The sequence below is a fragment of the Streptomyces sp. NPDC033165 genome, from assembly GCF_055577965.1.
In genome coordinates this window covers 206,956-264,626 of sequence record NZ_JBVIPK010000001.1, presented here as the reverse complement: position 1 = coordinate 264,626, position 57,671 = coordinate 206,956, and the positions used below count along the sequence as shown (strand labels likewise).

Here is a 57,671-nt window from a genome sequence, read left to right as displayed (position 1 = left end):
GCCTCGGCCGACGCCGACTCCTCACCGGACCCCGACGCCCCGGCCGCCGGTTCCGCGTCGCCCTCCGAGGCCGTACCCACGACGTCCGCACCCGCGACCGGGCCGGACGCCGCGACCGCCCCCGAGGCGGGGAACAGCCCGCCCCCGACGAGCCCCGGCAGGTGACGCAGTGCCGTCCAAGGAACCGCCGCGCCGCCGTGTGCCCGGCCCGGCCCGTCCCCGCAACGGATCGAGCCGCTCCCCTCGCTCCGGCGCACGCCCCCCGGCGCGCCGCCCACGCCCCGCCCCGGGGCGCACCACCGCACGCGGCCGGGCGCCGCGCTCCCTGCGTCTGGGCAGCCCGCGCCCCCGGCTGCGGCTGGTCAGCCTCGGGCTGACGCTGGTCATGCTGGCCTTCGTGGCCCGGCTGCTCCAGGTCCAGGCCGTCGACGCCAGTGCGTACGCGGCCAAGGCCGAGAAGAACCGGTACTGGGAGTACACGGTCGCCGCCGAGCGCGGGGAGATCACCGACCGCAACGGCATCGCGCTCGCCACCAGCGTCGACGCGCACAACATCACGGCCGACCCCAAGATGTTCACGCCCAAGGACAGCGGGGCCCCCGACGCCCCCCAGCAGGCGGCCGCCCTGCTCGCCCCGATCCTCGACAAGGACGCTGACGAGCTGGCCGAGAAGCTCTCCGCGAAGAAGAGCCGCTACACGGTCCTGGCCCACCGGCAGACGCCCCAGGTCTGGAAGCAGATCAAGGACCTCAAGGCCGCATTCGCCGAGAAGGCCGCCGAGGACAAGGCGGACGGCGGCCCGGGAGCCAATGTCCTGGCCGGGGTCTTCCAGGAGCCGACCACCAAGAGGGTCTACCCCAACGGGGATCTCGCCGCCGGGATACTGGGATTCGTCAGCGCCGACGGCAAGGGCGGCGGGGGCCTGGAATCGCAGCTGAACAAGGAGCTCGCGGGCGAGGACGGCAAGATCCGCTACGCCCAGGCCGGCGGCCGCCACGTCCCCACCGCGGGCACCCGCGAGATCCCGGCCGTGCCCGGCTCCGACATCGAGCTGACCATCGACCGCGACATCCAGTGGGCCGCCCAGAAGGCCATCAGCGACCAGGTCGAGAAGTCCAAGGCCGACCGCGGCTACGTCATCGTGCAGAACACGCGGACCGGCGAGCTGCTGGCCATGGCCAACGCCCCCGGCTACGACCCCAACGACCTCTCCCAGGCCACCTCCGCCTCCCTGGGCAACGCCGCCCTCCAGGACGTGTACGAGCCCGGCTCCACCAGCAAGGTCATGTCCATGGCCGCCGTGCTGGAGGAGAAGGCCGCCACGCCCGGCACCCATGTCACCGTGCCCAACCGGCTGCACCGCGGCGACCGGCTCTTCAAGGACGACGTCGACCACCCCACCTGGTACCTCACGCTCAACGGGGTCCTCGCCAAGTCCAGCAACATCGGGACCATCCTGGCGACCGGTCAGCTCGGCAGGACCCAGGCCGAGTCCAACCAGGTCCTCTACGACTACCTGCGCAAGTTCGGCCTCGGCTCCAAGACGGGCCTCGGCTACCCCGGCGAGTCGCCCGGCCTCCTCGCCCACCCCAAGGACTGGTCGACCTCGCAGCAGTACACGATCCCCTTCGGCCAGGGGCTCTCCATCAACGCCGTCCAGGCCGCCTCGGTCTACTCCACGGTCGCCAACGGCGGAGTCCGGATCGCCCCCACCCTCGTACGCGGAACCAAGGGCTCCGACGGCCGCTTCACCCCCGCCGAGGCCCCCGAGGAGACCCGGGTGGTCAGCGAGAAGACCGCCAGAACCCTGTCGACGATGCTGGAGTCGGTCGTCGAGGACCAGGAGGGCACCGGCACCAAGGCCGCGATCCCCGGCTACCGGGTCGCGGGCAAGACCGGCACCGCCAACCGGGTCGACCCGGTCCTCGGTGTCTACAAGGGCTACACCGCCTCCTTCGCCGGCTTCGCCCCGGCCGACAACCCGCAGGTCACCGTGTACTGCGCGATCCAGAACCCCACCAAGGGCAGCTACTTCGGCGGCCAGATCTGCGGCCCGATCTACAAGCAGGTCATGGAGTTCGCACTCAAGACGCTCCAGACCCCACCGTCCGGCAGCGAGCCGCCCCGGCTGCCGGTGTCCTTCAAGCCCGGCGAGTGAACACGGGGATGCGCGAGCATCTCCTCCAAGGGAACCCTCAGTGACAACCATCACCCCCGATCCCGGGAACCGGAACGAGAACCACCGGAACCAGGGTCCCTCGCTTCGCGAGACGCCGCACCGGCCCGGTACGCTCACCGCCGTGCCCCACGCTGATCAGTCCCAAACCACCCAGAAGGACGCGCCTGTGACCTACCCGGGAGCGCCCCGACCGGACCGGCTCCGGCCCACCCCCCTCGGCGAGCTGGCCGGCCGGCTCGGCATCGAAGCACCGGCCTCCGGTGAGGCCACCGGCATCACGCACGACTCACGGGCCGTGCGCCCCGGTGACGTGTACGCGGCCCTGCCCGGCGCCCGCTTCCACGGCGCCGACTTCGCCGCCCAGGCCGCGGGCCTCGGGGCCGCCGCCGTCCTCACCGACCCCGCGGGCGCCGAACGCGCCGCCGCCACCGGCCTGCCGGTCCTGGTCGCCGAGAGCCCGCGCGCCGTCATGGGTGAGCTGGCCGCCGACATCTACGGGCGGCCCGGCATCGGCCTCCTCCAGATCGGCATCACCGGCACTTCGGGCAAGACCACCACCGCGTACCTGGTCGAGGGCGGACTGCGCGCCGCCGGACGCCCCACCGGGCTGATCGGCACCGTCGAGATGCGCATCGGCGACGAGCGCATCAAGTCCGAGCGCACCACCCCCGAAGCCACCGACCTCCAGGCCCTGTTCGCCGTCATGCGCGAGCGCGGTGTCGAGGCCGTCGCGATGGAGGTCTCCAGCCACGCCCTGGTGCTCGGCCGGGTCGACGGCTGCGTCTTCGACGTCGCCGTCTTCAACAACCTCAGCCCGGAGCACATGGAGTTCCACTCCGGCATGGAGGACTACTTCCAGGCCAAGGCCCAGCTCTTCACCCCCGAGCGCAGCCACCGCGGCGTGGTGAACTTCGACGACGAGTACGGTCGCAGGCTCATCACCGAGTCCGGCGTCCCGGTCACCAGCTTCTCCGCAGAGGGCCACCCCGACGCCGACTGGCACGCCGAGGACGTCGAGGTCGGCCCGCAGGACAGCACCTTCACCGCCGTCGGCCCGAAGGGCGAGCGGATCGCCGCCCGCGCCCCGCTGCCCGGCCCGTTCAACGTCGCCAACACCCTCGCCGCGATCGTCACGCTGGCCGTCGCGGGCGTCGACCCGCAGACCGCCGCCGACGGCGTCGCCGCCGTGCCCGGCGTGCCCGGGCGACTGGAGCGGGTGGACGCCGGGCAGCCCTACCTCGCCGTCGTCGACTACGCGCACAAGACCGACGCCGTCGAGTCCGTCCTGCGCTCCCTGCGCAAGGTCACCGAGGGCAAGGTGCACATCGTCCTCGGCTGCGGAGGCGACCGCGACACCACCAAACGCGGCCCGATGGGCGCCGCCGCGGCCCGGCTCGCCGACACCGCCGTACTGACCTCCGACAACCCCCGCTCCGAGGACCCCCTCGCGATCCTCGCCGCGATGCTCTCCGGCGCCGCCGAGGTCCCCGTCCACGAACGCGGCGACGTGCTCGTCGACGCCGACCGGGCCGCCGCCATCGCCGCCGCCGTCGCCCGCGCCGAACCGGGCGACACCGTCCTGGTGGCGGGCAAGGGCCACGAGCAGGGCCAGGACGTCCACGGAGTGGTCCGCGCCTTCGACGACCGCAAGGTCCTGCACGCAGCCATCGAGCGGTCCCAGGCGCGCACCGGCGCCGCGGGCCGCGCCCCTCACCACGAGAACAACAGTCAGGGATGACCAAGTGATCACCCTTTCCCTCGCCGAGATCGCCGGAATCGTCGGCGGGCAGCCGCACGACATACCGGACCCGGCAGTCACCGTGACCGGACCCGTCGTCATCGACTCCCGCGAGGTCGTGCCCGGCAGCCTGTTCGCCGCGTTCGCCGGCGAACGGGTCGACGGCCACGACTACGCGCAGCGCGCCGTCGAGGCGGGCGCGGCAGCCGTCCTGGCCGCCCGCCCCGTCGGTGTTCCGGCGATCGTCGTGGACGACGTGGTCGCCGCACTCGGCGCGCTCGCCCGAACCGTAGTGGAACGCCTCGGCACCACCGTCGTCGGCCTCACCGGCTCCGCGGGCAAGACGTCCACCAAGGACCTGATCGCCCAGCTCCTTCAGCGCAAGGCCCCCACGGTCTGGACGCCCGGCTCCCTCAACAACGAGATCGGCCTGCCTCTCACGGCCCTGAGCGCCACCGCCGAGACCGAGCACCTGGTCCTTGAGATGGGCGCCCGCGGTATCGGGCACATCCGTTACCTGGCCGAGCTGACCCCGCCCCGCATCGGTCTGGTCCTCAACGTCGGCTCCGCCCACCTCGGCGAGTTCGGCAGCCGCGAGGCCATCGCCCAGGCCAAGGGTGAGCTGGTCGAGGTCCTCCCCGAGGACGGCTGCGCCGTGCTCAACGCCGACGACCCTCTCGTACGCGCGATGGCCTCGCGCACCAAGGCCCGCGTCCTGCTCTTCGGAGAAGCCCCGGAAGCGGACGTACGGGGCGAGAAGGTCCGGATGACCGCCGACGGGCGGCCCGCTTTCCAGCTCCACACACCCACCGGGTGCAGCGACGTGACCTTGCGCCTGTACGGTGAGCACCACGTGTCGAACGCGCTCGCCGCGGCCGCCGTCGCCCATGAGTTGGGCATGTCCGTGACCGAGATCGCCGAGGCGCTCTCGGAGGCGGGCACCCTCTCCCGCTGGCGCATGGAGGTCACCGAGCGCGGGGACGGTGTGACGGTTGTCAACGACGCCTACAACGCGAACCCCGAATCCATGAGAGCCGCACTGCGTGCGCTGGCTGCCATGGGCCAGGCCCGAGCGGCCGACGGGGGGCGCACCTGGGCGGTGCTCGGTCAGATGGCCGAGCTCGGTGACGCGTCGCTCGCCGAGCACGACGCGGTCGGACGGCTCGCCGTCCGGCTCAACGTCAGCAAGCTCGTCGCTGTCGGGGGGAGAGAAGCCTCCTGGCTGCAACTGGGCGCATATAACGAGGGTTCGTGGGGTGAGGAGTCGGTGCACGTGTCCGACGCACAGGCGGCCGTCGACCTGCTGCGCAGTGAACTGCGCCCGGGAGACGTCGTGCTGGTGAAGGCGTCCCGGTCGGTCGGTCTGGAGAAGGTCGCCCTGGCACTGCTGGAGAACTCGACCGAGGGCGAGGTCGCCGGCCGATGAGGCAGATCCTCTTCGCGGGGGCCATCGGGCTCTTCCTGACCCTGGTCGGTACCCCGCTGCTGATCAAACTGCTGGCCCGCAAGGGGTACGGGCAGTTCATCCGGGACGACGGCCCGCGCACGCACGGCAGCAAGAAGGGCACGCCCACGATGGGCGGCATCGCCTTCATCCTGGCGACGATCATCGCGTACATCCTCGCGAAGGTCATCACGGGTGAGTCGATGAGCTTCTCCGGGGCCCTCGTCCTGTTCCTGATGGCCGGGATGGGCCTCGTCGGCTTCCTCGACGACTACATCAAGATCGTCAAGCAGCGGTCGCTCGGTCTGCGGGCCAAGGCGAAGATGGCCGGCCAGCTGATCGTCGGTATCGCCTTCGCGGTGCTCTCGCTCCAGTTCGCGGACTCCCGGGGCAACACCCCCGCCTCCACCCGGCTCTCCTTCGTGGAGGACTTCGGCTGGTCGATCGGCCCGGTGCTGTTCTGCGTCTGGGCGCTGTTCATGATCCTCGCCATGTCCAACGGCGTGAACCTCACGGACGGTCTGGACGGTCTGGCCACCGGTGCCTCGGTGATGGTCTTCGGCGCCTACACCTTCATCGGCCTCTGGCAGTTCCAGGAGTCCTGCGCCAACGCGGCCAACCTGACCAACCCGAGCGCCTGTTTCGAGGTGCGCGACCCACTCGACCTCGCCGTCGTCGCCTCCGCCCTGATGGGCGCCTGCTTCGGCTTCCTGTGGTGGAACACCTCGCCCGCCAAGATCTTCATGGGCGACACCGGTTCGCTCGCCCTCGGCGGAGCCCTCGCGGGCCTCGCGATCCTGTCCCGCACCGAGTTCCTGCTCGCCATCCTCGGCGGCCTCTTCGTGATGATCACCATGTCCGTGGTCATCCAGGTCGGTTCGTTCAAGATGACCGGCAAGCGGGTCTTCCGGATGGCGCCGCTCCAGCACCACTTCGAACTCAAGGGGTGGTCCGAAGTCCTTGTCGTGGTCCGCTTCTGGATCATCCAGGGCATGTGCGTGATCGTCGGCCTCGGCCTCTTCTACGCGGGATGGGCAGCCAAGAAGTGAGCTCCGTGGACTGGCAGGGCAAGCACGTCACCGTCGCCGGGCTCGGCGTCAGCGGTATCCCCGCGGCCCGCGCCCTCAACGAGCGCGGCGCGCGCGTCACCGTCGTCAACGACGGCGACGACGACCGCGCCCGTGCGCAGGCGGCCGAACTGGAGGCGCTCGGCATCACCGTGCGCCTCGGCGACGGCGCCACCCTGCCGCCGTCCACGGACCTCGTCGTCACCGCCCCCGGCTGGCAGCCGGACAAGCCGCTCTTCCTGGCTGCCGCCGAGGCGGGCGTCCCGGTCTGGGGCGACGTCGAACTGGCCTGGCGACTGCGCGGCTCGGGCGGCCGGAAGCCCGCGCCCTGGCTCGCGGTCACCGGCACCAACGGCAAGACCACCACCGTACGGATGCTGGCCTCGATCCTCGAAGCTGCGGGCCTGCGCACCGCGGCCGTCGGCAACATCGGCGTATCGCTGCTGGACGCCGTGCTCGGCGATCAGGAGTACGACGTCCTCGCCGTCGAACTCTCCAGCTACCAGCTGCACTGGGCGCCCTCCCCGCGCGCCCACTCCGCGGCCGTCCTCAACCTGGCCCCCGACCACCTCGACTGGCACGGCTCGATGGCGGCGTACGCCGCCGACAAGGGGCGCGTCTACGAGGGCAACACGGTCGCCTGCGTCTACAACGCGGCCGACCCGGCCACCGAGGACCTGGTCCGCGAGGCCGATGTCGAGGAGGGCTGCCGGGCCATCGGCTTCACCCTCGGCGCCCCCGGTCCCTCGCAGCTCGGCGTGGTCGACGGCATCCTCGTCGACCGGGCGTTCGTCGCCAACCGGCACAAGCAGGCCCAGGAGCTCGCCGAGGTCTCCGACGTCCACCCGCCGGCCCCGCACAACATCGCCAACGCGCTGGCCGCCGCCGCCCTGGCCCGCGCCTTCGGCGTGGAGGCGGCCGCCGTACGCGACGGACTGCGGGCCTTCCGTCCGGACGCCCACCGCATCGAACACATCGCGGACATCGGGGAGGTGGCCTACGTCGACGACTCCAAGGCCACCAACACCCATGCCGCGGAGGCCTCCCTCGCCGCCTACGACTCCGTCGTCTGGATCGCCGGGGGCCTCGCCAAGGGCGCGACCTTCGACGCGCTGGTGACCGGCGCCGCGCAGCGGCTGCGCGGGGCCGTGCTGATGGGCGCCGACCGGGCCCTGATCCGCGAAGCCCTGACGCGACACGCCCCCGAAGTCCCGGTGGTCGACCTCGAACGGACCGACACTGGGGCGATGTCCGAAGCGGTCGCGCAGGCGGCCGCGCTCGCCCGGCCGGGCGATACGGTACTGCTGGCCCCGGCCTGTGCCTCGATGGACATGTTCACCAACTACAACAAGCGGGGCGAGGCGTTCGCGGACGCCGTCCGCGCGCGCGCCGACGAGAGCGCCTGACCGACCGGGCCTCCGCGCCCGGGGCCGCGGCCCCGGGCACGAGCAGTGGAGGGGACAGCGACCATGCCGGCCGATGAGAGATCCGCCGTACGGCGGATGCGCACACGGGCGTCCGTTCCCCGCCCCCTCGCCGTGGCGCCCGCGCCCTCCGGAGTACCGCTGCCCCCCGGGCTCGCCCTGCGCGGACGCCTCGCCACCGGCGCCCGCCGTCCCGAGACGCCTCGCGGCCCCGCACGCGGCGGCTCGGGCCCCCGCACCCCGCGCTCCGGACGCGGTGGCGGACCGCGCCGGGCCTTCGAGCGGGCACGACGCGCCTGGGACCGGCCCCTGACCGCCTACTACGTGATCCTCGGCTCCAGCCTCCTGATCACGGTGCTGGGCCTGGTGATGGTCTACTCCGCCTCGATGATCAAGGCGCTGGACATCAGCAAGCCCTCGACGTACTTCTTCGGGAAGCAGTTCCTCGCCGCCGTCATCGGCGGCGCACTGATGCTGATCGCCGCCCGGATGCCGGTCAAACTCCACCGGGCCCTGGCCTACCCGCTGCTGATGACCACCGCCTTCCTGATGGTCCTGGTCCAGGTCCCCGGGATAGGGATGTCGGTCAACGGCAACCAGAACTGGCTCTCTCTGGGTGGCTCCTTCCAGCTCCAGCCCAGCGAGTTCGGCAAGCTCGCCCTGATCCTGTGGGGCGCGGACCTGCTCGCCCGCAAACAGGACAAGCGGTTGCTGACCCAGTGGAAACACATGCTCGTGCCGCTCGTGCCGGTCGCCTTCATGCTGCTCGGACTGATCATGCTCGGTGGCGACATGGGAACCGCGATCATCCTCGCGGCGATCCTGTTCGGCCTGCTCTGGCTGGCCGGCGCCCCCACCCGGCTGTTCGCGGGGGTGCTCGGCTTCGCCGCCGTCATCGCGTTCCTGCTGATCTGGACCAGCCCCAACCGGATGTCCCGGCTCTCCTGCATGGGCATCGTCGGCGAACCCGACCCGGAGGACGGCTGCTGGCAGGCCGCACACGGAATCTACGCTCTGGCGTCCGGCGGATGGTTCGGTTCCGGACTGGGTGCGAGTGTGGAAAAATGGGGGCAACTCCCCGAACCTCACACCGACTTCATCTTCGCCATCACCGGTGAGGAACTGGGTCTGGCGGGGACGCTGTCCGTGCTCGCCCTGTTCGCGGCTCTAGGCTATGCGGGTATCCGCGTGGCCGGACGCACGGAGGACCCCTTCGTGAGGTATGCCGCGGGAGGCGTGACCACGTGGATCACGGCCCAGGCCGTGATCAACATCGGTGCGGTGCTCGGCCTGTTGCCGATCGCCGGGGTTCCGCTCCCGCTGTTCTCCTACGGGAGATCGGCTCTGCTGCCGACGATGTTCGCGGTCGGGCTGATGATCGCCTTCGCACGGGAGGATCCCGCCGCGAAGGCGGCCCTGGCCATGCGGAAGCCCGGGGTGAGATGGAAGACGATGAGACGGCGCGTCAAGAAGCGTCCGTCCGGAGAGCGGTGAATTTCGGTGCATGTCGTACTCGCCGGCGGGGGGACCGCCGGACACATCGAGCCCGCGCTTGCCCTCGCAGACGCCCTGCGCAGGCAGGACCCGACCGTGGGGATCACTGCCCTCGGCACGGAACGCGGACTGGAGACCAGGCTCGTACCCGAGCGGGGATACGAGCTGGCGCTCATCCCCGCCGTCCCGCTGCCCCGCAAGCCCACGCCCGAACTGATCACCGTCCCGGGCCGGCTGCGCGGCACCATCAAGGCGGCCGAGCAGGTCCTGGAGCGCACCAAGGCGGACTGCGTGGTCGGCTTCGGCGGCTATGTCGCCCTGCCCGGCTACCTCGCGGCCAAGCGGGTCGGCGTGCCCATCGTCGTCCACGAGGCCAACGCCCGCCCGGGCCTGGCCAACAAGATCGGCTCGCGGTACGCCCACGGGGTCGCCGTATCCACCCCGGACAGCAAGCTGCGCGGCGCCCGCTACATCGGCATCCCGCTGCGCCGCACCATCGCCACCCTGGACCGCGCCCGGGTCCGCCCGGAGGCCCGCGCCTCCTTCGGCCTCGACCCCAACCTGCCGACGCTGCTGGTCTCCGGCGGCTCGCAGGGCGCCCGCCACCTCAACGAGGTCGTGCAGCGGGTCGCGCCGCTGCTCCAGCGCTCCGGGATCCAGATCCTGCATGTGGTCGGCCCGAAGAACGAATTGCCGCGTATCGACAACATGCCCGGGATGCCGCCCTACATCCCGGTACCGTACGTGGACCGGATGGACCTCGCGTACGCCGCGGCCGACATGATGCTCTGCCGCGCGGGTGCGATGACCGTCGCCGAACTCTCCGCCGTCGGGCTCCCCGCCGCCTATGTCCCGCTGCCCATCGGCAACGGCGAACAGCGGCTCAACGCCCAGCCGGTGGTCAACGCCGGCGGCGGCCTGCTGGTCGACGACGCGGCGCTCACCCCGGAGTGGGTGCAGGCCAACGTCCTGCCGGTGCTGTCGGACCCCCACCGGCTGTACGAAATGTCCCGTGCGGCCGCGGAGTTCGGCCGGCGCGACGCCGACGACCTGCTCGTCGGCATGGTGTACGAAGCGATCGCCGCACGCCGCTAGGCGTGCGGCGCGAGGCGGTTCGGGCCCGGGGCACGCGCCCCGGGCCCGGCGAAGGAGCGAGCGTGGCCGGACCGACGACCGCCCAGCGCGGCGCCCCCGAGCGGGCGGACACCCCCGCCCGCCCGCCGCGGACCGGCCCCGAGGGGCGCCGGATCAGCCGCCGTACGCTGCTGATCCTGATCACCCTCGCGGCGGCCCTGCTCACCGCGTTCGTGATCTGGGTGCTCTACGGTTCCTCCTGGCTGCGCGTCGAACGCGTCCGTACGAGCGGCGTCGAGGTACTCACCCGTGAAGAGGTCGAAGCGGTGGCGGCCGCACCGGTCGGCGCCCCGCTGGTCTCGGTGGACACCGACGCCATGGAGAGCAGGTTGCGCCAGAAGTTGCCACGTATCGACACAGTGGATGTCGCTCGTTCCTGGCCCCACGGCATCAGCCTTAAGGTGACGGAACGGAAGCCGGTCCTGCTGGTCGGGAAGGACGGGAAGTTCGTGGAAGTGGACGCCAAGGGCGTCCGCTTCGCCACCGTGGACAAGGCGCCGAAGGGTGTGCCCCTGCTGGAGCTGACCCCCGCCCCCTCCGCGAGCCTTCGCCGTTTCGGCGACGACCGTCTGCTGCGGGAAGCGGTACGGGTCGCCGGGGACCTTCCCGCGGGCGTCGCCAAGGATACCGAAGCCGTACGGGTCATCTCGTACGACGCGATCTCCTTGCGGCTGACCCGGGATCGTGTGGTGATCTGGGGCAGCGGCGAGGACGGACCGGTGAAGGCCCGTGTTCTCACCGCGCTGATGAAAGCCGCCCCCAAAGCGGGACAGTTCGACGTAAGCGCTCCCAGCGCCCCGGCGGTATCAGCGAGTTGACGGGTATTTGTGCTGGCCAGCACCCTGGTTGGTCAGCGCTACGGGTGATCACATAGGGTGAAAAGAAAAACGGGAGGTTCGGCGTGTTCGTTGAACGTGCGCCACTTGTCGACTTAGTGTCCTGTTCGGAAGAGTCCAGGAAGCAGACACACTGGTAACCCTAAACTTCAACGTTAGGGTTTGGGTCGGCGTTCGGACCGTCCCCATCGACATCAGTCGTCGCCGCGGGGCCACCGCAGAGCGACGACACGTAACTCGAGGCGAGAGGCCTTCGACGTGGCAGCACCGCAGAACTACCTCGCAGTCATCAAGGTCATCGGTGTCGGCGGCGGTGGTGTCAATGCCATCAACCGAATGATCGAGGTCGGCCTCAAGGGCGTTGAGTTCATCGCGATCAACACGGATGCACAGGCCCTGTTGATGAGCGACGCCGACGTCAAGCTCGACGTCGGCCGCGAACTCACCCGTGGCCTCGGCGCCGGGGCGAACCCGGCCGTCGGTCGCAAGGCGGCAGAGGACCACCGTGAGGAGATCGAGGAGGTCCTCAAGGGGGCCGACATGGTCTTCGTCACCGCCGGAGAAGGCGGCGGCACCGGCACCGGCGGCGCACCCGTCGTCGCCAACATCGCGCGCTCGCTGGGCGCCCTGACGATCGGTGTGGTCACCCGCCCGTTCACCTTCGAGGGCCGACGACGCGCCAACCAGGCGGAGGACGGCATCGCCGAGCTCCGCGAAGAGGTCGACACCCTCATCGTCATCCCCAACGACCGCCTGCTGTCCATCTCGGACCGCCAGGTCAGCGTGCTCGACGCGTTCAAGTCGGCCGACCAGGTGCTGCTCTCGGGTGTCCAGGGCATCACCGACCTCATCACCACGCCGGGTCTGATCAACCTCGACTTCGCCGACGTCAAGTCGGTCATGTCCGAGGCCGGATCGGCGCTCATGGGCATCGGCTCGGCGCGCGGCGACGACCGTGCGGTCGCGGCGGCGGAGATGGCGATCTCCTCGCCGCTCCTGGAGGCGTCCATCGACGGCGCCCGCGGTGTCCTGCTCTCCATCTCCGGCGGCAGCGACCTCGGTCTCTTCGAGATCAACGAGGCCGCCCAGCTGGTGAGCGAGGCGGCCCACCCCGAGGCCAACATCATCTTCGGCGCCGTCATCGACGACGCCCTGGGCGACGAGGTGCGGGTCACCGTGATCGCCGCGGGCTTCGACGGCGGACAGCCGCCGGCCCGCCGGGAGAACGTCCTCGGTGCGAACTCCAACAAGCGCGAGGAGCCGGCCGCTCCGGCCAGGTCCTCCGCCGAGTCCGTGCGGCCGACGGGCGGACTCGGTTCCGTACCCCCGCGCGAGGAGAGCCCGGCCCCGGCCGAGCCCGCCCCCGCGTCGGCTTCGAGCGAGAGCACGCTTCCGCCGGTCTCTCCGCCGCACGTCCCGCCGGCCCGTCCCTACCAGGACGCCCAGGCCGAAGAGCTGGATGTTCCGGACTTCTTGAAGTGATAGGTCAGCATCGGGCAGAACCCGTCACGGGCAGCGCTCATTTCGCCTTCACCGATCGGTGGGGCGGAGTGAGCGCCGCTCCGTACGAGGAGCTCAACCTCGGCGGCGCGGTCGGCGACGACTCCGCCGCCGTCGGCGCGAACCGCGAGCGCGCCGCCCACGACCTCGGCATCGACCCGGCCTCGGTCGTCTGGATGAACCAGGTGCACGGCCGGGACGTCGTGGTGGTGGACGGGCCCTGGGGCGCGGACACGGAGATTCCGGCGGTGGACGCGGTGGTGACCGCCCGGCGCGGACTGCCGCTCGCGGTGCTCACCGCCGACTGCACCCCCGTACTGCTCGCCGACCCGGTCGCCGGAGTCGTCGGAGCGGCGCACGCCGGGCGGCCGGGACTGGTCGCCGGAATCGTGCCGGCGGCGGTGGAGGCCATGGTCGCGCTGGGCGCACAACCCGCCCGGATCACCGCACACACCGGACCGGCCGTCTGCGGACGGTGCTACGAAGTCCCGGCGGAGATGCGGGCCGAGGTCGCGGAAGCCGTTCCCGGCACCTGGTCCGAGACCAGCTGGGGGACCCCGGCGGTGGATGTCACCGGCGGAGTGCACACCCAGCTCGCCGCTCTCGGCGTGACCGACCGGCACCGTTCGCCGGTCTGCACCCGGGAATCGGGCGACCACTTCTCGTACCGCCGCGACCGCACCACCGGGCGGCTCGCCGGATATGTCTGGTTGGACGGATAGGGCATGACGGACCGTAAGGCTCAACTCGCGGCGAATCTCGCACAGGTGGAGGAAAGGATCTCCTCCGCCTGCGCCGCGGCCGGTCGCGAGCGCGAGGACGTGACCCTGATCGTGGTCACCAAGACCTACCCCGCGAGCGATGTGCGGATCCTGCACGAACTCGGTGTGCGCCATGTCGCGGAGAATCGTGACCAGGACGCGGCGCCCAAAGCCACCGCTTGTGCGGATCTTTCTCTGACATGGCACTTTGTCGGACAATTGCAGACGAACAAGGTTCGTTCTGTGACGAGTTATGCCGATGTCGTGCAGTCGGTGGACCGCGCCCGGCTGGTCACCGCCCTCTCGGTCGCCGCGGTCCGCGCGGACCGCGAGCTCGGCTGCCTCATCCAGGTCGCCCTGGATGCCGGGAGCGGTGAGCGCGGTGAGCGCGGCGGGGTCTCCCCGGACGGGGTCGAGGAGTTGGCGGCCGCGGTGGACGCGGCCGACGGACTCCGGCTCGACGGTCTGATGACCGTGGCGCCGCTGGCCGGACCGTTTGCGGGACGGCAACGGGCCGCTTTCGACCGGCTGATGGAAATCTCGTCCCGCCTGCGCGTCGACCGTCCGGCTGCGAACATGGTCTCCGCAGGTATGAGCGGGGACTTGGAGGACGCGGTGGCGGCCGGAGCGACACATGTACGCGTCGGTACGGCGGTACTCGGAGACCGACCCCGGCTCGGGTAACGTCGCGAAGCAAGTCGGACCACAGCAGAAAATATGGTCATTCCCACACAAAATGGGCAGACCACCGTGGATCGCGGGCACTTGGTGACGAATGCCGATCCACCACAGAGCGGAGGACTCGGAGCATGGCCGGCGCGATGCGCAAGATGGCGGTCTACCTCGGCCTCGTGGAGGACGATGGGTACGACGGTCCGGGGTTCGACCCCGATGACGAATTCGAACCTGAGCCGGAGCCCGAGCGCGACCGGCGCCGGCACCAGCCCCCCCACCAGGTGGAGCGGGACCGTGAGCGCGATCGCGAGCGGGAGCGCGAAAGGGACGAACCGGTGCGAGTGGTGCAGCCGCCCGCTCAGCGCGAGCCGGTTCAGCTCCCTGCGGAAAGCGGGCGACCCGCCCGAATCGCCCCCGTGGCATCCATCACACCTGAACGTCCGAGTCTGGAGAAGAACGCACCGGTGATCATGCCCAAGGTCGTGTCCGAGCGGGAGCCGTACCGCATCACCACGCTGCACCCCAGGACGTACAACGAGGCCCGTACCATCGGGGAACACTTCCGTGAAGGCACTCCGGTGATCATGAATCTCACGGAGATGGACGATACGGACGCGAAGCGACTTGTCGACTTTGCCGCAGGACTCGTCTTCGGGCTCCATGGCAGCATTGAACGCGTGACGCAGAAGGTGTTCCTGTTGTCGCCTGCTAACGTCGATGTCACGGCGGAGGACAAGGCCCGCATCGCAGAGGGCGGATTCTTCAACCAGAGCTGAGAACACGACACGGGAACGACCCGGCCGCAAGGCCGGAAACCGGCCACCCGGCCGGAGCTACGAGAGCCAGGGGAGAGGGAAGCGCGGGACATGGGCGTCGCACTGGATGTGGTCTATATCGCGCTGATGTGTTTCCTCATCGTGCTGATCTTCCGGCTGGTCATGGACTACGTCTTCCAGTTCGCACGTTCATGGCAACCCGGCAAGGCGATGGTGGTCGTACTTGAGGCCACCTACACTGTCACCGATCCACCGCTCAAGCTTCTGCGGCGGTTCATCCCGCCGCTGCGTCTCGGGGGCGTGGCACTCGACCTGTCCTTCTTCGTTCTGATGATCATCGTCTACATCCTGATCAGCGTTGTGGTCAGGTTGTGAGCGATACGGTCTTGCCGACTGCCGACGACTACGTAGAGGTGAAGAAGAGATGCCGTTGACCCCCGAGGACGTGCGGAACAAGCAGTTCACGACCGTCCGCCTCCGAGAAGGCTATGACGAGGACGAGGTCGATGCCTTTCTCGACGAGGTCGAATCGGAGCTGACCCGTCTGCTCCGTGAGAACGAGGACCTGCGCGCCAAACTGGCCGCTGCGACGCGCGCCGCCGCGCAGAACCAGCAGCAGCAACAGCAGCAGCAGAGTATGCGCAAGCCGCCGGAACAGCAGGATCGCCCGGGTGCGCCCGTTCCCGCCGCCATATCCGGACCGCCGCAGCAGCAGCAGCCCCCGCAGATGGGTCCGCCCCAGCTGCCCGGCGGCGCGCCGCAGCTGCCCGCAGGTCCCAGCGGCCACGGCCCCCAGGGCGGCCATGGCCCCGGTCAGCAGGGCCCGCACGGCCCCGGCCCGATGCAGGGCGGTCCCATGGGTGGCCCCATGGGCGGTCCGATGGGTCACAACCCCCAGCAGCAGATGCAGCAGATGCAGCAGCCGCAGATGCAGCAGCAGGGTCAGGGCCCCGGTGGCGACAGCGCCGCCCGTGTCCTCTCGCTCGCGCAGCAGACCGCCGACCAGGCGATCGCGGAGGCCCGTTCCGAGGCCAACAAGATCGTCGGCGAGGCGCGCAGCCGTGCCGAGGGCCTGGAGCGCGACGCGCGCGCCAAGGCCGACGCCCTGGAGCGGGACGCGCAGGAGAAGCACCGTGTGGCGATGGGCTCGCTGGAGTCGGCCCGCGCGACGCTGGAGCGCAAGGTCGAGGACCTGCGTGGCTTCGAGCGCGAGTACCGCACGCGGCTGAAGTCGTACCTGGAGAGCCAGCTGCGTCAGCTGGAGACCCAGGCGGACGACTCGCTCGCCCCGCCGCGGACCCCGGCGACCGCTTCGCTGCCGCCGTCCCCCTCGCTGGCCCCGGCCGGTGCGGGCGCGATGGGCCACTCCATGGGCGGCTCCAACCACGGTGGCCATGGCGGCCAGCAGATGGGTGGCGGCCAGTCCATGGGCAGTGCGCCGTCCTACGGCGGGCAGCAGCAGATGTCGCCCGCGATGACGCAGCCGATGGCGCCGGTGCGGCCGCAGGCGCCGCAGCCGATGCAGCAGGCGCCGTCGCCGATGCGTGGGTTTCTGATCGACGAGGACGACAACTGAGCGGTTCGCGCTCGATGAGCGCGTAGCCGTCGGCAGGCAAAGGGCCGGGCCCCGGGATTTCCCGGGGCCCGGCCCTTTGCCGTGGGCGGCGTCTCCCGGCCCCCTGTGCCCTCAAGCGCCGGACGGGCTGATCTTCGAGGCTCGGCCCCGGACCCCGCTCCTCAATCGCCGGAGGGCTTGAGACGACCCGGTCCCGCTTCTTGGGTGAGGGAGGGCATAGCCGGCCCCTCCGGCGATTGAGGAGAAACAGCCTCGCCGTCGTTTCCTGAGGGGGTACGGAAAGGCCCGGCCGAATCGCGCTTCCGGCCGGGCCCTTCGCTTGCGTACGGGCTACCGCTTGCGCAGGCGGAACGTGAGCGCCAGGCCCTCGTCCTCGAACACCTCGCCGTACGTGTCGTCCGCCTCGCCTTGCGCGTAGTCCAGGGCGAGGACCTCGTCCGCGATCAGCGGGGTGTGCTCGGTGAGGGCCTCGACCGTCGTCGGGGAGGTGGAGGTCCAGCGGACGGCGATGCGGTCCGCGACGTCCAGGCCGCTGTTCTTGCGGGCCTCCTGGATCAGGCGGATCGCGTCGCGGGCCAGGCCCGCGCGGCGCAGTTCCGGGGTGATCTCCAGGTCCAGGGCGACCGTCGCGCCCGAGTCCGAGGCGACCGACCAGCCCTCGCGGGGGGTCTCCGTGATGATCACCTCGTCGGGGGAGAGGGTGATCTGCTCGCCCTCCACCTCAACCGTCGCCGTGCCCTCGCGCAGGGCGAGGGAGAGCGCCGCCGCGTCAGCCTCGGCCACCGCCTTGGCCACCGCCTGGACACCCTTGCCGAACCGCTTGCCCAGGGCCCGGAAGTTCGCCTTCGCCGTCGTGTCGACCAGCGAGCCGCCCACCTCGGAGAGCGAGGCCAGGGACGTGACGTTCAGCTCTTCCGTGATCTGTGCGCGCAGTTCGGGGGAGAGGGCGTCGAAGCCGTTCGCCGCGACGAGTGCGCGCGACAGCGGCTGGCGCGTCTTCACACCCGACTCGGCGCGCGTGGCCCGGCCCAGCTCCACGAGGCGGCGCACCAGCGCCATCTGCGTGGAGAGCGTCGGGTCGATCGCGGAGACCTCCGCCTTGGGCCAGCTGGACAGGTGTACCGATTCCGGGGCGTCCGGGGTGACCGGAACGATCAGGTCCTGCCAGACCCGCTCCGTGATGAACGGCGTCAGCGGGGCCATCAGACGCGTCACGGTCTCGACGACCTCGTGCAGCGTGCGCAGCGCCGCCTTGTCGCCCTGCCAGAAGCGGCGGCGCGAGCGGCGTACGTACCAGTTGGACAGGTCGTCCACGAACGCGGAGAGCAGCTTGCCTGCGCGCTGGGTGTCGTAGCCCTCCATGGCGACCGTCATCTGGTCCACCAGCGCGTTCAGTTCACTCAGCAGCCAGCGGTCCAGGACCGTGCGGTCCGCCGGGGCCGGGTCGGCCGCCGAGGGGGCCCAGCCCGAGGTGCGCGCGTACAGGGCCTGGAAGGCGACCGTGTTCCAGTAGGTGAGGAGCGTCTTGCGGACGACCTCCTGGATCGTGCCGTGGCCCACCCGTCGTGCCGCCCAGGGGGAGCCGCCCGCAGCCATGAACCACCGCACCGCGTCCGCCCCGTGCTGGTCCATCAGCGGGATCGGCTGGAGGATGTTCCCCAGGTGCTTGGACATCTTGCGGCCGTCCTCGGCGAGGATGTGGCCCAGACAGACCACGTTCTCGTAGGACGACTTGTCGAAGACCAGGGTGCCTACCGCCATCAGCGTGTAGAACCAGCCGCGGGTCTGGTCGATGGCCTCCGAGATGAACTGCGCCGGGTAGCGGCTCTCGAAGATCTCCTTGTTCTTGTACGGGTAGCCCCACTGCGCGAACGGCATCGAACCCGAGTCGTACCAGGCGTCGATGACCTCCGGGACGCGGTACGCCTCCAGCCGGCAGTCCTCGTGCGAGCAGGTGAAGGTGATCTCGTCGATGAACGGGCGGTGGGGGTCCAGGTTCGACTGGTCGGCGCCCGTCAGTTCCGTCAGCTCCGCGCGTGAGCCCACGCACGTCAGGTGGTTGTCCTCGCACCGCCAGATCGGCAGCGGCGTGCCCCAGTAGCGGTTGCGGGAGAGTGCCCAGTCGACGTTGTTGTTCAGCCAGTCGCCGAAGCGGCCGTTCTTGACCGAGTCCGGGAACCAGTTGGTCTTCTCGTTCTCCTCAAGGAGGCGGTCCTTGATCGCCGTCGTCCTGATGTACCAGGACGGCTGCGCGTAGTAGAGCAGCGCCGTGTGGCAGCGCCAGCAGTGCGGGTAGCTGTGCTCGTACGGGACGTGGCGGAAGAGCTTGCCGCGCGCCTCCAGGTCCGCGGTCAGCGCCTCGTCGGCCTTCTTGAAGAAGACGCCGCCGACCAGCGGGAGATCCTCTTCGAAAGTGCCGTCGGGACGGACCGGATTGACCACCGGGAGGCCGTACGCACGGCAGACCACGAGGTCGTCGGCGCCGAACGCGGGGGACTGGTGGACCAGACCCGTACCGTCCTCGGTCGTGACGTACTCGGCGTTGACCACGTAGTGGGCTTCCGCCGGGAACTCGACCAGGGCGAAGGGGCGCTCGTAGGTCCAGCGCTCCATCTCCGCGCCGGTGAACGACCGGCCGGTCACCTCCCAGCCCTCGCCGAGGGCCTTCTCCAGGAGCGGTTCGGCGACGACGAGCTTCTCCTCGCCGTTCGTCGCGACGACGTAGCGGACCTCGGGGTGTGCGGCGACGGCCGTGTTGGAGACCAGGGTCCAGGGGGTGGTCGTCCAGACCAGGAGGGCCGCCTCGCCGGCCAGCGGGCCGGAGGTGAGGGGGAAGCGGACGAAGACCGAGGGGTCGACGACCGTCTCGTAGCCCTGGGCCAGCTCGTGGTCGGACAGGCCCGTGCCGCAGCGGGGGCACCAGGGGGCGACCCGGTGGTCCTGGACCAGCAGGTCCTTGTTGAAGATCTCCTTCAGCGACCACCACACGGAGTCGACGTACTCGGGGTCCATCGTGCGGTACGCGTCGTCCAGGTCGACCCAGTAGCCCATCCGGGTCGTCAGCTCGGCGAAGGCGTCGGTGTGCCGGGTCACCGACTCACGGCACTTGGCGTTGAACTCGGCGATGCCGAACGCCTCGATGTCCTTCTTGCCGTTGAAGCCCAGTTCCTTTTCCACCGCGAGCTCGACCGGCAGGCCGTGGCAGTCCCAGCCGGCCTTGCGGCCCACGTGGTAGCCCTGCATCGTGCGGAAGCGGGGGAAGACGTCCTTGAAGACGCGGGCCTCGATGTGGTGGGCGCCAGGCATGCCGTTGGCGGTGGGCGGGCCCTCGTAGAAGACCCACTCGGGGCGGCCCTCGGACTGTTCGAGGCTCCGGGCGAAGATCTTGCTCTCGCGCCAGAAGTCGAGCACGGCGTGCTCCAGCGCGGGCAGGTCGACCTGGGCGGGTACCTGGCGGTACTGCGGCGATGTCATGTGCGGCTTCCTCCGGCGGACGTCTTCCACTTCCGTCGGAGGGACGAGAGCGCCTCGGCTCCCGCGGTACCACCCTCCTTGGCCGCGGGCGTGCGCCCGTGGCCCCCTCATTGGGGTCGCGATGCCGGGTCTAGTGGCCCCAAGGCGTTCTTCCGGCGGCTCCGGGGTGATCTTCACGTCGCGCTCGCCCCCGGGCTCCCACCGTCCCCGGGTCGCTGCTGGCTGCGTACGGCGCTACTCGTCCCATCCATGCCTCTCGCTGGGCCCAGTGTACGGGCCCGTACGGCCGACGGCCGACCGGTTATCGGGGGCGCGCGGGCGTGACCCGAGTGGGCGGACGGGGCGTACGGACTTCCCGGCGGGCCGCGCGGGCCGGATTACCCGGCGGGGAGCTGGGAACAACGGATGCAGGCGCGCCACGACCGGGTCCCGGGAGAGGCGGAACGGCGGCGTGCCCCGTTGCCGCGGCGCTGGGGTCGATTTATCGTCCCAGCACGATTCGCGAGCAAGATCACAATATGTGAAGGGGCCGCGGCCATGGTGGCGAAGAAGACGGCGGAAGAGACCGCGGCCGAGCACGACGGCACCCACGAGCCACCGGCCGAGCCCGCGAAGGAGACGGCGAAGAAGAGCGCCGCCAAGAAGACGACTGCCAAGAAGGCAGCGAAGAAGACGGCCCCCCGGAAGGCAACGTCCCCCGGGAAGGCAGTGGCCAAGAAGGCGGCCGCGAAGAAGACCGCCGACGGGAAAGCCGTCCCCAAGAAGAGCACCGCCAAGAAGACCGGGGCCGAGAAGGCCGCGAAAAGGGCCGCGACGACGGCCACGGGGGCGGCCGAGGCCGCCGAGCAGACGGGAGCCCACACGGTGGTAGCCAAGAAGAGCGCTAGTCGCCCCGCAGCAGGCGCACAGGCGACGGCCCCGGTGCCGCCGGCCCGCGCGGCCGCCCCCGGCGAGCTGGCCGTACGGCCCGGGGAGGACCCCTGGACGCCCGCGGAGGTCGACGAGGCGCGGACGCTGCTGACCAGCGAGACCCTGCGGCTGCGCAGCGAGCTGGAGGCCTCGGGCGCGGCGCTCGCCGGGCTGATGCGGGACTCCGGCGACGGCGCGGGCGACGACGAGGCCGACACCGGCACCAAGAACATCACCCGCGAGCACGAGCTGTCGCTCGCCGCCAACGCCCAGGAGATGCTGGAGCAGACCGAGCGGGCGCTTGCCCGGCTGGAGGCGGGGACCTACGGGCTCTGCGAGGTCTGCGGCAAACCGATCGGGAAGGCCCGGATGCAGGCGTTCCCCCGGGCCACCCTGTGCGTCGAGGACAAGCAGAAGCAGGAGCGGCGCGGCTGATCCGCACAGGTGTGTCGTACCCTCATCCTCAGTCAGGCATCTAGGTTGAGGGACTCACGTGGCAGAGGCGGAGCGCATCATCGGTACGCCGGACAATCCCGAGGCCGAGGGCACGGACGAGGGCGGCAGCACGGCCGCCGACGCCGCCGTGAACGCGGGCACGGGCAAGCGCAGGATCCTCGTGCTCATCGGCGTCTCCGTCGTGGCCTACCTGCTCGACCTGATCAGCAAGATGATCGTGGTCGCCAAGCTGGAGCACCAGCCGCCGATCGACATCATCGGCGACTGGCTCCAGTTCCGCGCGCTCCGCAACCCGGGCGCCGCCTTCGGGTTCGGCGAGGCGTTCACGGTGATCTTCACCATCATCGCCGCCGGGGTGATCGTGGTCATCGTCCGGCTCGCCCGCAAGCTCTACAGCCTGCCGTGGGCCATCGCCCTGGGACTGCTCCTGGGCGGTGCGCTCGGCAACCTCACCGACCGGCTCTTCCGGGCGCCGGGCGTGTTCGAGGGCGCGGTGGTGGACTTCATCGCCCCCAAGCACTTCGCGGTCTTCAACCTCGCCGACTCCGCGATCGTGTGCGGCGGCATCCTCATCGTGATCCTCTCCTTCAAGGGCCTGGACCCCGACGGGACCGTCCACAAGGACTGACGGCTCCGCCGGGACCGACCGCCCGGCGCGGGGACCCACGGGCGCAAGGCATACTCGACAGGTGAGTACGCACCCCGAGATCCGCACCCTGCCCGTACCGGACGGCCTGGAGGGCGAGCGCGTCGACGCCGCCATCTCCCGGATGTTCGGTTTCTCCCGCACCAAGGCCGCCGAGCTGGCCGCAGCCGGGAAGGTCCAGGTGGACGGTTCGGTGGCCGGAAAGTCCGAGCGGGTCCACGGCGGCGCCTGGCTGGAAGTGGAGATGCCGCAGGCGGCCCCTCCCGTCCAGATCGTCGCCGAGCCCGTCGAGGGCATGGAGATCGTCCACGACGACGACGACATCGTGGTCATCGTGAAGCCCGTCGGCGTCGCCGCCCACCCCAGCCCCGGCTGGACCGGCACCACCGTCATCGGCGGACTCGCCGCCGCCGGGTACCGGATCTCGACCTCCGGCGCCGCCGAGCGCCAGGGCATCGTGCACCGCCTCGACGTCGGCACCTCCGGCCTGATGGTCGTCGCCAAGTCCGAGCGCGCCTACACCCTGCTCAAGGCCCAGTTCCGCGACCGGGTCGTCGACAAGAAGTACCACGCGCTCGTCCAGGGCCACCCGGACCCGATGAGCGGCACCATCGACGCCCCCATCGGGCGCCACCCCAACCACGACTACAAGTGGGCGGTCACCGCCGAGGGCAAGCCGTCGGTGACCCACTACGACCTCATCGAGGCCTACCGTGCCGCCAGCCTCCTGGACATCAAGCTGGAGACCGGCCGTACCCACCAGATCCGGGTCCACATGTCCGCCCACCGCCACCCCTGCGTCGGTGACCTGACGTACGGCGCCGACCCGACCCTCGCCAAGCGGCTCGGGCTGACCCGGCAGTGGCTGCACGCGGTGCGCCTGGGCTTCGAGCATCCGGCCGACGGCAGCTGGGTGGAGTTCTCCAGCAGCTATCCGGCCGACCTCCAGAAGGCCCTCGACACCATCTCCGCGGAGAGCCAGTGACCTCGGCGCCATCCGCGTACAGCACCCGCAGGGCCGTCGAGGAGAGTGACCTCGCGGCCTGCTTCCAGGTGCGCAAGGACGTCTTCGTCGGTGAGCAGAACGTGCCCGAGGAGATCGAGTACGACGCCCTCGACGCGACCGCCGTGCATGTGCTCGCCGTCGCGCCGGACGGCACGGCGCTGGGTACGGGACGGCTGCTGCACGGGGAGGCCGCGTCGGGCAGGACCGGTGGCGACCTCACCGTCGGCTCGCTGGGCCGGCTCGCGGTGACCCGGGAGGCCCGCGGCCTCGGGGTCGGCGCGGCCCTCGTGCGCGCCCTGGAGGACGAGGCGGGCAGGCTCGGCCTGGCCGCCGTCGACCTGCACGCCCAGACCCACGCCCTCGGCTTCTACGAGCGGCTCGGATACGTCGCGTACGGCCCCGAGTTCCCCGACGCGGGCATCCCGCACCGCGCCATGCGACGGGACATCCGCCCGGCCTGAGTGCCCCGAAAGGGCCCGAAGCGGAGGGTATCGACCGAATCGCACACCGCGCGTGGCAGGGTGGAAGCCTTGTCCGGCCGTGGGCGACGGCCCGGACCCTTGCGCTCCGGAAGGCACCCCGTGGATCAACTGACGCTGCTGCTCCTGCTGTTGCTCGGAGCCGTGGTCACGGTACCGCTCGGCGCACGGCTGGGCCTCCCGGCACCGGTGCTGATGACCCTGGCGGGCATCGCGATGGCGTTCACGCCGTTCGTTCCGAGTGTCGACATCCCGCCGGAGATCATCCTTCCCGCGCTGCTCCCGCCGCTGCTCTACGCCACCGTGCAGCGCACCTCCTGGCGGCAGTTCGCCGCCAACAAACGCCCGATCTTCCTGCTGGCCGTCGCCCTGGTCTTCGTCACCACGGCCGCCGTCGCCGCGGTCGCCAACTCGATCGTGCCGGGGCTGCCCATCGCCGCGGCCGTCGCGCTCGGCGCCCTCGTCGCCCCGCCGGACCCGGTGGCGGCGACCGCCGTGGCGGGTTCCGTGGGGCTGCCGCGCCGGCTCGTCTCCATCCTGGAGGGCGAGGGCCTCTTCAACGACGTCACCGCCATCGTGCTCTACCACGTGGCCATCGCCGCCGCCGTCAGCGGAACCTTCTCGCTCCCCGAGGCCTTCGGGCTGCTGATCCTCTCCGCCGTCGTCGCGGTCGCCGTCGGCCTCGCGCTCGGCTGGCTCACCATCAAGCTGATGAACCTGCTCGGTGACGCCACCCTCCAGGTCGGCCTGACCCTGCTGGTGCCCTTCGTCGCCTACGTCCTGGCGGAGGAGCTGATGGGCTCCGGTGTGCTGGCCGTCCTGACCGTCGCGCTGTTCCTCGCCGAGCACACCGCCGACGCCGACGACGTGCTCGGCCGGCTCACCGGACGTACCTTCTGGGACATCGTCGACACGTTGGTCACCGGCGTGGCCTTCGGGCTCATCGGCCTGGAGCTGCACAGCGTGTTCGGCACCGCCGACGGGCGGGCCCTGGAGATGGTCGGCTGGGGGCTCGCGGTCGTCGCGGTCGTCGTCGGCGTACGCCTGCTGTGGCTGCTGCCCGCGACCTGGCTCGCCAAGCGGCTGCACACCCGGCGGGACGTCAGCGAGGAGATTCCCACCAGCTGGCGGGAGACCGTCGTGATGTGGTGGGCCGGGATGCGCGGGGTCGCCTCGGTCGCCCTGGCGCTGGCGATCCCGCTGGAGACGGACGACGGGCGGCCGTTCCCCGGGCGCGACGAGATCATCTTCATCGCGTTCGCCGTGATCATGGTCACCCTGGTCTTCCAGGGGCTCACCCTGCCCTGGCTGGTCCGCAAGCTGAAGGTCCGGGCCGACACCGCCGCCGAAGCGGCCCTGGAACGGGACCTCGCCATCCGGGCCGCCAAGGCCGCCAAGTACCGCCTCAAGGAGATCCAGGAGGTGGAGGAGTTCCCCGAGGAGGTCGTGGAGCGCCTCCAGCGCGCCGCGTACGACATCGGGGCCCGGATCAGCCCGGACATGGTCGACGAGGAGCGGCGCGCGGCGTACGCGCGGCGCGCCGACCGCTTCAAGGCGGTGAGCCGGGTCCAGCGCGAGATGATGTCGGCCGCCCGCCACGCGGTGCTCTCCGCGCGCAGCGAGGCCGGGGCCGACCCGGAGGTCGTGGACCGGGTGCTGCGGTATCTGGACTTCCGCTCGCTGCGCTGAGCGGCCGCGCGCCCGGGCCCTCGGGTACGGGGTCAGCCGCGGCCGGTCCGGGGGGCCTTGCCGGCGGGCGGGGCGCTCCCGTTGCGGCCGGGCCAGCCCGCCGCGCCCGCCTGATCGGCCCACTGCTCGCCCGGCGGCAGCACGGCGGGCGCGGTGGCGATCCGCGGCAGCGCGTACGGATGGTGGTCGCGCAGCCAGCCGATCAGCTGCTCGCGCACCGCGCAGCGCACCGTCCAGATGTCGTTCGCGTCCTTCGCCGTGACCACCGCGCGCACCTCGATGGTGGTCGGCGTGGTGTCGGTGACGGCCAGCGACCAGTCCCGGCCGTCCCAGGCACCGATGTCCCCGAGGACGTCGCGCAGCTTCTCCCGCATCGCGGCCACCGGAGCGGAGTGATCGAGCTGGAAGTAGACCGTGCCGGTCATCTGCGCCCCACCGCGCGACCAGTTCTCGAAGGGCTTGCTGGTGAAGTACGAGACCGGCATCGTGATCCGCCGCTCGTCCCAGGTACGTACCGACAGGAACGTCAGGGTGATCTCGTCGATCGTGCCCCACTCGCCGTCCACCACCACGGTGTCGCCGATCCGCACCATGTCGCCGAACGCGATCTGGAGCCCTGCGAAGAGATTGCCGAGCGTCGACTGGGCGGCGACGCCCGCGACGATGCCGAGCAGACCGGCCGAGGCCAGCATCGACGTGCCGACCGCCCGCATCGGGGGGAACGTCAGCAGCATCGCCGCGATGGCGACCACCGTCACCACGGCGGTGACCACCCGCTGGATCAGGGTCACCTGCGTACGGACCCGGCGGACCCGGGCCGGATCACGGGTGGCCGCCGCGTACCGGCTGTAACTGGCCTCCACGACCGTCGCCGCGATCCGCACCACCAGCCAGGCGGACGCGCCGATCAGCACCAGGGTCAGGACCTGGCCTATCCCGACCCGGTGCTCCCACACCCAGGCGATGCCCGACTGGCGGTAGCTGCCGCGCAGCAGCGCCGTGATGATCACCACCTGCAACGGAGGCCGGCAGCGCCGCAGCAGTCCCCACAGCGGGGTCTCGTGGTGACGGCTGTCGGCCCGCCGCAGCAGCCGGTCGACCAGCCAGCCGACCAGCAGGGTGATCACCACGGAACCGCCGATGACGATCAGCGGGCGCAGCACGCTCTCCATTGCTTCGTTCTCCAAGCTGTAGGGCAGCCCCCAGGGCACCAATGACACCATGGGCCTCATGAACATCATGCTTTTCCACTCGACGTACGGGCTCAGGCCCGCTGTACACGCGGCTGCCGCGCGGCTGCGGGACGTCGGCCACGAGGTGCGCGTGCCCGATCTGTTCGAGGGGCACACCTTCGACACGGTGGAAGAGGGCATGGCCTACAAGGACGAGGTCGGCAAGGACGAGCTGCTCAGGCGGGCCGTGCTGGCCGCCGCGCCCTACTCCGACCAGGGGCTCGTCTACGCGGGCTTCTCCCTGGGGGCGGCGACCGCGCAGACCCTGGCCCTCGGCGACGCGAAGGCGCGCGGGCTGCTGCTGTTCCACGGCACCTCGGACATCGCCGAGAACGCCTCGGTGGCCGACCTCCCCGTCCAGCTGCACGTCGCGGACCCGGACCCCTTCGAGTCCCACGACTGGCTGAACAGCTGGTACCTCCAGATGCAGCGGACCGGTGCGGACGTGGAGGTCTACCGCTACCCCGGGGCCGGGCACCTGTTCACCGACCCCGATCTGCACGACTACGACCAGGCGGCCGCCGAGCAGACCTGGAAGGTCGCGCTCGGCTTCCTCGCCACGCTGTAGCCCGGTGCGCGGCGCTCAGCGCACCGGGCGGTCGGCCCGCTCGACGCGCTGGGTGCCCCGGCGGGTGCGGTAGGAGCGGGCCCAGGCGGAGGTGGCGTCCTTGGCCGTCCTGTCGGAGAGCACGTAGTAGTCCATCTGCGCCCGCTCCGCGGTCACGTCCAGCACCCCGTAACCGTGCGCGTCCATGTCGACCCACTTCACATGGCGGTTGGCCGCCCGTACGGCCGCGGCTGCGACCAGCGACACGGTCTGCGGGGCGACCCGCAGGATGTCGTCGAGGTTGTCCGAGGTCACCGACGTGACCACGAACTCCGTGGCGGCCGACGGCGACAGCGGATAGGTGGCCGCCCTCGTGGGCACGTCGTTGGCCCAGGCCATATGGACGTCGCCGGTCAGGAACACCGTGTCCGCGATGGACCGGTCCCGCAGATGCGCGATCAGCTCCCTGCGGTCGTCGGTGTAGCCGTCCCACTGGTCGACGTTGACCGCGAGGCCCTCCTTCGGCAGCCCCAGCAGCCCCGCCAGCGGCTCCAGCAGATGGGCGGGGAGCGCGCCGAAGGCGACCGGGGAGATCATCACCGACGTGCCGACCAGCTGCCAGGCCGCACCCGAGGCGGCGAGGCCCGCCTTCAGCCAGTCCAGCTGGGCCCGGCCGGTGACCGTGCGCTCCGGGTCGTCCACCCGCCCGCTGCCGATGGACGCCTGCTGGGAGCGGAAGCTGCGCAGATCCAGCAGATGGAGATCGGCGAGCCGCCCGAAGCGGAGCCGCCGGTAGACCGTGCCCTCGGTGGAGGCGCGGACCGGCATCCACTCGAAGTACGCCTGCTTGGCCGCGGCCACCCGCTGCTCCCACGCCCCCTCCGTGTCCGGGCTGTGGTTCTGCGCCCCGCCCGACCAGGCGTTGTTGGCGAACTCGTGGTCGTCCCAGATCGCGATCACCGGGTGCGCCGCGTGCAGCGCCTGGAGGTCGGCGTCGGTCTTGTAGTTCCCGTGCCGGGTGCGGTAGTCGGCGAGGCTCAGGATCTCGTGGGCGGGCAGGTGCTCGCGCAGCGCCGCGCCCTGCGTGGGGTACTGGCCGGTGCCGTACTCGTAGAGGTAGTCGCCCAGGTGCAGGACAGCGTCCAGATCCGGACGGGCGGCGAGATGGCGGTACGCGGAGAACCAACCGGCCTCCCAGTTGGCGCACGACACCACGCCGAAGCGGATGCCGGGGGCGGCGGCGTCGGACGCGGGGGCGGTGCGGGTGCGGCCGACGGGGGAGACCGCACCGGTCGTCGCGTCGCCCGCGGTGTGGTCGCCGCCCGCGGTGAAGCGGAAGTAGTACACCGTGGCCGGGCGCAGCCCCCGTACGTCGGCCTTCACCGTGTGGTCGGAGGCGGCCGAGGCGACGGCGGTGCCGCTCGCGGATATGCGCGCGAACTCCCGGTCCTCAGCGACCTCCCAGTGCACGGGGGTGGCGGCGCCGCGGCCCGAGCCGGGCTCCGCGCCGGGTTCGGGGGTGACGCGCGTCCACAGCAGGACACCGTCGGGCAGCGGGTCACCGGAGGCGACGCCGTGGAGGAAGGCCGGCGGCCCGGCCGGGCGGGCGGGGGCGGCGGAGGTGGTGGTGGCCGTGGCGAGTACGGGGGCGGCGGCGGCGCTCGCGGCGGCGGCCCGTACAACCGTGCGGCGGCTCGGCGAGGAGGGGTGTCGACTGGTCACGGCCGATCACCCTACGGGTGCGTACGGCGAACGGGCGGGCGAACAGAGGAAGTTCGCCCGCCCGTCGGGAAACCGTCGCCGGAAGGCGGCCCGCCGGTCGGCGGGGAGGAGGGGCAGGCGCCCCGGCTGTTACGCCTTGAGCGCCTTGTCGACCGCCGCCGTGAACTCGGCCGCCGTCATCGGGGCGTTGCTGCTGCCCTCGCTGGTGACCGTCTTGCCGTCCATCTTCAGCGTCGGCGTGCCCTTCACGTCGCTGTCGTTGAACGCCTTGGACATCTTCATCGCCCAGGCGTCGTACGTGCCGTCCTCGACGTCCTTCTGGAAGGCCTTGTTGCCCTTCAGGGCGTCGACCGAGTCCGCGATCTCGATCAGGTAGCTGTCCTTGGCGAACTTGTCCTCGCTCTCCTGCGGGTGGAACTCCTCCGAGTACAGCGCGGCCTTGAAGTCCAGGAACGCCTCGGGGCTCACGTTCAGCGCCGCGCCGAGCGCACTCAGGGCGTTCTTGGAGCCCTCGCCGTTGTCGGTGTTGTCGATGAAGGTCGCGCCGACGTACTTGACCTTGTACTTGCCGGCCTCGACGTCCTTCGCGAGGGTCTCGCCGATGCCCTGCTCGAAGGTGGCGCAGACCGGGCAGCGCGAGTCCTCGTACAGCTCCAGGGTCTTCTTGGCGCTCGGCTTGCCGATCACCACGGTGGTGCCGTCGTCGCCGGAGGTGTTCTTGGGCGCCGTCACGTTCTTCGCGTCGGCGGCCGCCTCCCAGGCGTCGGGCTTGTTCAGCTGCATCACGCCGTAGCTGATGCCGCCGACCACGGCCAGGGCGGCGACGACCGAGACCGCGACGACGAGCTGCTTGCGGGTCCGGTCCTTCTTCGCCTGCCGCTCCCGCTCGGCACGCAGCCGCTCGCGGGCCGCTGCCTTGTTCGCCTGGCTGTTGCGCTTGCTCATGATCGTTCTCCGTGAATGCGTGGTACGTGCGGGGAGTGGGCGGTGCGCTGCGCGCATGCGTCGCCGCGGCCTCAGGCAGCGGCGACGAGCGCGGGCGGCGGGCCTCTGCGTCCCACACAGTGCACGAGGAAGCGGGCGGTCAGGAGCGGGTGCGGGCGCCCGGCGGGGCGCTGGCGGGGGCCCAGGGAGGGAAGGCTCGCCCGCACCACGGCGGCCGCGACGAGCATCGGCCGGAACGTCGTCAGGGCCGCCGCGCGCAGCAGCCCGGCCAGGGCCGCCTCACCGCGCCGCAGCCAGGCCGCGGCGAGGAGTCCCACGGACACATGGGCGACGAGCAGCAGCCACGGCACGGCGGGCCCGGGGTGCGCCAGCAGGGCCGCCGCACGGTCGCCCGCACCGGCCACGTCGGCCAGCGGTGTGCCCATCGCGCCGACGCCCGCGATCCGGGCCCCGCCCGCACCGACCTCGCCGCCGCCGCACAGGACGTCGAAGCCCACCGCGCGCAGCGGACCCGCGACCGGGCCGCCGGCCGCCCCGTAACAGAGGTGCTGGCCGGCGGTGAAGAGCGTGTCGGCCGCCAGCTCCAGCGGGACCAGCAGGCCCGCGATCGGCCAGAAGCCGCGCTCCCGGCCGGCCAGGGCGTACGCCACGGCGAACACGACCGCCGCGAGCAGCCCGACCGCGGTCAGCGGCAGTGGGACCCGGGAGAGCAGCACATGGGACGCGGTGGACAGGGTGACGACGAGCGCGGTGAAGAGCGCCGCGCGCGCCAGCCTGAGCTGCGTCCCTGAGATGTCCATCGCCGGAAAGTGTGTCATGTACTGAGGTAAGCGGGCCTTAAAAGAGGCTGAGAGTCGTGGCCCGTCCGGCTGTGCGGGACTACAGCCCCGGGATCCGGCCGTTGCGGAAGAGGTCCACGAAGATCTGGTGGTCCGCGCGGGCCCGGGAGCCGTAACTGTGGGCGAAGTCGACCAGCAGCGGCGCGAAGCCCTCCTCGTCGGCCGCGATGGCCGCGTCGATCGCCCGCTCCGTGGAGAACGGCACCAGCGAGTGACCGCTCTCGTCGTCGGCCGCCGCGTGCATGGTCGCCGTCGCCCGGCCCAGATCCGCGACGACCGCCGCGATCTCGTCCACCTCGTCGATGTCGGACCAGTCCAGATCGACCGCGTACGGGGAGACCTCGGCGACCAGCTGGCCCATGCCGTCCAGCTCGGTCCAGCCCAGCCAGGGGTCCGCGTGCGCCTGGAGCGCGCGCTGCGAGATCACCGTGCGGTGCCCCTCGTGCTGGAAGTACTCCCGCACGGCGGCGTCCGTGATGTGCCGGGCGACCGCCGGGGTCTGCGCCTGCTTGAGGTAGATCACCACATCGTTCTCCAGGGCGTCGCTGTTGCCCTCCAGCAGGATGTTGTACGAGGGGAGCCCGGCCGATCCGATGCCGATGCCCCGGCGGCCCACCACGTCCTTCACCCGGTAGGAATCGGGGCGGGTCAGGCTCGACTCCGGCAGCGTCTCCAGATAGCCGTCGAAGGCGGCCAGCACCTTGTAGCGCGTCGCGGCGTCCAGATCGACCGCCCCGCCGCCGTCGGCGAACCGGCGCTCGAAGTCCCGGATCACGGTCATCGAGTCCAGCAGCGAGAAGCGGGTCAGTGAACGCGCGGTGCGCAGCGCGCCCAGCAGCGGGCCTTCCGCCGTGTCCAGGGTGAAGGGCGGCACCTCGTCGTTCTTCGCGCCCGTCGCCAGCGCGTGGATGCGATGGCGGTAGGCCCCGGCGAAGATCCGGACCAGCTCGCTGATCTGCTCGTCGGCCAGCGCCTTCGCGTAACCGATCAGGGCCACGGAGGCGGCGAAGCGCTTCAGGTCCCAGGTGAAGGGGCCGACATACGCCTCGTCGAAGTCGTTGACGTTGAAGACGAGGCGGCCGTTGGCGTCCATGTAGGTGCCGAAATTCTCCGCGTGCAGATCGCCGTGGATCCACACCCGGCCGGTGCGCTCGTCGAGGAACGGGCCGCCGTGCCGCTCCCGCTCCAGGTCGTCGTAGAACAGGCAGGCCGTGCCCCGGTAGAAGGCGAAGGCCGAGCCCGCCATCTTGCGGAACTTGACCCGGAAGGCGGCCGGATCGGCGGCCAGCAGCTCTCCGAAGGCGGTGTCGAAAACGGCGAGAATCTGCTCCCCGCGCCGCGCTGCGCCGGTCTGCGTTTCCGACATCTCTTGCTGCCTCCTGCTGTCGTTGGCGTACCTGGCGGGCCAACGGCCCACGTGACCGAGTGCATGACAAAACGGACACCGGTTCCGCCCTGTCCAACGCTCGGCGGAAGCCCGGAGTGCCCGCTGCCGGGCTCCTTCACGTCGTAGACTTCCACGCTGTCCCCCCGTCCGTCATCGCCCGACTTCCCGGAGGCCCGACGCCGTGACCAAGCCGCCCTTCACGCACCTGCACGTCCACACCCAGTACTCGCTGCTGGATGGTGCCGCGCGGCTCAAGGACATGTTCGAGGCGGCCAACGAGATGGGCATGACGCACATCGCGATGACCGACCACGGCAACCTCCACGGGGCGTACGACTTCTTCCACTCCGCGAAGAAGGCGGACGTCACACCGATCATCGGCATCGAGGCATACGTCGCCCCCGAGTCGCGCAAGCACAAGCGCAAGGTGCAGTGGGGGCAGCCGCACCAGAAGCGCGACGACGTGTCCGGTTCCGGTGGTTACACCCACAAGACGATCTGGGCGTCCAACAAGACGGGGCTGCACAACCTCTTCCGGCTCTCCTCCGACGCGTACGCCGAGGGCTGGCTCCAGAAGTGGCCCCGGATGGACAAGGAGACCATCTCCCAGTGGTCCGAGGGCCTCATCGCGTCCACCGGCTGCCCCTCCGGCGAGGTGCAGACCCGGCTGCGGCTCGGCCAGTTCGACGAGGCGGTCCAGGCGGCCTCCGACTACAAGGACATCTTCGGCGAGGGCAGGTACTTCCTGGAGCTGATGGACCACGGCATCGAGATCGAGCGCCGGGTCCGCGACGGGCTCCTGGAGATCGGCCGGAAGCTCGACATCCCGCCGCTGGTCACCAACGACTCCCACTACACGTACGCGCACGAGGCCACCGCCCACGACGCGCTGCTGTGCATCCAGACCGGCAAGAACCTCTCCGACCCGGACCGCTTCCGCTTCGACGGCACCGGCTACTACCTGAAGACGACGGAGGAGATGTACGCCATCGACTCCTCCGACGCCTGGCAGGAGGGGTGCGCCAACACCCTCCTGGTCGCCCAGCAGATCGACACCACCGGCATGTTCGAGGCGAAGAACCTCATGCCGAAGTTCGAGATCCCGGACGGCTTCACGGAGATCACCTGGTTCCAGGAGGAAGTCCGGAACGGGATGAAGCGCCGCTTCCCGAACGGCGTGCCCGACGACCGGCAGAAGCAGGTCGAGTACGAGATGGACATCATCATCCAGATGGGGTTCCCGGGGTACTTCCTGGTCGTCGCCGACTTCATCATGTGGGCCAAGAACAACGGCATCGCGGTCGGCCCCGGGCGCGGCTCGGCGGCCGGTTCGATCGTGGCGTACGCGATGGGCATCACCGACCTCGACCCGATCGAGCACGGGCTGATCTTCGAGCGGTTCCTCAACCCCGAGCGTGTCTCGATGCCCGATGTCGACATCGACTTCGACGAGCGCCGGCGCGTCGAGGTGATCCGGTACGTGACCGAGAAGTACGGCGCCGACAAGGTCGCCATGATCGGCACCTACGGCAAGATCAAGGCGAAGAACGCCATCAAGGACTCGGCCCGTGTGCTGGGCTACCCGTACGCGATGGGCGACCGGCTCACCAAGGCCATGCCCGCCGACGTGCTCGGCAAGGGCATCGACCTCAACGGCATCACCGACCCCAAGCACCCGCGCTACAGCGAGGCGGGCGAGATCCGGGGGATGTACGAGAGCGAACCGGACGTCAAGAAGGTCATCGACACCGCCAAGGGCGTCGAGGGCCTGGTGAGGCAGATGGGCGTGCACGCCGCCGGCGTCATCATGTCCAGCGAGCCGATCGTCGACCACGCGCCGCTCTGGACGCGACACACCGACGGCGTCACCATCACGCAGTGGGACTACCCGCAGTGCGAGTCGCTCGGCCTGCTGAAGATGGACTTCCTCGGCCTGCGCAACCTGACGATCATGGACGACGCCATCAAGATGGTGAAGTCCAACAAGGGCATCGACCTGGAGATGCTCCACCTGCCGCTGGACGACCCCAAGACGTACGAACTGCTCTGCCGGGGTGACACGCTCGGCGTCTTCCAGTTCGACGGCGGGCCGATGCGCTCCCTGCTGCGCCAGATGCAGCCCGACAACTTCGAGGACATCTCCGCCGTCTCGGCCCTCTACCGGCCGGGCCCGATGGGCATGAACTCGCACACGAACTACGCGGAGCGCAAGAACGGCCGCCAGGAGATCACCCCGATCCACCCGGAGCTGGAGGAGCCCCTCAAGGAGGTCCTCGGCCTCACCTACGGCCTGATCGTCTACCAGGAGCAGGTCCAGAAGGCCGCCCAGATCGTCGCCGGGTACTCGCTCGGCGAGGCCGACATCCTGCGCCGCGTGATGGGCAAGAAGAAGCCCGAGGAGCTGGCGAAGAACTTCGTCCTCTTCGAGAAGGGCGCCAAGGAGAAGGGCTTCTCCGACGCGGCGATCAAGGCGCTGTGGGACGTCCTGGTGCCGTTCGCCGGATACGCGTTCAACAAGGCGCACTCCTCGGCGTACGGTCTCGTCACCTACTGGACCGCGTACCTCAAGGCGAACTACCCCGCCGAGTACATGGCGGCCCTGCTGACCTCGGTCAAGGACGACAAGGACAAGTCCGCGGTCTACCTCAACGAGTGCCGCCGCATGGGCATCAAGGTGCTCCCGCCGAACGTCAACGAGTCGCTGTCCAACTTCGCCGCCCAGGGCGACGACGTGATCCTGTTCGGCCTGACCGCCGTCCGCAACGTCGGCCAGAACGTCGTCGACTCGATCATCCGCTCCCGCAAGGCGAAGGGGAAGTACAGCTCCTTCCCCGACTTCCTGGACAAGGTCGAGGCGGTCGTCTGCAACAAGCGCACCGTCGAATCGCTGATCAAGGCCGGCGCCTTCGACGAGATGGGCCACACCCGCAAGGGTCTCGTCGCCCACCACGAGCCGATGATCGACAACGTGGTCCAGGTCAAGCGCAAGGAGGCCGAGGGCCAGTTCGACCTCTTCGGCGGCATGGGCGAGGAGGAGAGCGACGAGCCGGGGTTCGGCCTCGACGTGGAGTTCTCCGACGTCGAGTGGGAGAAGGCCTACCTGCTCGCCCAGGAGCGGGAGATGCTCGGTCTGTACGTCTCCGACCACCCGCTCTTCGGCCTGGAGCACGTGCTGTCCGACAAGGCCGACGCCTCGATCTCCCAGCTCACCGGGGGGGACTACTCGGACGGCTCCGTCGTCACCGTCGGCGGCATCATCTCCGGCCTCCAGCGCAAGATGACCAAGCAGGGCAACGCCTGGGCCATCGCCACCGTGGAGGACCTCGCGGGCTCCATCGAGTGCATGTTCTTCCCCGCCACCTACCAGCTGGTCTCCACCCAGCTCGTCGAGGACACCGTCGTCTTCGTCAAGGGACGTCTGGACAAGCGCGAGGACGTGCCCCGGCTGGTCGCCATGGAGATGCAGGTCCCCGACATCTCCAACGCCGGGACCAATGCCCCGGTCGTCCTCACCATCCCCACCGTGAAGATCACCCCGCCGATGGTCACCCGGCTCGGTGAGGTGCTCAGCCACCACCGGGGCGACACCGAGGTGCGGATCAGGCTCCAGGGGCCGCGCACGACGACCGTGCTGCGCCTGGACCGGCACCGGGTCAAGCCCGACCCGGCGCTCTTCGGTGACCTGAAGGTGCTGCTCGGGCCGTCCTGCCTGGCCGGCTGAGCGGCCGCGTACGACGAGAGGGGCGTCCCGCCGGTGCGGGACGCCCCTCTCGCTGTCCTCAACGCATGTCTCTACCGCGAGCGGCCGACGCGTCAGTTGTGGCCGAAGCGCCGCTGATGCTTGCGCGCCACGTCGGCGGGACTGCCCTGGGCCTGCGCCTGCGGCTGGGTCTGCGACTCGTACGCCGCCGACTTCGCCTGCTCCGCACTACGCTCCGACGCGGACGCGCGGTCCTGCTGGCTGCCCTGCTTGCGGTTCTTGTTCTTGGCCATGGTGAATGCCTCCTGTGGGGAATCCTGGGGGGCCAGGACCGCTGTCAGACTCACACGGCACCGCAAAAGCCGCATGTTGGATCATTACCGTGCGTAGTGGTATGCGCAGTGGCCTCGCTGCCCCGTCATCCGCCCGGGCCCTTCCAGCTCTTTCCCGATCCGCCACGCCGATGATCCAGTTCCGGCCGTTAACCCTTCCGCGGTCGGGCAGACTCGAAGGAAACCCTGGGTAAGCGGACCCGGTCATCGAGGGGCGGGCCGCTGAACCGTTCCCGGATTCTGGAAGAGGGTGGAGAACGTGGACCGTTGCGTCGTCCTGGTGGACGCCGGCTACTTGCTGGGCGCAGCCGCGAGTCTGCTGGCCGGAGAGCCCGCCCGATCCCGTATCACCGTCGACCACGCGGCCCTCATCCAAGGGCTGCGGGAACGGGCCGAGGCCGACACCCAGCAACCCCTGCTGCGCATCTACTGGTTCGACGGCGCCCCCGACCGGGTGCCCCAGCCCGAACACCGCAGGCTGCGGGTCATGCCCCGGGTGACCGTTCGGCTGGGCGCCCTGACCCGCAGTGACGGGCGCTGGGCGCAGAAGGGCGTCGACGCGGCCATGCACGCGGAGCTCACCGAACTGGCCCGGAACCGCGCCTGCTCCGATGTGGTCCTGGTGACCGGCGACGGCGATCTGCTGCCCGGTCTGATGTCCGCCAAGGAACACGGCGTCGCCGTCCATCTGTGGGCCGTCCAGGCCGCCGACGGCGACTACAACCAGTCCGAGGACCTGGTCGCCGAGGCGGACGAACGCCGGGTCCTCGACCGGGCCTGGATCACCAAGGCCGTACGCGCCAAGGACACCGGCGGCGCCTGCGCCCCGCAGCCCGCCCCGCGCCCCGAGATCGCCGCGATCCTCTCCGCACCGCTGCCCGAGGCCGCTCTCGCCGCCTCCGCCGAGCGCGCCTCCGAGGCCCAGGCGGCCGCCGCCCGCAACGGCCCGGCCGCCCCCGAGAGCCCGGAGCCCCCCGCGGCCACCCCCGCGGCCCCCGGTGGCCACAAAGGCGTCCCCACCCCGAAGGACCTGGCCGCGCTGCGCGCCCATGCCACCCACCCGGACCGCCAGCAGCCGGCCCAGCCCGCGAGCGCCACCCTGCGCTGGTCCTCCGACAAGGGGTGGGTGGAGCGCGGCGGCCCCCTCGGGGAACCGGCGGAGACCGCGTCCCTGCCGACCCTCGCCCAGCTCACCAGCGCCGAACAGCGCTGGGCGGACCGGGAGGAGGACATCACCACCGTGGGCGGCGACCCCTTCGAGGTGGGCCAGGTCTTCGCCCGCCGCTGGATGGAACGCCTCCCGGAGACCGTCCACCTGCAGAAGCTGTCCACCATGTACCCGCGCGTCCCGCACCGCATCGACGGCGAACTGCTCCGGTACGCGGCCCGCTTCGGCCTCCTCGCCCACAAGGACGACCAGATCGACGAGCACGACCGCTACGCGATCCGGGCGGGCTTCTGGCGCGAGATCGACGTGCGCGCGGCCGCCGAACACGTGCCCGCCGGGGAGTAGGGCCTGCCGTAGCCGCGTGGCCGGGCGCCCCCGGCCGATCCCGCGGGCCCCGCGACGCGTGGTCCCCCCGGGCGTAAACCGGGGCGTGTGACCCCGTACCCTCGTACCTCGTGAGTACGGGCACAGCACAGGCGCAGAGAGGCACCGGCACCGTGTGCGCGGTGCGGGATCTGGTCAAGACCTATCCCGCCGTCCGGGGCCGCCGGGGAGCCGCCGCGACGCCCGAGGTCCGCGCCACCGACGGGATCAGCCTGGACGTCGAGCGCGGCGAGATCTTCGGACTGCTCGGCCCCAACGGCGCCGGAAAGTCCACCCTGGTCCGCCAGCTCACCGGGCTGATGCGGCCCGACTCCGGCAGCGTCGAGGTGCTGGGCCACGACCTCGTGCGCCACCCCGAGCGCGCCTCCCGGCTGATCGGCTACCTGGGGCAGGAGTCCACCGCCCTCGACGAGCTGACGGTCTCCCTGGCCGCCGAGACCACCGGACGGCTGCGCGGGCTACCGGTCCGCGAGGCCCGTGCCGAACGCGACGCCGTCCTGGAGGAGCTGGGCCTCACCCCGCTGGCCGGGCGGCCCCTGAAGAAGCTCTCCGGCGGTCAGCGGCGGCTCGCCTGCTTCGCCGCCACACTCGTCGGCGACCGGCCCGTCCTGGTCCTCGACGAACCGACCACCGGTATGGACCCGGTCGCCCGCCGCGCGGTCTGGGCGGCCGTCGACCGCCGCCGGGCGGAGCGCGGGGCCACGGTCCTGCTGGTCACCCACAACGTCATCGAGGCCGAGACCGTCCTCGACCGGGTCGCCGTCCTCGAACGCGGCCGGGTCATCGCCTGCGACACCCCCGCCGGCCTCAAGGAGCAGGTGGCCGGGGAGGTCCGCGTCGAGCTGGTGTGGCGCGAGCGGGCCCCGCTGGACGTCCCGGAGGTGGCGGCGCTGCGGCCCTCCGCGCAGGAGTCCGGGCGGCGCTGGGTGCTGCGGCTCGGCCCGGACGAGGCACGGGCGGCGGTCGCCGCGGTGACCGGCGGCGCGGCCTTCGCCGCGCTCGACGATTTCACCCTGGCCACGCCCAGCCTGGAGGATGTCTATCTCGCCCTCGGGGGAGACGCGGCCAATGCGACCAAGGGGCTGGTGAAGGCGTGAGGATGGGACGTGGGGCGCGGCTGCCGAACGCCGCGCGGGCGCTGTACGCAGTCGGTGTACGGGACGTGGTGGGCCCGGTGCGGGTACCGGACGGGTGTAAGGAGAGCGGCCTCAGGTGACGAGCATCATTCCGGCCAGGACCGCACCCTCGCGCGTCCGGCCCGAGCCCGGTGCCTCCGGCACGGCCCCCGCCCGTACCGTCTCCGCGCCCCTCGCGCCGCGCGCCCGGCTGCTGCCCTCGCTGGCCGCCGTCTACCGCGCCCAGCTCTCCCGGGCGCGGGTCGCCCGGATTCCGCTGCTCTTCGTGGCGACCTTCCAGTCCGTCGGGATCATGGTCCTGATGCGGGGCGTCGTGGACGGCGGGTCCGAGGCCCGCGCGGTGGTCGCCGGCTCCAGCGTCCTGGTCGTCGCGTTCGTCGCGCTCAACCTGCTCGCCCAGTACTTCGGCCAGCTCCGGGCGGGCGGCGGGCTCGACCACTACGCCACCCTGCCGGTGCCGCCCGCGGCGGTGGTTCTCGGGGCGGCCGCCGCGTACGCCTCGTTCACCGTGCCCGGCACGGTCTTCACGGCGGTCGCCGGGAGCGTGCTGTTCCAGCTGCCGCTGACCCACCTGTGGGTCCTGGCCGCTGTCATCCCGCTCTCCGGCGCGGCGCTGGCCGGTCTGGGCGCAGCCCTCGGGCTGCTCGCCCCGCGCCAGGAGCTGGCCACCCTGCTGGGGCAGCTCGGCATGTCCGCCGCCCTGCTGCTCGGGGTGCTGCCGGCCGACCGGCTGCCGGAGCCCGTGGGGTGGGCGCGTGATCTGCTTCCCTCCACGTACGGGGTCGAGGCGCTGGCCCGTTCCTTCGACGCCCGCCCGGACTGGGGGCTGATCGCCTTCTTCCTCGCGATCTGCGCGGTGGTGGGGGTGCTGTCGCTGGCCGTGGCCACGTGGGCGTACCGGCGGGCGGCCGTACGGTAGGGCCCGGCTGCGGCAGCCGGTGAGGCGGCGCACAGGGTGGCCTGGCACGATGGCACGGTGACCGCACCGTTGACGCCGCCGCACCAGCCGAACCCCCACGATCCGTGGCAGGCCCCGCCCTCGGGCTCCCACTTCGTCCCCTCCTCCGGCTCGCCGGACGACCCGGACACCGCCACGGAGCTCCGTCAGGCCGCCGCGGTCGTCGTCCTGGTCGCGCTCGCGGGCATCGGGCTCGGGCTGCTGTGGCTGTGGCTCGCGCCGCGGGTCCCGCTGGTATCCGACGAAACCGCCGTCTTCCTGGAGAACAGCGAGGGCGAGGAGGCGATCGGGGCGGACGGGACATTCGTCCTGCTCGCGATCGGGTTCGGTGTGCTCACGGCGGCCGCCGTCTTCTGGCGGCTGCGCCGCGGGGGCATCTTCGTGGTCCTGGGGCTGGCGCTGGGCGCGCTGCTCGGATCGCTGCTGGCGTGGCGGGTCGGCGTCTGGCTGGGGCCCTCGTCCGACGTGGTGGGCCGGGCCCGGGAGGTGGGCCAGGGCGTGACGTTCGACGCGCCGCTTGAGCTGCACGCGGTGTCGGTGGCGGCGCTGGTGTGGCCGTTCGCGGCCATGGCGATCCATCTGCTGCTGACCGCCGCGTTCGGGCCGCGGGACATGGAGCCGGACTGGTCGGCGTATTACGGGGGGCCGGTGCAGGGGCCCCTGGCGGGGCCGGCGTCGCCGTCGTCCTCGGGGTCGCCGTCGGCCGCGCCCCCGTCCTCACCGTCCTCGCCCCCCGCGGAGGGTGGGCCGGCCTAAGGGCTGTCCCGGGCTTGTTCCTCTTCCCGCCCCTTCCCGAAGCTGGAGAAGCCTTCCCAAGCGCCGGAGGGGCGGCCGATGGGGCGGCTCACCCCCGCGCGATCTCCGCGAACGTCGCCCCCGTCAGCTCCGCCAGATCACTCGCCGCCAGCTCCACCTCCAGGCCCCGCCGCCCCGCCGACACGCAGATCGTCGGGTGCGACCGCGCCGACGCGTCCAGCACCGTGCGCAGGCGCTTGCGCTGGCCCAGGGGGGAGATGCCGCCGCGTACGTAGCCGGTGGTGCGTTCCGCGGCCGCGGGGTCCGCCATCGTGGCGCGTTTGCCGCCCGCGGCGGCGGCCAGGGCCTTGAGGTCCAGGGAGCCCGCCACCGGGACCACCGCGACTGTCAGTTCGCCGTCCACGTCCGCCACCAGGGTCTTGAAGACCCGGTCGGGGGAGACGCCCAGGGCCTCGGCGGCCTCCTCGCCGTAGGAGGGGGAAGCCGGGTCGTGGTCGTAGGCGTGGACCGTGAAGGCGGTGCCCGCCGCGGTCAGGGCGACCGTGGCGGGGGTGCCGCCCGACTGCTTCTTGGGTTTCTTCGCCACCGGGGCCGGTCCTCCTCAGTTGGGGTGGGTGGGGGCGCGGGTCAGATCGGCCGCGGGCAGCGACGGCAGGTGCCGGATGACCGCGGTCTCCTTGCGCAGCAGCGTCAGCTCCTCGCGCAGGCGGGTCGCGGTGTCCGGGGCCTGGAGGAGGCGCTGCTTGGTGGGGATGTCCAGGACGGTGGCCGCCGCGACCAGGTACGAGACGACGGAAGGGTCGTCGGGGAGGTCCGCGCCGGTCGTCAGCGAGCGTTCGCTCGCTCCGGCCAGGCGCTTCTGGTACGAGCGGAACGCCCGCAGGACGCCCTCCGCGAGGGCTCCGGCCTCGTCGGCCTCGTCGTCGGCGGGCGGCTCCTCGGCCACCTCCTCCACCTCGGCGGTGAGGTAAGGGCCGTGGGTGTCGACGGAGAGCAGCCTGACCCGGGTGGTGCCGGTGGCCAGGACCTCGAAGCTGCCGTCGGCACGCTCGCGGATCGTCGCCGCGTCGGCGACGCAGCCGACCCGGTGGAAGGTCTGGATCGGGTCCGGGCCGAACCCCTCCGCCGGGGCGCGCTCGGAGGGAGGGGCCGCCGCGACGGTGTCCGGCATGCCGGTGGCCGTCGGGGCGATCTCGCGGCCGTCGCGGATCGCGACCACGACGAAGCGGCGAGGTTCGTCCTCGTCGCTCTTCAGCAGCTCCCGCATCATGGCGCGATATCGCTCTTCGAAGACGTTGAGCGGCAGCACCAGGCCGGGGAACAGCACCGCGTTGAGCGGGAAAAGGGGAAGGCGGGCGGTGGTCACAGCGCTCAAGCGTAATGGCCGCGGGGACGGCCGCGGTCGGCCCGGTTGCGCAAGGGGGTCAGGGAGGCCACCTGGAGGCGTGCTCCGTCGCGTGCGTCGAGGAACCGGCCCAGGGCGTCGTCGGAGACGGAGGACCACGGGAACGACGTCGCGTACAGGCCGATCAGCGTGAACTGGTCCAGTGCCTCGGCCCAGCGGCCCCGGGCGAGCAGGACGTACGCGAGGAGGTTGCGGACCTCGGCGGGCCACGGGTCGCCGGGGCGGTAGGCGGCGGAGAGCCTGATCGCCGGATCGACCGCCGCGTCGATCCGCTCCTCCAGTACGGAGGTGGTCCGGCCCGCCGCCTGGCTGTCCAGGAGCAGCGCGAAGGCCGCCCGGACCGGCAGCGCCTGCACGAGGGAGTCGGGCAGCGCGTCCTCGGCGGCCCGCTCGGCGAAGTCGAAGCACTCGCGGTGAGAGCCGTACCAGGCGGCCGACAGGTAGCGCAGGGCCGCCACATGGCAGCCGTAGTGGTGCCGGGAGCGGCGCACCGCCTGTTCCCACAGCGTCTCGAAGGCGGTGTGCGTGGCGTGGGTGCCGCGGGCGTGGTCCAGGGCGAGCCGCCACGGCACCGGGTCGCGCGGGTCGGCCTCGGCCGCCGCGGTGATCATCGGGCCGACCTCGCGGAGCCGTTCCGCGCGGGCGGGCGACTCCCAGGCCCGGCGCACCGACAGCTCCGCCTTGACGAGCAGCGCGTCCGGGTCGCGCGGGGCGGCGGCCAGCCAGTCGACGAGCCAGCCGTCCCGGCTGCGGGCGAACGCGACGAGCCGCCCGAGGTAGCGGTCGCGGTTCTCCCACTCGGCCGCGTCCCGGGTGGTGGCGAGCAGCTTGGCGGCCGGTTCGTAGTCGCCCAGGGCGGCGGCGACCAGCGCGGGAGAGAGCCGCTCGTCGGGGGCGTCGAGCAGTACCGCGTCATCCGCGGACAGGCCGGCGGACAGCGGAGGGCTGTGCCGGACCATGCGCGCGGTACGGAGCAGAGCGCGAAGGAAAGCCATGGTGCAGACCATTGAAAAGCGCTGGTGAGGGCCGCGCCAGAGGTGTGCTGTGAAGCTTCTGTGCCGAGTGGATGGGTTGTACCGGGCCAGGTCAAGAAAAGGCAAAGAAAAGAGCATCAGATGGCTTGAATTCGACCTCCTGTCGTGCTCGTTCACCTCGGTGGTCACCGCTCGCGGGGGCCCGGATGCCCGGTCCCGGACGCCTTCCGACCGGTTCGACCTGGCCTTTCGATCAGCCCCTGCGCAGCAGCCGGGACGCCCCCGCCGCCACCGTGGTGGCCAGAACCCATCCCACCAGCACTAGGGCGGCCGCCGCCCACTGCCAGCCGCCCTCCATCCGCCAGTAGCCGTCCTGGCCGAGGTTGATCACCGGGATCAGGAGGTCCAGCGCGTAGAGGGTCGGATTCCACAGCGGCGCCGCGTCGTCCTGGATCGGCACCGGGTCGTACTGGGCGAACGCCGCAGCGCCCGCCGCCCAGAGCAGCGCCATCCACACCGCCGCCCGCCCCGGCCGGTAGCCGTACGCCACCGTCCAGTCCTGGAGGAACCCCCAGGCCTTCGCGGCGGGCGGCAGCGTCTCCCGGCGGCGCCGCTGCTTGGCCAGCAGCACCTCCCGCGCGTCCGCGTCCTCGCCGCTGCCCCGCAACACCGTCGCCAGCCGCTCGTACGGTTCGGGCACGTACTCCGGGGTCGCCGCCGACACCCACTCCAGCCGCCGCGAGAGCGGGAAGTGGCCGTACGGGACGAGGTTCTCGTAGACGAAGCCGCCCATCGCCAGACCGCCCGGGCCCGGCCAGCTCGTCGACAGGTCGATCAGCGTGACCACCTTCGCCCCGTTCAGCACGACCCGGCCCTCCTCGGGGCGCTCCGCGTTGAACCGCAGCTCCGGCGTGACGATCCGGCGCAGCGACAGCTCCTCCTGCCGGGTCATCGTGAACCGGGCCTTGTGCAGGTCCACCGCGTCCCCGAACCGCCCGTCGTCCAGCCGTACCCCGCCCCTGCACTCGAAGATCTGCGACCGGGTGCCGCGCGCCGGGGTCGGGGCGTAGACCACGCCGTACGGGGGAGTGGTGCCCTGGTTCCCCGTGTCGACGTTCACCCACGCCTCGGTCATGTAGAGCGTGCGCTCCACCGTCAGCTGCGGGGCGTTCAGCGCGCGCCGGTCCGTTCCGGCACGCAGTCGGCTGCCCCGCAGGCTCAGCGAACCGCCCACCTTCGCGCCGCGCAGGCTCAGCTCGCCGCGCGTCTCGATCATCTCGGCCTGGAGGTCCTGCGCGACCGCCATACCGTCCCCGGCCAAGGCCTGCCCGTGCCGGTCGGGGCCCACGCTGAGCTGGTTGAGCAGGAGATCCGTGCCGATCTGGGCGTCGGTCAGCCGGATGCCCCGCTCGATCCGGCAGCGCGGCAGATGCAGATCGCCCTCCGTGTGCAGCCGCGCGGCCTCCAGGCGGGGCAGCGCGCATCCCACCAGCCGCAAGGTCGTGAAGTGGCACTCCGGGAGCACCAGCTCCTGCTCGATCCGGCAGCCGGTCAGCTCCACGTACGGAGCCACCCGGCCGCCCGCCAGATCCAGCTTCCCGGTGATCCGCACCCCCCGGAGCTTCAGCGCCGCCACCCGGCCGGGCCGGGCGGGCGGCCCGCTCAGCAGCAGCCGCGCCACGGTGCGCGCTCCCACACTTCGCTCGGGGCCCCACGCGTGCGGGGCGAACGGATCGTTGCGGGTCGGGTCGTAGGTACGTAAGTCGTAGGTGGTCCCGTTGCGGAAGGACTGCCACATGCCCAGCTCCGCTGCGCTGAGGCCGTCCGGGATATCGCCTTCGTGCGGCTCGGTCACGGCCGCTCCCTCCGTGCACACGTGCTGTAGTGCTGTTCTTCCCTCTCTGTGACGCGGTGAAAGCTAGCGGTCAGCAGTGACAGCCGGTCATGGCCGAGACATGTATCAGCCAGTGATACGGGCGACCGGCGGCCTGCGGCGGTCTGCGAGAATTGCCGTGTGATCTCTCGAATCGATCTGCGCGGCGACGTCCTCCCCGAGGGCGCCGCCCTGCGCGACCTGCTGCCCCGTGCCGAGTTCGACGTGGAAGCCGCCCTGGAGACGGTGCGGCCCATCTGCGAGGACGTACGCCATCGTGGCTCCGCGGCAGTGATCGAGTGGGGGGAGAAGTTCGACGGTGTCCGGATCCCGTCGGTCCGGGTGCCGGCCGAGGCCCTCTCCCTGGCCCTGAAGGAGCTGGATCCCGCCGTCCGCGCGGCGCTGGAGGAGTCGATCCGCCGCGCCCGCCTCGTCCACCGCGAGCAGCGCCGCACCAGGCACACCACCCAGGTCGTCCCCGGCGGCACCGTCACCGAGAAGTGGGTCCCCGTCGAGCGCGTCGGGCTCTACGTCCCCGGCGGCCGCTCGGTCTACCCCTCCTCCGTCGTGATGAACGTCGTCCCGGCCCAGGAGGCGGGCGTCGAGGGCGTCGCCGTCGCCTCCCCGCCGCAGAAGGACTTCGACGGGCTGCCCCACCCCACGATCCTCGCCGCCTGCGCCCTGCTCGGTGTGGACGAGGTGTACGCGGCGGGCGGCGCCCAGGCCGTCGCGATGTTCGCGTACGGCACCGAGGACTGCCTCCCGGTCAACCTGGTCACCGGCCCCGGCAACATCTACGTCGCCGCCGCCAAGCGCCTCCTCAAGGGCCGTATCGGCATCGACGCCGAGGCCGGGCCCACCGAGATCGCGATCCTCGCCGACGCCACCGCCGACCCGGCGCACGTGGCCGCCGACCTGATCAGCCAGGCCGAGCACGACCCGATGGCCGCCGCCGTCCTGGTCACCGACTCCGAGGAGCTGGCCGCCGCGACGGAGGCCGAGCTGGTCCCGCAGGTCGCCGCCTCCAAGCACGTCAAGGACCGCATCGAGCCCGCCCTCGCGGGCCGCCAGTCCGCGATCGTCCTGGTCTCCTCGGTCGAGGACGGACTCAAGGTCGTCGACGCGTACGGCGCCGAGCACCTGGAGATCCAGACCGCCGACGCCGCCGCCGTGGCCGACCGGGTCCGGAACGCCGGGGCGATCTTCGTCGGTCCCTGGTCCCCGGTCTCGCTGGGCGACTACTGCGCCGGTTCCAACCACGTCCTGCCCACCGGTGGCTGCGCCTGCCACTCCTCGGGCCTCTCCGTGCAGTCCTTCCTGCGCGGCATCCACATCGTCGACTACACCCGCGACGCGCTCGCCGAGGTCACCCACCATGTCGTGACCCTCGCCGAGGCGGAGGACCTCCCCGCCCACGGCGCCGCGATGAAGGCACGGTTCGGATGGAAGGTCCCGCAGCAGTGACGAACGGCAGCGACACCACCCCGCGCAACCCCTGGGACGAACTCCCCATCCGCGACGAGCTGCGCGGCCAGTCCCCGTACGGAGCACCCCAGCTCGACGTCCCCGTACGCCTCAACACCAACGAGAACCCCTACCCGCTGCCCGAAGCGCTCGTCGACCGGATCGCCGAGCGGGTCCGCGAGGCCGCCCGCGACCTCAACCGCTACCCCGACCGGGACGCCGTCGAGCTCCGCACCGAGCTGGCCCGCTACCTCACCCGCACCGCCGGGTACGAGGTGGGGGCCGCCAACGTCTGGGCCGCCAACGGCTCCAACGAGGTCCTTCAGCAGCTGCTCCAGACCTTCGGCGGGCCCGGCCGCACCGCGATCGGCTTCGAACCCTCGTACTCCATGCACGCCCTGATCTCCCGGGGCACCGGCACCGGCTGGATCTCCGGCCCGCGCTCGGCGGACTTCACCATCGACGTGGAAGCCGCCCGCGCCGCCATCGCCGAGCACCGGCCCGAGGTCGTCTTCATCACCTCGCCCAACAATCCCACCGGCACCGCCGTGGCGGCCGGGACCGTCCTCGCCCTGTACGAGGCCGCCCAGGCCGCCGGGCCCTCGGTCGTCGTCGTGGACGAGGCGTACGGCGAGTTCAGCCACCACCCCTCGCTGCTCCCGCTGATCGAGGGCCGCCGCAACCTGATCGTCTCGCGGACCATGTCCAAGGCGTTCGGCGCGGCAGGACTGCGCCTGGGCTACCTCGCCGCCGACGCGGCCGTCGTCGACGCCGTCCAGCTGGTGCGCCTGCCGTACCACCTCTCCTCCGTCACCCAGGCCACCGCGCTCGCCGCCCTGGAGCACACCGATACGCTGCTGGGGTACGTCGCGCAGCTCAAGAGCGAACGCGACCGGCTGGTGGCCGAGCTGCGCGCCATCGGCTACGAGGTCACCGAGTCGGACGCCAACTTCGTCCAGTTCGGCCGCTTCGACGACAGTCACGCCGTCTGGCAGCGGATCCTCGACCGGGGCGTCCTGGTCCGGGACAACGGCGTGCCGGGATGGCTGCGGGTCACCGCAGGAACCCCGGCAGAGAACGACGCGTTCCTCGATGCGGTACGCGAAATCAAGAAGGAGCACGACGCATGAGCCCCCGCGTAGGCCGCGTGGAACGCACCACGAAGGAAACGTCCGTGCTGGTCGAGATCAACCTCGACGGCACCGGAAAGGTCGATGTCGCCACCGGGGTCGGCTTCTACGACCACATGCTCGACCAGCTCGGCCGCCACGGCCTCTTCGACCTCACGGTCAAGACCGACGGCGACCTGCACATCGACACCCACCACACCATCGAGGACACCGCCCTCGCGCTCGGCGCCGCCTTCAAGCAGGCCCTCGGCGACAAGGTCGGCATCTACCGCTTCGGCAACTGCACCGTCCCGCTCGACGAGTCGCTCGCCCAGGTCACCGTCGACCTCTCCGGCCGCCCCTACCTGGTGCACACCGAGCCGGAGAACATCGCGCCGATGATCGGCACGTACGACACGACGATGACCCGGCACATCCTGGAGTCCTTCGTCGCCCAGGCGCAGATCGCCCTGCACGTCCACGTGCCGTACGGGCGCAACGCCCACCACATCGTCGAGTGCCAGTTCAAGGCGCTCGCCCGCGCCCTGCGCTATGCCGCCGAGCACGACCCGCGCGCCGCGGGCATCCTGCCCTCCACGAAGGGCGCCCTGTGACCGGCCTCAACACCATCCTGATCGTCGTCGGCCTCTTCCTGGCCGGCGGCGTCTACTCCTTCGCCAAGCAGGGGATGCCCAAGGGCGTCATCGTGCTGCTGTCGATCGGCTCCGTGATGTGCCTGGTGGCGGGCGTCCTGCGGATCCAGGGCCTGTGGGACTGAGAGGCACGCTGTGACTGACAAAACGACTGGCAGGAAAAAGGTCGTCGTCTTCGACTACGGCTTCGGCAACGTCCGCTCCGCGGAGCGGGCCCTCGCCCACGTCGGCGCGGACGTCGAGATCACCCGCGACTACGACCGCGCGATGGCCGCCGACGGGCTCCTCGTCCCCGGCGTCGGCGCGTTCTCCGCCTGTATGGACGGGCTGAAGCGGGCCCGCGGCGACTGGATCATCGGCCGCAGGCTCTCCGGAGGCCGCCCCGTCATGGGCATCTGCGTCGGGATGCAGATCCTGTTCGAGCGCGGCATCGAGCACGGTGTGGAGACCGAGGGCCTGGACGAGTGGCCCGGTACGGTCGGACCCCTGAAGGCGGACGTCGTCCCGCACATGGGCTGGAACACCGTCGAGGCCCCCGAGGACTCCCGGCTCTTCGCGGGACTGGACCCCGAGGCCCGCTTCTACTTCGTGCACTCCTACGCGGCGCACGACTGGTCCCTCGAAGTCACCAACGCCAAGATCCGTGCCCCCAGGGTCACCTGGGCCACACACGGCGAACGGTTCGTGGCCGCCGTGGAGAACGGCGCGCTGTGGGCCACCCAGTTCCACCCCGAGAAGTCCGGCGATGCCGGCGCCCAGCTGCTGACCAACTGGATCGAGACGCTGTAATGCCGAAGCTTGAACTGCTCCCCGCCGTCGACGTCCGTGACGGCCAGGCCGTCCGCCTCGTCCACGGCGAGTCCGGCTCCGAGACCTCCTACGGCTCCCCGCTGGAGGCCGCCCTCGCCTGGCAGCGCGCCGGGGCCGAGTGGCTGCACCTCGTCGACCTGGACGCCGCCTTCGGCACCGGCGACAACCGGGAACTGATCGCCGAGGTCGCCGGGGCCATGGACATCAAGGTCGAGCTGTCCGGCGGCATCCGCGACGACGCCTCGCTGGAGGCCGCCCTCGCCACCGGCTGCCGCCGCGTCAACCTCGGCACCGCCGCCCTGGAGACCCCGGAGTGGGTCGCCAAGGTCATCGCCGAGCACGGCGACAAGATCGCCGTCGGCCTGGACGTTCGGGGCACCACCCTGCGCGGCCGCGGCTGGACCCGCGACGGCGGCGACCTCTACGAGACCCTGGCCCGCCTCGACTCCGAGGGCTGCGCCCGCTACGTCGTCACCGACATCGCCAAGGACGGCACCCTCCAGGGCCCCAACCTGGGCCTGCTGCGGGACGTCTGCGCCGCCACCGACCGCCCGGTCGTCGCCTCCGGCGGGGTCTCCTCGCTCGACGACCTCCGGGCGATCTCCCTCCTCGTCCCCGAAGGCGTCGAGGGCGCGATCGTCGGCAAGGCGCTGTACGCGAAGGCGTTCACCCTGGAAGAGGCGCTCAAGGCGGTAGCCGTATGACGGACACCCCCGCCCCCGCCACCGCCGTGCGCCGGATCTCCACCGGCGCCCCCTGGGAGGAGAAGTTCGGCTACTCGCGTGCCGTCGAGCTTCCCAACGGGCTCGTCCTGGTGGCGGGCTGCACCTCCGTGGTGAACGGCCAGATCTCCGCGGGCTCCCCGTACGAGCAGGCGGTCACCGCCTTCGGCGTCGCGTTCGCGGCGCTGGAGCAGGCGGGCCTCGCCCGCGAGGACGTCGTCCGCACCCGGATGTACCTCACGCACGCCCGGGACGTCGACGATGTCGGCCGCGCCCACAAGGAGCTGTTCGACGCCGTGCGCCCCGCCGCCTCCATGATCATCGTGTCCGGGTTCGTCGACCCGAGCCTGGTCGTCGAGGTCGAGGTCGAGGCCTACCGGGGAGGCACGAAGTGAGCCTCGCCGTACGTGTCATCCCCTGCCTGGACGTCGACAACGGCCGGGTCGTCAAGGGCGTCAACTTCCAGAACCTGCGCGATGCCGGTGACCCCGTCGAGATGGCCAAGCTGTACGACGCCGAGGGCGCCGACGAGCTGACCTTCCTCGACATCACCGCCTCCAGCGGCGACCGCGAGACGACGTACGACGTGGTCCGCCGCACCGCCGAGCAGGTCTTCATCCCGCTCACCGTCGGCGGCGGCGTCCGCACCCCCGACGACGTGGACAAGCTGCTGCGCGCCGGAGCGGACAAGGTCGGCGTCAACACCGCCGCCATCGCCCGCCCCGACCTCATCCGCGAGATCGCCGAACGCTTCGGACGCCAGGTCCTGGTGCTCTCCGTCGACGCCCGCCGCACCCCGGAGGGCAGCTTCGAGGTCACCACCCACGGCGGACGCAGGGGCACCGGCATCGACGCCGTCGAATGGGCGCACCGGGCCGCCGAGCTGGGCGCGGGCGAGATCCTGCTCAACTCGATGGACGCCGACGGTACGAAGGACGGCTACGACACCGAGATGATCGAGGCGGTGCGGGGGCACGTCACCGTCCCCGTCATCGCCTCCGGCGGCGCGGGCCGGCTCGCGGACTTCGCCCCGGCGATCGAGGCGGGCGCCGACGCGGTGCTCGCCGCCTCCGTCTTCCACTTCGGGGACCTGCGGATCTCCGAGGTCAAGGGCGCCCTGCGGGAAGCGGGCCACCCCGTCCGCTGACGCAGGGGGTGTACCGGGGTCCTGCAACGCCCGCCGTCTGCCGCCGGGGGTTGCAGGACCGTGATGACCAGTTCCGCGCAGACCCCTAGGTACCGACTGGGCGGTATGTCATTCTGCGGGCGTCAGGATCGTTCGGCCGCGCTCGCGCCCTGCCGGGCCGGGTGCGCCGGGCCGGCCGATTCGCGCGGCCGGCCGATTCCCGGTGGAGGCCGCCATGCCACAGCTCGTACGTTCGCGGATCGGGGCGCTGCACGGACCGCCCGCCGCGACGCCGTTGCCGCAGCGCCTGCGTTCCCTGGCCGACCGTGAGGCCGTCGATGTGCTGCACCGGGCCGCCCGGGTCCTCGTCGCCGGGCTGCCGGCCCTCACCGACAGGCTCGTCGAGGCCCTGTACGAACAGGAGCCCGGCTACCGGGCGGCCATCGACGCCGACCGGGCCGAGGTCTGGCAGGAGGTCCACCACTCGCTGCGGCACAACGTCGGCTCGCTCATCCGGCCCCGGGAGTTCCGGGAGGCCGCCCACCGCACGTCCCGGGGGATCGGCGAGATCCGCGCCGAACAGGGCGTCCCGCTCGACGCCGTCCTGCACGCGTTCCGGATGGGCGGCGCGATGGTCTGGCAGGACCTCGTGGACGAGACCGCCCGCCGCGACCCGGACGACGTACGGCTGCTCGTCCATGTCGCCGCCGACGTCTGGAACTTCGTCGACGAGCACTGCGGAATCGTCGCGGACGCCTACCGGCAGGCCGAGCGGCGGCTGTCCTGGCGGCGCGAGAACCGGCAGCGGCTCATGGTCGCGGCCCTGCTCGACGGGACCGCCCGGATCGCGGACCTCGCCGAGGCGGCCGCCATGCTGGGGCTGCCGGAGCAGGGCCGGTACGCGGTGCTCGCGGTGGCCACCACCGGACGGGGGCGGCAGCCCGCCGCCGCTGCGGGCGGGTCGCGGCACGCCGCGGGGCCTGCGGTGGCCGCCGCAGGCCCGGGCGGCCCGCAGCCCGCGCGGCATGCCGAGCAGGGGCCGCGGTCCGTGCGGTCGGCCGCTCAGGGGCGGCAGCCCGCCGCCTGTCCGCCCTTGACGCTGCCCTCCTCGTTCCCGGGGGCGGCGGTGCTCTGGCACCCGGGCCCGGATGCCGAGTTCGCGATCCTGCCGCTGACGGGCCCGCCGGGTGAACTGAGCGCGCTGGCCGCCGAACTGACCGCCCCGGCCGGGACCCGCGCCGCGATCGGCTCCGCCGTCGAGGGGCTGGCCGCGCTCGGTGACGCCCGGCGGCTGGCGGAGACCGCGCTGCGCGCCTGTCCCGCCTCCGGCGGCACCGTCCTGCTCGACGAGCACCTCCCGGACGCCCTCGTCGTGTCCTCCCCGGCCCTCGGCTCCGCGCTGGCCGACCGGGTGCTGGGCCCACTGGACCGGCTGGACCCCGCCGACCGGGACGTCATCGTGGAGACCCTCACCGCCTGGCTGGACGCGGACGGCTCGGCACAGCGGGCGGGCGCGCGGCTGTACTGCCACCGCAACACCGTCCTCAACCGCCTCCGCCGCTTCGAACAGCTCACCGGCCGCTGCCTGACCCGCCCCCGGGACGCGGTAGAGGTCTCGCTCGCCCTGGCCGCGCGGCGGCTGCTCGGCACCTGAAGAACTCCACAACAAATATTGCGCAATTATTCTTGCGCAACTTCTCCTGTGCATCTACGGTCGTGTCATGCCCAGCGACGAAAGACGCCACGTCTCCGATGTCGACACCCTCAAGGCGATCGGCCACCCCCTGCGCCTGAAGCTCTACCGGGCGCTGCACATCAAGCGCACCGCCACCGCCTCCCAGCTCGCCGACCAGGTCGACGAGGCGGTCTCCCTCGTCAGCTACCACCTGCGCAAGCTCGCCGACCACGGGCTGATCGAACCGGCCGAGGGGCAGGGCACCGACGGCCGGGAACGCTGGTGGCGGCCGTCCTCCCGAGGGCTGACCTTCAGTGACGCGGACTTCGACGACGCGCCGGACAGGGCGGCCGTCTACGCCGCCGCCGGCCGGATGTCCTTCGACCAGCACGTCGAGCTCTACCGGGCCCACCAGGACTCACGTCACTCCTGGGACGCGGAATGGCGCAGCGCCTCCTGGAGCGCGGAGAGCCTCCTGCGCCTCACCGCGGAGGAACTGGCCGCCCTCGGACGGGAGATGGGCGCGCTGATCGACCGCTACGAGGAAGCGGGCCGCGCCCGCGAGGAGGCGGGCGACACGGCGGGCCGCGAGAGCGTCGCCCTGCACACCTACGGATTCCCCTTCCGCCCCTGAGCCCGCCGCCCCTGCCGGAAGGACGACTGCGTGACCGCCACGGCCACAGCGACGGAATCCCCCGAACGCCCCGCACACCGCGACCCCAACGTCCTGCGCTGGCTCGGCGCCTACACCGCGTCGATGATCGGCGACAGCGTCTACTTCATGGCCCTGGCCTGGGCCGCCGCCCGTACCGGCAGCGCCTCCGGCACCGGCCTGGTCCTCGCCGCGGGCTCCGTACCCCGGGCGCTCCTGATGCTCGGCGGGGGCGTGCTCGCCGACCGCCTCGGGCCCCGCCGCGTCGTCATCGGCAGCGACGCCGCCCGCGCGCTCCTCGTCCTCGGCCTGGCCGCCACCCTCGTCCTGACCGCACCCACGGTGGGCGTCCTGGTGGTCGTCGCCCTCCTCTTCGGCGCGGTCGACGCCCTGTTCCTGCCCGCCGTCGGAGCACTGCCGCCCCGCATCAGCACGACCGGGCAGCTCGCCAGAATCCAGGGGCTGCGGGGACTCGCCGCCCGCGGCGCCTCGATCGTCGGCGCGCCGATGGGCGGTGTCGCCGTGGCGACCGGCGGACCCGCCCTCGCCTTCGCCGCCGCCGGGCTGCTGTTCGCCGTGTCGCTGCCCCTGCTCCTCCGCCTGCGGATCAGGCCACTGCCGGAGCCGGAGCCGCCGACGGCCACCGGGAGGACGCCGAACGCCTGGCGCGACCTCGTCGACGGGCTGCGCCACATCCGCCGCCACCCCCTGCTCGGCCCGCTCATGCTCGTCATCGCCCTCAGCGAGCTCGGATTCGTGGGCCCGCTCAACCTCGGCCTGATCCTGCTCTCCGAGGAACGCGGCTGGGGCGCGGCGGGCATGGGCTGGATCGTCGCCGGGTTCGCCGCCGGGGCGGCCGCGTCCGCCCTCCTGCTCGCCGTCCGGGGCCGGGTGCCGCGCGCCGGGCTGGTCATGTGCCTGACCGCATGCGCCGGCGCGATGGGCGTCGCCGCCGTGGCCCAGGTGCCCTCCGTGGCCCTGGCCGCCGCGACCGCCGCGTTCGTGGGTCTCTCCGGCGGCCTGGCCGGGGCCCTGTGCGGGGCCCTCGTCCAGACCGCGGCGGACCCGGCGTACCTGGGCCGGGTCACTTCCGTGTCGACGTTCTTCACCTACGCGGTCGTCCCGCTCAGCTACCCCGTCACCGGGGCCGCCGTCGCCCTCTGGGGCACCGGGCCGGTCTTCGCGGTCAGCGCGGCGGTGTGCGCGAGCGGCGGCGCGGCGGGGCTCGCCGTCACCGCGCTGCGCCGCGCCGAACTGCCCCGCTGACCTGCCCGGCTTCCGCTACGCGTCCTCCAGGTCGCAGGGGCCCTACATCCCCAGCTCGGCCGTCCCCACCCGCTCCACCGCGTCCTTGTCGCCCTCCAGCTCGACGTCCGCCGCGCTCTGCCGGCCGTACGCGAACAGCAGCAGCTCGGCGGGCTCCCCGGTCACCGTCACCACCGGGGTGCCCTTGTGGGCCACCGCCGTCTGACCGTCCGGGCGGCGCAGCACCAGGCCCACCGGGGAGCGGCGGCCCAGCAGCCGGGCGGTCTTCTCGATGTGCGACCAGAGCACATCGGTGAAGACCGGGTCCAGCTCACGGCGCGACCAGTCGGGCTGGGCCCGCCGCACGTCCTCCGCGTGGACGAAGAACTCCACGGTGTTCGCCGCCTCGTCGATCTGCTTGAGGGACATCGGGGAGAACCGGGGCGGGCCCGTCCGGATGAGCTGGATCAGTTCCTCGTACGGCTTCGCCGCGAACTCCGCCTGCACCCGCTCCAGCCGGGCCTTCAGGGCCCCCAGCACCAGCCCGCCCGCCGCGTCCGCACGGCGTTCCCGGACCACCACATGGGCGGCCAGATCGCGGGTCTTCCAGCCGTCGCACAGGGTCAGTGCCTCGGGACCGGCCGCCTCCAACAGATCGGCGAGCAGGAGACGTTCACGCTTCGCATGGGTCGACATGCCCGCCAGGGTACGGCCGTCACCCGGGGTCCGCCCAGTGGACGTCCGCCCGGGAGGCCTCCGTCATCACGGCACAATGGGCCCATGACCAGCACGCCCGGCCCCACGCCGCCCGCCAGCAGCCTCGACCCCGCCATCGCCGCCCGCCTCAAGCGCGGCGCCGACGGCCTGGTCCCGGCCATCGCCCAGCAGTACGACACCGGCGAGGTGCTGATGCTCGGCTGGATGGACGACGAGGCGCTGCACCGCACCCTCACCACGGGCCGCTGCACCTACTGGTCACGCAGCCGCCAGGAGTACTGGGTCAAGGGCGACACCTCCGGCCACATCCAGCGGGTGAAGTCCGTCGCCCTGGACTGCGACGCCGACACCGTGCTGGTCAAGGTCGACCAGACGGGCGCCGCCTGCCACACCGGCGACCGCACCTGCTTCGACGCCGACGTGCTTCCCCTCCTCGACCAGTAAGGTCACCGGCCATGGATCTCGACACCTTCCGCAAGCTGGCCGTCGACCGGCGCGTCGTTCCCGTCAGCCGCCGCCTCCTCGCGGACGGCGACACCCCCGTCGGCCTGTACCGCAAGCTCGCCGCCGAACGCCCCGGCACCTTCCTGCTGGAGTCCGCGGAGAACGGCCGGACCTGGTCGCGCTACTCGTTCATCGGCGTCCGCAGCGACGCCACCCTCACCGCCCGCGACGGCGAGGCCCACTGGCTGGGGACCCCGCCCGTCGGCGTCCCGGTGGACGGCGATCCGCTGGACGCCCTGCGGGCCACCGTCGAGACCCTGCACACCCCCCGCGACCTGGTCGTGGACGAGGGCCTGCCGCCCTTCACCGGCGGCATGGTCGGCTACCTCGGCTACGACATCGTGCGCCGCCTGGAGAAGATCGGCGAGCACGGCGGCGACGACCTGGAACTCCCCGAGCTGACCATGCTCCTCACCTCGGACCTCGCCGTCCTCGACCACCAGAACGGCACGGTCCTGCTGATCGCCAACGCGATCAACCACAACGATCTCTCCACCGGCGTCGACGAGGCCCACGCCGACGCCGTCGCCCGCCTCGACGCGATGGAACAGGACCTGCGCCGCCCCGTCGAGAACGCCCCCGCCGCCCTGTCCCCGTCCGAGCTGCCCCCGTACACCGCCCTGTGGGGCGGCGAGGCCTACCAGGCGGCCGTCGAGGACATCAAGGAGCGCATCCGCGCCGGTGAGGCCTTCCAGGTGGTCCCCTCCCAGCGCTTCGAGACCCCGTGCACCGCGAGCGCCCTGGACGTCTACCGGGTGCTGCGGGCCACCAACCCGTCCCCGTACATGTACCTCTTCCGCTTCGACGGGTTCGACGTCGTCGGCTCCAGCCCCGAGGCCCTCGTCAAGGTCGAGGACGGGCGGGCCATGGTCCACCCGATCGCCGGGACCCGGCACCGCGGCGCCACCCCGCAGGAGGACCAGGCCCTCGCCGACGAGCTGCTCGCCGACCCCAAGGAGCGCGCCGAGCACCTGATGCTCGTCGACCTCGGACGCAACGACCTGGGCCGGGTCTGCGAACCGGGCAGCGTCGAGGTCGTCGACTTCATGTCGATCGAGCGGTACTCCCACGTCATGCACATCGTCTCCACCGTCACCGGCCGCGTCACCGAGGACCGCACCGCCTTCGACGTACTGACCGCCTGCTTCCCCGCGGGCACGCTCTCCGGCGCCCCCAAGCCCCGCGCGATGCAGATCATCGAGGAGCTGGAGCCGAGCCGCCGGGGCCTGTACGGGGGCTGCGTCGGCTACCTCGACTTCGCCGGGGACTCCGACACCGCCATCGCCATCCGTACCGCCCTGCTCCGCGACGGCACCGCGTACGTGCAGGCCGGAGCGGGTGTCGTCGCCGACTCCGACCCGGTCGCCGAGGACACCGAGTGCCGCAACAAGGCCGCCGCCGTGCTCCGCGCCGTCCATACGGCCAACCGGCTCAACGAACGCCGAACCGGTAGGGGATAGTGGAGGGCGTGAGTGCCGTCCCCGTACCCCAGCCCCGTGCCCGAACCGCCGACACCGCCCCCGACTCCGCCGGGAGCCGCCGCAGTCTCGCGGCAGGTCTGCTGCTCGGCGCGGCGGGCGCGACCGTCGTGCTCCTCGCCTCCGGGCAGACCTGGGCGGAGGGGCAGGCGGCCACCGGCGGCGGCGCACTGCCGCTGACCGCCGACGGCCGGGACGTCACGGGCGTCCCCGCCGCTCTCGCCGTCGTCGGGCTCGCCGCCCTCGTCGCCGTCTTCGCGGTGCGCGGGGCGGGGCGCCGGATCGTCGCCGCCCTCCTCGCCCTCAGCGGCCTCGGAGCCGCGATCAGCGCCTGGGCCGGGGCGGGCGACAGCAGCGCCCTCGACGAGGAGGCCGCCCGCACCACCGGTGACGCGGCGGCCACGGTGCACGCCCTCAGCCACACCGCCTGGCCCTACGTCACGGCCGCCGGGGGCCTGCTGATCCTGCTCGCCGGGCTCCTCGCCCTGCGCTACGGCGGCCGCTGGCCAGCCATGTCCGCGAAGTACGAACGCGACGGCACCCCCCGCCCCCGCAGGGCCCCCCGCACCGCCCCCGACCCGGAGCGGCCCGAGGAGCTGTGGAAGGCCCTGGACCGCGGCGAGGACCCGACGCGCGAGGAGTGACCCCCGCTCACGTCCTGCCACCCCGTACGGGACAATGGGAGCGCGCCGTCCCCCGGGCGGCGGCCCCAGTCACCGCGATACCCACAGCGCAACACCAACAAGGAGCAACTCATGGCGGGCAGCAGCCACGGACACACCCCGGCCGCCTGGACCGGTGTCATCATCTCCTTCATCGGCTTCTGCGTCGCAGGCGTCTTCATGGTGGCGGACAACCCGCTCGGCTTCTGGGTCGGTATCGCCGTCATCTTCGC

The 57,671-nt window shown here is 71.7% G+C and carries 53 protein-coding genes (2 of these 53 only partly in view); 41 read left to right on the top strand and 12 right to left on the bottom strand.

The genetic code is table 11. From position 1 onward, the window contains the following. The 15 genes from ftsL to ACZ5WC_RS01155 form a co-directional block, all read left to right on the top strand. Positions 1-165: the 3' portion of a cell division protein FtsL gene (gene ftsL / locus ACZ5WC_RS01225; RefSeq protein ID WP_468538789.1), read on the top strand. It extends 405 nt beyond the left edge of the window; the window shows 165 of its 570 coding nt (coding positions 406-570); its start codon lies beyond the left edge, outside the window; its stop codon occupies positions 163-165. A gap of 4 nt (positions 166-169) precedes the next feature. Continuing rightward, positions 170-2,158, top strand: coding sequence for a peptidoglycan D,D-transpeptidase FtsI family protein (locus ACZ5WC_RS01220; RefSeq protein WP_468538787.1), 1,989 nt, complete (start codon positions 170-172; stop codon positions 2,156-2,158). A 40-nt stretch (positions 2,159-2,198) separates the two neighbouring features. After that, positions 2,199-3,917, top strand: a complete 1,719-nt coding sequence (locus ACZ5WC_RS01215) for a UDP-N-acetylmuramoyl-L-alanyl-D-glutamate--2,6-diaminopimelate ligase (protein WP_468538785.1) — start codon at positions 2,199-2,201, stop codon at positions 3,915-3,917. A 4-nt stretch (positions 3,918-3,921) separates the two neighbouring features. Next, entirely contained in the window at positions 3,922-5,343 is a 1,422-nt protein-coding gene (locus ACZ5WC_RS01210; protein ID WP_468538783.1) for a UDP-N-acetylmuramoyl-tripeptide--D-alanyl-D-alanine ligase, read from the top strand. Then, positions 5,340-6,410 (top strand): phospho-N-acetylmuramoyl-pentapeptide-transferase, encoded by a 1,071-nt coding sequence (gene mraY / locus ACZ5WC_RS01205; protein WP_468538781.1) that lies wholly within the window; start codon positions 5,340-5,342, stop codon positions 6,408-6,410. The genes ACZ5WC_RS01210 and mraY overlap by 4 nt, the downstream gene beginning before the upstream one ends. Beyond that, the gene (gene murD, locus ACZ5WC_RS01200; protein WP_468538779.1) at positions 6,392-7,834 is read left to right on the top strand and encodes a UDP-N-acetylmuramoyl-L-alanine--D-glutamate ligase; all 1,443 of its coding nucleotides are present in this window, start codon (positions 6,392-6,394) and stop codon (positions 7,832-7,834) included. The genes mraY and murD overlap by 19 nt, the downstream gene beginning before the upstream one ends. 63 nt (positions 7,835-7,897) lie before the next feature. After that, on the top strand, positions 7,898-9,346 hold the full coding sequence (gene ftsW / locus ACZ5WC_RS01195) for a putative lipid II flippase FtsW (RefSeq protein ID WP_468538777.1): 1,449 nt from the start codon (positions 7,898-7,900) through the stop codon (positions 9,344-9,346). A gap of 6 nt (positions 9,347-9,352) precedes the next feature. After that, positions 9,353-10,441, top strand: coding sequence for an undecaprenyldiphospho-muramoylpentapeptide beta-N-acetylglucosaminyltransferase (gene murG / locus ACZ5WC_RS01190; protein ID WP_311119182.1), 1,089 nt, complete (start codon positions 9,353-9,355; stop codon positions 10,439-10,441). Positions 10,442-10,503: 62 nt separating this feature from the next. Further along, complete coding sequence (locus tag ACZ5WC_RS01185) at positions 10,504-11,298, top strand: cell division protein FtsQ/DivIB (protein WP_468538775.1); 795 nt, start codon at positions 10,504-10,506, stop codon at positions 11,296-11,298. A 276-nt stretch (positions 11,299-11,574) separates the two neighbouring features. Next, complete coding sequence (ftsZ, locus tag ACZ5WC_RS01180; protein WP_096631113.1) at positions 11,575-12,798, top strand: cell division protein FtsZ; 1,224 nt, start codon at positions 11,575-11,577, stop codon at positions 12,796-12,798. Continuing rightward, positions 12,795-13,538, top strand: coding sequence for a peptidoglycan editing factor PgeF (pgeF, locus tag ACZ5WC_RS01175; protein WP_468538774.1), 744 nt, complete (start codon positions 12,795-12,797; stop codon positions 13,536-13,538). Before ftsZ ends, pgeF begins: the two co-directional genes overlap by 4 nt. Before the next feature lie 3 nt (positions 13,539-13,541). Further along, positions 13,542-14,261, top strand: a complete 720-nt coding sequence (locus tag ACZ5WC_RS01170) for a YggS family pyridoxal phosphate-dependent enzyme (RefSeq protein ID WP_468538772.1) — start codon at positions 13,542-13,544, stop codon at positions 14,259-14,261. 125 nt (positions 14,262-14,386) lie between these two features. Beyond that, the gene (locus ACZ5WC_RS01165; protein WP_096631108.1) at positions 14,387-15,028 is read left to right on the top strand and encodes a cell division protein SepF; all 642 of its coding nucleotides are present in this window, start codon (positions 14,387-14,389) and stop codon (positions 15,026-15,028) included. Positions 15,029-15,118: 90 nt separating this feature from the next. Beyond that, positions 15,119-15,403, top strand: coding sequence for a YggT family protein (locus ACZ5WC_RS01160; protein WP_006123846.1), 285 nt, complete (start codon positions 15,119-15,121; stop codon positions 15,401-15,403). Between the two features lie 49 nt (positions 15,404-15,452). After that, complete coding sequence (locus ACZ5WC_RS01155) at positions 15,453-16,604, top strand: DivIVA domain-containing protein (RefSeq protein WP_468538770.1); 1,152 nt, start codon at positions 15,453-15,455, stop codon at positions 16,602-16,604. A 330-nt stretch (positions 16,605-16,934) separates the two neighbouring features. Here ACZ5WC_RS01155 and ileS read toward each other — a convergent pair whose 3' ends face one another. Beyond that, entirely contained in the window at positions 16,935-20,078 is a 3,144-nt protein-coding gene (ileS, locus tag ACZ5WC_RS01150) for an isoleucine--tRNA ligase (protein ID WP_468538768.1), read from the bottom strand. A 537-nt stretch (positions 20,079-20,615) separates the two neighbouring features. Between ileS and ACZ5WC_RS01145 the strand changes: the two genes are divergently transcribed. From ACZ5WC_RS01145 to ACZ5WC_RS01125, 5 genes are all read left to right on the top strand, one after another. Next, positions 20,616-21,422 carry a TraR/DksA family transcriptional regulator gene (locus ACZ5WC_RS01145; RefSeq protein ID WP_468538766.1) on the top strand — a complete coding sequence of 269 codons (807 nt, stop codon included), beginning with the start codon at positions 20,616-20,618 and terminating at the stop codon, positions 21,420-21,422. A gap of 58 nt (positions 21,423-21,480) precedes the next feature. After that, positions 21,481-22,071, top strand: a complete 591-nt coding sequence (lspA, locus tag ACZ5WC_RS01140; protein ID WP_311119175.1) for a signal peptidase II — start codon at positions 21,481-21,483, stop codon at positions 22,069-22,071. Positions 22,072-22,132: 61 nt separating this feature from the next. Next, on the top strand, positions 22,133-23,074 hold the full coding sequence (locus tag ACZ5WC_RS01135; RefSeq protein ID WP_468538764.1) for an RluA family pseudouridine synthase: 942 nt from the start codon (positions 22,133-22,135) through the stop codon (positions 23,072-23,074). Further along, positions 23,071-23,556: a GNAT family N-acetyltransferase gene (locus ACZ5WC_RS01130; RefSeq protein ID WP_468538762.1), complete on the top strand. Its 486-nt coding sequence runs from the start codon at positions 23,071-23,073 to the stop codon at positions 23,554-23,556. The genes ACZ5WC_RS01135 and ACZ5WC_RS01130 overlap by 4 nt, the downstream gene beginning before the upstream one ends. Positions 23,557-23,676: 120 nt before the next feature. Then, on the top strand, positions 23,677-25,263 hold the full coding sequence (locus ACZ5WC_RS01125) for a Na+/H+ antiporter (RefSeq protein WP_468538760.1): 1,587 nt from the start codon (positions 23,677-23,679) through the stop codon (positions 25,261-25,263). A 32-nt stretch (positions 25,264-25,295) separates the two neighbouring features. Here the strand turns inward: ACZ5WC_RS01125 and ACZ5WC_RS01120 are convergent, their stop codons facing one another. After that, complete coding sequence (locus tag ACZ5WC_RS01120) at positions 25,296-26,435, bottom strand: mechanosensitive ion channel family protein (RefSeq protein ID WP_468539386.1); 1,140 nt, start codon at positions 26,433-26,435, stop codon at positions 25,296-25,298. Between the two features lie 49 nt (positions 26,436-26,484). Here ACZ5WC_RS01120 and ACZ5WC_RS01115 point away from each other — a divergent pair, with 49 nt between their 5' ends. Continuing rightward, entirely contained in the window at positions 26,485-27,063 is a 579-nt protein-coding gene (locus ACZ5WC_RS01115; RefSeq protein ID WP_468538758.1) for a dienelactone hydrolase family protein, read from the top strand. Positions 27,064-27,078: 15 nt separating this feature from the next. On the opposite strand, the gene ACZ5WC_RS01110 is transcribed toward ACZ5WC_RS01115, so the two are convergent. The 4 genes from ACZ5WC_RS01110 to ACZ5WC_RS01095 all read right to left on the bottom strand — a co-directional run bounded on the left by ACZ5WC_RS01110 (position 27,079) and on the right by ACZ5WC_RS01095 (position 31,914). Then, entirely contained in the window at positions 27,079-28,764 is a 1,686-nt protein-coding gene (locus ACZ5WC_RS01110) for an alkaline phosphatase D family protein (protein ID WP_468538756.1), read from the bottom strand. 129 nt (positions 28,765-28,893) lie between these two features. Next, positions 28,894-29,709 (bottom strand): DsbA family protein, encoded by an 816-nt coding sequence (locus tag ACZ5WC_RS01105; protein WP_468538754.1) that lies wholly within the window; start codon positions 29,707-29,709, stop codon positions 28,894-28,896. Positions 29,710-29,780: 71 nt separating this feature from the next. Beyond that, positions 29,781-30,509, bottom strand: coding sequence for a hypothetical protein (locus ACZ5WC_RS01100; RefSeq protein WP_468538752.1), 729 nt, complete (start codon positions 30,507-30,509; stop codon positions 29,781-29,783). Positions 30,510-30,588: 79 nt separating this feature from the next. Further along, positions 30,589-31,914, bottom strand: a complete 1,326-nt coding sequence (locus ACZ5WC_RS01095; protein ID WP_468538750.1) for a DUF2252 domain-containing protein — start codon at positions 31,912-31,914, stop codon at positions 30,589-30,591. 202 nt (positions 31,915-32,116) lie between these two features. Between ACZ5WC_RS01095 and dnaE the strand changes: the two genes are divergently transcribed. Further along, positions 32,117-35,656: a DNA polymerase III subunit alpha gene (gene dnaE, locus ACZ5WC_RS01090; RefSeq protein WP_468538749.1), complete on the top strand. Its 3,540-nt coding sequence runs from the start codon at positions 32,117-32,119 to the stop codon at positions 35,654-35,656. Positions 35,657-35,748: 92 nt separating this feature from the next. On the opposite strand, the gene ACZ5WC_RS01085 is transcribed toward dnaE, so the two are convergent. Further along, positions 35,749-35,928, bottom strand: coding sequence for a hypothetical protein (locus ACZ5WC_RS01085; RefSeq protein ID WP_468538748.1), 180 nt, complete (start codon positions 35,926-35,928; stop codon positions 35,749-35,751). Positions 35,929-36,217: 289 nt separating this feature from the next. Here ACZ5WC_RS01085 and ACZ5WC_RS01080 point away from each other — a divergent pair, with 289 nt between their 5' ends. The 4 genes from ACZ5WC_RS01080 to ACZ5WC_RS01065 all read left to right on the top strand — a co-directional run bounded on the left by ACZ5WC_RS01080 (position 36,218) and on the right by ACZ5WC_RS01065 (position 40,369). Then, a complete protein-coding gene (locus ACZ5WC_RS01080; protein ID WP_468538747.1) occupies positions 36,218-37,480 on the top strand; it encodes an NYN domain-containing protein in 1,263 nt (420 codons plus the stop codon). 152 nt (positions 37,481-37,632) lie between these two features. Then, the gene (locus ACZ5WC_RS01075) at positions 37,633-38,616 is read left to right on the top strand and encodes an ABC transporter ATP-binding protein (protein ID WP_468539385.1); all 984 of its coding nucleotides are present in this window, start codon (positions 37,633-37,635) and stop codon (positions 38,614-38,616) included. 115 nt (positions 38,617-38,731) lie between these two features. Continuing rightward, positions 38,732-39,574 (top strand): ABC transporter permease, encoded by an 843-nt coding sequence (locus tag ACZ5WC_RS01070; protein WP_468538745.1) that lies wholly within the window; start codon positions 38,732-38,734, stop codon positions 39,572-39,574. A gap of 36 nt (positions 39,575-39,610) precedes the next feature. Further along, positions 39,611-40,369: an ABC transporter permease gene (locus ACZ5WC_RS01065; RefSeq protein ID WP_468538744.1), complete on the top strand. Its 759-nt coding sequence runs from the start codon at positions 39,611-39,613 to the stop codon at positions 40,367-40,369. 88 nt (positions 40,370-40,457) lie between these two features. Here the strand turns inward: ACZ5WC_RS01065 and ybaK are convergent, their stop codons facing one another. The 4 genes from ybaK to ACZ5WC_RS01045 form a co-directional block, all read right to left on the bottom strand. Then, complete coding sequence (gene ybaK, locus ACZ5WC_RS01060) at positions 40,458-40,955, bottom strand: Cys-tRNA(Pro) deacylase (RefSeq protein WP_468538742.1); 498 nt, start codon at positions 40,953-40,955, stop codon at positions 40,458-40,460. A 15-nt stretch (positions 40,956-40,970) separates the two neighbouring features. After that, positions 40,971-41,735: an LON peptidase substrate-binding domain-containing protein gene (locus ACZ5WC_RS01055; protein ID WP_468538741.1), complete on the bottom strand. Its 765-nt coding sequence runs from the start codon at positions 41,733-41,735 to the stop codon at positions 40,971-40,973. 5 nt (positions 41,736-41,740) lie between these two features. Beyond that, a complete protein-coding gene (locus ACZ5WC_RS01050) occupies positions 41,741-42,781 on the bottom strand; it encodes a hypothetical protein (RefSeq protein ID WP_468538739.1) in 1,041 nt (346 codons plus the stop codon). 220 nt (positions 42,782-43,001) lie between these two features. Further along, positions 43,002-44,603, bottom strand: a complete 1,602-nt coding sequence (locus ACZ5WC_RS01045) for an oxidoreductase (protein ID WP_468538738.1) — start codon at positions 44,601-44,603, stop codon at positions 43,002-43,004. A gap of 159 nt (positions 44,604-44,762) precedes the next feature. Between ACZ5WC_RS01045 and hisD the strand changes: the two genes are divergently transcribed. The 11 genes from hisD (at position 44,763) to ACZ5WC_RS00990 (ending at position 54,098) form a co-directional block, all read left to right on the top strand. Next, positions 44,763-46,085, top strand: a complete 1,323-nt coding sequence (hisD, locus tag ACZ5WC_RS01040; RefSeq protein WP_468538736.1) for a histidinol dehydrogenase — start codon at positions 44,763-44,765, stop codon at positions 46,083-46,085. Then, positions 46,082-47,215 (top strand): histidinol-phosphate transaminase, encoded by a 1,134-nt coding sequence (locus ACZ5WC_RS01035; RefSeq protein WP_468538734.1) that lies wholly within the window; start codon positions 46,082-46,084, stop codon positions 47,213-47,215. The genes hisD and ACZ5WC_RS01035 overlap by 4 nt, the downstream gene beginning before the upstream one ends. Beyond that, positions 47,212-47,808, top strand: coding sequence for an imidazoleglycerol-phosphate dehydratase HisB (gene hisB / locus ACZ5WC_RS01030; protein WP_096631064.1), 597 nt, complete (start codon positions 47,212-47,214; stop codon positions 47,806-47,808). Before ACZ5WC_RS01035 ends, hisB begins: the two co-directional genes overlap by 4 nt. Further along, on the top strand, positions 47,805-47,972 hold the full coding sequence (locus ACZ5WC_RS01025) for a hypothetical protein (RefSeq protein WP_179500280.1): 168 nt from the start codon (positions 47,805-47,807) through the stop codon (positions 47,970-47,972). Before hisB ends, ACZ5WC_RS01025 begins: the two co-directional genes overlap by 4 nt. A gap of 10 nt (positions 47,973-47,982) precedes the next feature. Then, on the top strand, positions 47,983-48,636 hold the full coding sequence (gene hisH / locus ACZ5WC_RS01020; RefSeq protein WP_096631062.1) for an imidazole glycerol phosphate synthase subunit HisH: 654 nt from the start codon (positions 47,983-47,985) through the stop codon (positions 48,634-48,636). Continuing rightward, positions 48,636-49,361, top strand: a complete 726-nt coding sequence (priA, locus tag ACZ5WC_RS01015) for a bifunctional 1-(5-phosphoribosyl)-5-((5-phosphoribosylamino)methylideneamino)imidazole-4-carboxamide isomerase/phosphoribosylanthranilate isomerase PriA (RefSeq protein ID WP_468538732.1) — start codon at positions 48,636-48,638, stop codon at positions 49,359-49,361. Before hisH ends, priA begins: the two co-directional genes overlap by 1 nt. Beyond that, the gene (locus ACZ5WC_RS01010; protein WP_468538731.1) at positions 49,358-49,774 is read left to right on the top strand and encodes a RidA family protein; all 417 of its coding nucleotides are present in this window, start codon (positions 49,358-49,360) and stop codon (positions 49,772-49,774) included. Before priA ends, ACZ5WC_RS01010 begins: the two co-directional genes overlap by 4 nt. After that, positions 49,771-50,526, top strand: coding sequence for an imidazole glycerol phosphate synthase subunit HisF (gene hisF / locus ACZ5WC_RS01005; protein ID WP_468538729.1), 756 nt, complete (start codon positions 49,771-49,773; stop codon positions 50,524-50,526). The genes ACZ5WC_RS01010 and hisF overlap by 4 nt, the downstream gene beginning before the upstream one ends. Positions 50,527-50,740: 214 nt before the next feature. Continuing rightward, positions 50,741-52,159 carry a PucR family transcriptional regulator gene (locus ACZ5WC_RS01000; protein WP_468538727.1) on the top strand — a complete coding sequence of 473 codons (1,419 nt, stop codon included), beginning with the start codon at positions 50,741-50,743 and terminating at the stop codon, positions 52,157-52,159. A gap of 67 nt (positions 52,160-52,226) precedes the next feature. After that, the gene (locus ACZ5WC_RS00995; protein ID WP_468538725.1) at positions 52,227-52,814 is read left to right on the top strand and encodes an ArsR/SmtB family transcription factor; all 588 of its coding nucleotides are present in this window, start codon (positions 52,227-52,229) and stop codon (positions 52,812-52,814) included. A gap of 30 nt (positions 52,815-52,844) precedes the next feature. Next, positions 52,845-54,098: an MFS transporter gene (locus ACZ5WC_RS00990; protein WP_468538723.1), complete on the top strand. Its 1,254-nt coding sequence runs from the start codon at positions 52,845-52,847 to the stop codon at positions 54,096-54,098. A gap of 42 nt (positions 54,099-54,140) precedes the next feature. Here ACZ5WC_RS00990 and ACZ5WC_RS00985 read toward each other — a convergent pair whose 3' ends face one another. After that, positions 54,141-54,773, bottom strand: coding sequence for a TIGR03085 family metal-binding protein (locus tag ACZ5WC_RS00985; protein WP_468538721.1), 633 nt, complete (start codon positions 54,771-54,773; stop codon positions 54,141-54,143). An 84-nt stretch (positions 54,774-54,857) separates the two neighbouring features. Between ACZ5WC_RS00985 and hisI the strand changes: the two genes are divergently transcribed. From hisI to ACZ5WC_RS00965, 4 genes are all read left to right on the top strand, one after another. Further along, positions 54,858-55,238 (top strand): phosphoribosyl-AMP cyclohydrolase, encoded by a 381-nt coding sequence (gene hisI / locus ACZ5WC_RS00980; protein ID WP_311119155.1) that lies wholly within the window; start codon positions 54,858-54,860, stop codon positions 55,236-55,238. Between the two features lie 11 nt (positions 55,239-55,249). Continuing rightward, positions 55,250-56,758, top strand: a complete 1,509-nt coding sequence (locus tag ACZ5WC_RS00975; RefSeq protein WP_468538720.1) for an anthranilate synthase component I — start codon at positions 55,250-55,252, stop codon at positions 56,756-56,758. Further along, a complete protein-coding gene (locus tag ACZ5WC_RS00970) occupies positions 56,758-57,420 on the top strand; it encodes a TIGR02234 family membrane protein (protein WP_468538718.1) in 663 nt (220 codons plus the stop codon). Before ACZ5WC_RS00975 ends, ACZ5WC_RS00970 begins: the two co-directional genes overlap by 1 nt. Positions 57,421-57,531: 111 nt before the next feature. Continuing rightward, positions 57,532-57,671 carry the 5' portion of an HGxxPAAW family protein gene (locus ACZ5WC_RS00965; protein ID WP_311119152.1) on the top strand. 112 nt of this gene lie beyond the right edge of the window, so 140 of the gene's 252 nt are visible here — the first part of the coding sequence; the start codon lies at positions 57,532-57,534; its stop codon lies beyond the right edge, outside the window.

Bases quoted from the DNA above. Each gene is read 5' to 3' on its own strand.
- mraY (WP_468538781.1), top strand. From the start codon at position 5,340: ATGAGGCAGATCCTCTTCGCGGGGGCCATCGGGCTCTTCCTGACCCTG.
- murD (WP_468538779.1), top strand. From the start codon at position 6,392: ATGGGCAGCCAAGAAGTGAGCTCCGTGGACTGGCAGGGCAAGCACGTC.
- ftsW (WP_468538777.1), top strand. From the start codon at position 7,898: ATGCCGGCCGATGAGAGATCCGCCGTACGGCGGATGCGCACACGGGCG.
- ACZ5WC_RS01170 (WP_468538772.1), top strand. From the start codon at position 13,542: ATGACGGACCGTAAGGCTCAACTCGCGGCGAATCTCGCACAGGTGGAG.
- ACZ5WC_RS01165 (WP_096631108.1), top strand. From the start codon at position 14,387: ATGGCCGGCGCGATGCGCAAGATGGCGGTCTACCTCGGCCTCGTGGAG.
- ACZ5WC_RS01160 (WP_006123846.1), top strand. From the start codon at position 15,119: ATGGGCGTCGCACTGGATGTGGTCTATATCGCGCTGATGTGTTTCCTC.
- ACZ5WC_RS01155 (WP_468538770.1), top strand. From the start codon at position 15,453: ATGCCGTTGACCCCCGAGGACGTGCGGAACAAGCAGTTCACGACCGTC.
- ileS (WP_468538768.1), bottom strand. From the start codon at position 20,078: ATGACATCGCCGCAGTACCGCCAGGTACCCGCCCAGGTCGACCTGCCC.
- ACZ5WC_RS01145 (WP_468538766.1), top strand. From the start codon at position 20,616: ATGGTGGCGAAGAAGACGGCGGAAGAGACCGCGGCCGAGCACGACGGC.
- ACZ5WC_RS01120 (WP_468539386.1), bottom strand. From the start codon at position 26,435: ATGGAGAGCGTGCTGCGCCCGCTGATCGTCATCGGCGGTTCCGTGGTG.
- ACZ5WC_RS01115 (WP_468538758.1), top strand. From the start codon at position 26,485: ATGGGCCTCATGAACATCATGCTTTTCCACTCGACGTACGGGCTCAGG.
- ACZ5WC_RS01105 (WP_468538754.1), bottom strand. From the start codon at position 29,709: ATGAGCAAGCGCAACAGCCAGGCGAACAAGGCAGCGGCCCGCGAGCGG.
- ACZ5WC_RS01100 (WP_468538752.1), bottom strand. From the start codon at position 30,509: ATGGACATCTCAGGGACGCAGCTCAGGCTGGCGCGCGCGGCGCTCTTC.
- ACZ5WC_RS01095 (WP_468538750.1), bottom strand. From the start codon at position 31,914: ATGTCGGAAACGCAGACCGGCGCAGCGCGGCGCGGGGAGCAGATTCTC.
- ACZ5WC_RS01085 (WP_468538748.1), bottom strand. From the start codon at position 35,928: ATGGCCAAGAACAAGAACCGCAAGCAGGGCAGCCAGCAGGACCGCGCG.
- ACZ5WC_RS01050 (WP_468538739.1), bottom strand. From the start codon at position 42,781: ATGGTCTGCACCATGGCTTTCCTTCGCGCTCTGCTCCGTACCGCGCGC.
- hisB (WP_096631064.1), top strand. From the start codon at position 47,212: ATGAGCCCCCGCGTAGGCCGCGTGGAACGCACCACGAAGGAAACGTCC.
- priA (WP_468538732.1), top strand. From the start codon at position 48,636: ATGCCGAAGCTTGAACTGCTCCCCGCCGTCGACGTCCGTGACGGCCAG.
- ACZ5WC_RS01010 (WP_468538731.1), top strand. From the start codon at position 49,358: ATGACGGACACCCCCGCCCCCGCCACCGCCGTGCGCCGGATCTCCACC.
- ACZ5WC_RS01000 (WP_468538727.1), top strand. From the start codon at position 50,741: ATGCCACAGCTCGTACGTTCGCGGATCGGGGCGCTGCACGGACCGCCC.
- ACZ5WC_RS00995 (WP_468538725.1), top strand. From the start codon at position 52,227: ATGCCCAGCGACGAAAGACGCCACGTCTCCGATGTCGACACCCTCAAG.
- ACZ5WC_RS00985 (WP_468538721.1), bottom strand. From the start codon at position 54,773: ATGTCGACCCATGCGAAGCGTGAACGTCTCCTGCTCGCCGATCTGTTG.
- hisI (WP_311119155.1), top strand. From the start codon at position 54,858: ATGACCAGCACGCCCGGCCCCACGCCGCCCGCCAGCAGCCTCGACCCC.
- ACZ5WC_RS00975 (WP_468538720.1), top strand. From the start codon at position 55,250: ATGGATCTCGACACCTTCCGCAAGCTGGCCGTCGACCGGCGCGTCGTT.